Here is a 57671-nt window from a genome sequence, read left to right on the forward strand (position 1 = left end):
CATCGCGATCAACTGCTCATCCGTGACCGCACCCACCGGCCCAGCGGCCGGCTGTCCCACGGTGGTCTCGGTCGTCATCTGGCGTCTCTCCCTTGATCGGTCGATCAGCCGTTATTTGTACAGTCCCCGACGCCATCGACGTACGGAACCGCGTCGGCTGGCTCGCCGAGATCGCCGGCACCAACGACCACACCAACCTGATCGCCGACTGCCTGCGCCGCCTCGCCCCGTTCCGGCTCTCCGCCCAACTCGACGTACTCGACCATCTTCTGCGTCATTCGGACCGGGTGCCGTCATGAGCCGCCGTGTCCGCCCGACATCACCCCGTCCCGCGCCTACCCTGGAGGACCATGGACAGGATCGCCATCATCGGCTGCGGCGGCAGCGGCAAATCCACCGTCGCCCGGCAACTGGCCCGCATCCTCGACGCGCCGCTGACCCACCTCGACTCGATCTACTACGACGAGCAGTGGAACCCGCTGCCCCAGGACGAGTTCGCTGCCCAGCAGGAGAAACTCGTGGCCAGCGAGCGGTGGGTCATCGAGGGCAACTACGCCGGCACCCTACCCATCCGGCTGGCCGCCGCCGACACCGTGATCTTCCTCGACCTACCCGCCTTGACCTGCCTCTGGGGCATCGCCCAACGCCGCTTGCGCTACCGGGGCGGCCAGCACCAGGCCGACGGCGTCTACGACCGAATCACCTGGAACTTCGTCCGCTACATCCTCGGCTACCGACGCACCATGCGGCCCCGGGTCGAGACCCTCATCCGGGAACACGGGCCGCACGTCCGACTGATCTCACTGCGCAACCGCCGGCAAGCCAACCGACTGCTCGACCGGCTACGACAACAGGCCCAGCCGATGACGTAACCGGGCCGGGACGGGAGGCGACCGATGTCGGCTAACCCGTTCCTCGACCCCGCGCTGGTCCACGGCGACCTGTATTGCACCGACGACCGGCTCGCGGAACGCACCCGCGCGCTACGCCAAGCCAAGATCGCTGGGCGAAACGCCGCCCAAGTCGTCATCGACCTACTCGCCCAGCGGACCTCGCCCGGTGCGGTCATGCTCGACATCGGCTGCGGGCGAGGCACCACCACGCTCCGGATCGCTGCCGGTCTCCGCCCTCGACGGCTTATCGCGGTCGACGCCTCGTCCGCACTGCTGGACACCGTCCAGACCCGGCTGGCCCAAGCCGATGAGGTCGGCTCGACGGTCTGCGCCGATTTCCACCACCTACCGCTGCCCGATGCGATGGCCGACGCGGCGGTAGCCGCCTTCTGTCTCTATCACTCGACCACACCGGCCGCCGTCGTCGCGGAGATCGCCCGCTGCCTCCGTCCCGGAGGTGTCGCCGTCCTGGTGACCAAGTCGCTGGACAGCTACGCCGAACTCGACCAGCTCGTCCAAGCAGCGAACCTCGACCCCGACGCTGCCAGCCGTCCGAGCCTCTACGAGAGCTTCCACAGCGACAACCTGGTCAACATCGCCGCCACCCATCTCACCGTGCTCGATGTCCTGCACGAGCAGCACGTCTTCGAGTTCGCCGACGCCACGCACCTCGCCCGATACCTCGCCACGACCCCGAAATACCGGATTCCTCCGGCGGGTGGGCCAGCTGACCTGGCCGCGATCCTCCGGGAACGGCTGCCGGTGCCGCCGTATCCGACCCGGTCCACCGTCAGCTACGCCCTGACGGCACGGTCATGACCAGCAACCTCTTCCTCAAGCGGTACGACGACCCACAACGTTGCTCGGCAGCGGCGGCCCATTACGCCTGGCTCACTTCGCTGGAGTCCGGGGTCCGCCTACCGCACCTGGTCGCACGGACGAGTCGTCACCTGGCCTTCGAACGGCTGCCGGGCCGGACACCGGAGGTGCCCGACCTGCCTCGCGCGGCGTCCGCACTCGGTCGACTGCACGACGCCGCGTACCGGAGGGAGCTGCACTCCGCGCGCCTCGACCAACCGCACACCACATCGACCGGGCAGGTGCTTCCCGACTTCACCAGGCCGCGTCGGGAGGCGCTGCATCGGGCCGCCCGTGTCACCGGCGTAGACCTGGCCGCGCTGGGCGCTGTTCTCGACCGGCCTGGCCGGCCCGCGGCCTTTTACAAGGACCCAAACGTCCGCAACTACCTCGCTGAGGGAGAGAGCGTCGCCGTCGTCGACTTCGACGACCTCACCCTCGCCCCTTTCGGCTACGACCTGGCCGGCCTGCTCGTCACCGCCTCGATGACGTACGGGCGACTCCGCCAGCAGATCATCAGGAACTGCGTCGATGCCTACCGAGCCGCAATCGCGCCGAACCTCTGCGACCTAGACGAGCTGCGGCAATACGCCGAACTGCACCACCTCTTGGCGCTCCGGTACCTCGGCACCAACGGATACCGGCACCCGTGGCCCATTGTCCGGCCCTGGCCCGACCCGTTCACACCGACCTGACCACCCCGAAGGAGCCCTGCCGATGGCCCCAACCACCGAACTCATCATCGCCCGCCACGGCGAAGCTGCCTGCAACGTCACCGGAATCGTCGGCGGCGAACGCGGCTGCACCGGACTGACCGACCAGGGCCGCCACCAGGTCACCCAGCTCGCTGCCCGGCTTGCCACTGAACACGACGATCGCCCCTACGCCGTCTTCTACTCCACGCCCCGGCGTCGGGTAGTCGAGACCGCCGAGATCATCACCGATGCGCTCCGGCTGCCGTCCTCGGTCGAGCCGGAACTTCGCGGCCCCGACCACGGCGACGCCGACGGCCGACCGTGGGCAGACATCAAGACTGCCTTTCAGGGTCCGCCACAACACAATCCGGACATGCCGTACGCCAACGGCTCCGAAACCTGGAACCAGTACCTCGACCGGGCAATCAGCGCCCTACAGAAGATCCTCGCCCGGCACGACGGCCAAAGGATCCTCATCGCCGCCCACGGCGAGACCATCGAGGCAGCCAACCACCTCCTCCTCGCACTCCCCCAGAACACCTGCCTACGGCTCGGCTTCGTCACCGATCACGCCTCGGTCACCCGATGGCAGCGCCCAACCAACCGGTTCGGCCGCACCATCTGGCAACTCGTCGCCCACAACGACACCCGGCACCTCGAACCCGGACGATGAGCACCGATCTTCTCCAACTCTGCCGGCGCCTCCTCGACACCGACGCGGTACCCGTCACGCGGCACCTAGATGATCTATTCCAAGGGGTAGGGGTAGCGACACGAGAAGCGAGGGCGTCCATGATCGACGTTGCTGAGCAACGATGACCATGGAGGCCACGTGCACGTCGATCGGGACACCCTCGCCACCGCACTGTACGTCAAGATCGATGACGAGCTGAAAGCCTCACCCCAGCTCAACCGGCAGCGACCCAGGGTCGGGATCACCCCGAAGATCACCGACGCTGAGCTGATCACCCTCGCGGTCCTGCAAGCCCTGCTCGGCCACCACAAGGAAGCCCGCTGGATCCGCCACGCCCGCGCGAACCTGACCCACCTGTTCCCCCACATCCCGAAACAGCCCGGATACAACAAGCGACTCCGCGCGCTCGGCGCCCAGATCACCCACCTCATCCAGGTCCTCGTCCTGGACACCGACCTGTGGCGGCACCCGGTCCGTATCGCCGACTCGACCCCGGTGGAGTGCGGACGCTCCCGCGAGACCGTCAAACGCTCCGACCTGGCCGGGTGGGCCACCTACGGCTACTGCGCCTCGCACTCCCGCCGATTCTGGGGCCTACGCCTACACCTGGTCACCACCGCGCACGGACTGCCGGTCGCGTTCGCCCTGACCACCGCCAAGACCGACGAACGAGAGGTCCTGGTCGACCTGTTCGACCTGGACTCCGGCCTGTTGACCCATCCCGACGGGCTGATCCTCATCGTGGACAAGGGCTACCGCGACGCCACCACCGAACGGCAGTTGACCGAGCGTGGCGTAACCATGATCCGCCCCGCCTACCGAACCGAGAAGCCACGCCCCGGCCGCACACTGCTCCGCGCGATGCGGCAACGCATCGAGCCCGTCAACCAGACCCTCAAAGGCCAACTCGACCTGGAACAACACGGCGGTCGCACCCCTGCCGGCGTGGCCGTACGCGTCCTGCAACGCATCCTCGCGATGACCGCCGCGATCTGGCACAACTGGCACACCGGCCAAACCGTCATACGCTCACTCACCGCCTACGACCACTGACCCCTTGGAATAGATCGTCTAGGCCACGCCGGCACTCAGGTGCTCCGTGCCTCGACCGCAGAGCATGGCGAGGTCATCGTCAAACAACACCGCACACACGAACGGCACACGCAGGAGGTGCACGCCTATCGAACCTGGATATCGGCCCTCGGCGACCGGGCGCCTCGCCTACTGGCGGCAACCGACGATCCGCCCGCGATCGCCATCACCGCCGTACCAGGTATCCCCCTCAGCCAGCGGAAGCTCGATCCCGAGGTTGAGCGAAACGCCTACCGCCAGGCGGGGCTGCTACTGCGGACACTCCACGCCGCCGGACCCCCACGACTGGAACCGGACTGGACGGCCTGGCTCGCCGAACGCGCCGAGCACTGGATCCATCAAGCCGGTAACCGAATCACACTCGGCTACCGCGCCGAGGTACGCGCCCACATGCGAGCCCTCCAAGACCTCGCTCCATTACCGGCCACGCCGTGTCACCTCGACTTCATGCCCCGAAACATGATCTACGGCGACGACGGTGTCGTTCGCCTGATCGACTTCGAGCACAGCCGCTACGACCTGCCCGCCCGCGACCTCGTACGCCTCACCACCCGCATATGGCCCGACCGCCCAGACTTTCACGCGAGCTTCCTCGACCAGTACGGCCAGCTCGGCGCAGTCGACCGCGAGCTCCTGGAACACTGCGCGCACCTTGATGCCCTGACGACCTTGGTCACCACCACCCTCAGGTGAACTCAGGCAGAGGCCACGTCGCCTCCAATGGCTAGCGCCTGGCGAATTTAGATGCGAGACTCTCTATGTAACGAGAAGTGCACAGGAAGCCACATTCAGCGATGTTGGTGGTTCTGGTGGGACAACTTCCGTTGTGGGGACCGGGCGCGGACGAGGATCCGCCATCGAAGCCAGTACTGACACGACCAACGGCACTCCGCCTCCTAATCACCGTGAAGGCGGCTCCCAATCCCTCCGCGCGCTACGGGGAGACAGTCTGCGTCGGCGCGCTCGGCCTGGAACCGCCCTGGACAGGCTGGATTCGGCTCTACCCGATCCACTTCCGCGATCTGGCCGACGACAGCAAGTTCCGTAAGTACGACATCGTCCACCTCGACGCACTGCCGTCCAGGCAGGACCAGCGCCGCGAAAGCTGGAAGCCGATCGTGGAAACCATCACCACCGAGCGGCACATCACCAACCAGCAGTCGCGTCGAAATCTCCTCGATCCCCTCGTCGAAGACTCCATGTGTCGGCTCAACCAGCAGGCCCGCGACGACCCGAGCGCACGATCGATCGGATTGATCCGCGCCGCCGACATCTCGGCCTTACGAGTCAAGCGCCATCCCGGCTGGTCGGCCGAGGACCACAGGAAGATCGCGGGCTACCTTAACCAGCTCGACCTACTGGAGCCGTCCAAGCGCAGCCCTCTCCAGGCACCGCGGTTCACCGGCGCCTACCACTACCGATGCGCAGACCGCCGTTGCCGCGGTCACCAGCAGACACTCTGGGACTGGGAATTCGTCGCCCTCCAACGTCGTCTGACCCAGCTCACCGACGCGGAGGCTGCGGATCAACTCCGACAAAAGTTCCTCGACCAGCTCTGCGCCGCCGACCGCGACGTCGCCTTCTACGTGGGCAACCAAGCGGCAAGACCGCAGTCCTTCAGCATCGGCGGCGTCTACGCGCCCAGACGGCCCACCGCCCGATAAAGGACCACACGTCAACCGATGATCTCGGCCAGAACATCAGCGTGGCAGGCGTCCTCAACGCGGCACCAACACGCCAACTGCTTTCCCGCGAGTTCCCGCCGCGCCCGCTCGACAAGCGCCGGCTGCCCCACCAGCCACTGCCGGTACAGGCGCAACGCCTCAGCCCGATCATGCCCACGAAGACTGAACGGATTGGCCCAGGGAGAACGCCGCAACCCGAACCCCTGCCTCCCCACATACACGGCACCGGGCGGCACCACCGGGTGATAGAGGTCCCCCTGCACACGAACCCGAGGTTGTCCTCCCACGCCGCCAGCGTAATCGGCGACAACCGCCTCCGCGTGGATACTCGGAGGGACTCGGAGGGAGCGCGTCGACGCCTGGTTAGGGACCGGATGCCCCGATCAACGCGAAGGGCCCTGCAGGATGACGACGAGTGGACGTCCACGGAACGACGACGTGTCCAGGCCACCCAAATCGAGTCCAACGGCTTCCGGGTATCCGCCGATTATCCAGCCCGCTTCCTGGAGCGCCTTTGATAGTAACCCACAGCTCCGCTGCTTCCTCAGCACCACAGCTGGTCCGCTCACCGTTGGACGCTCCGCTCACGCCCGATGGCCGCCTCAATGGACTCCTTCAACCGGCTGATCTCTTCATTGGTCCGATACCGGAAGGACATCGACAGTGAGTCTTCCATAGGCGGCCGGCCGCCGAGGAATAAGCCGCGTTGCTCAGGCACCGGCGACTGGCCCTCGACAATAATCTGAATATAGCCGTGGTTCCAGCGTGTAGCAGGTTTGACAGCGACCGTGTCGATCTGATTGATGGTTACGGCACGACGACCCTTCATCTGAGAGCCAAGGCCGTCCTTGACGATTGTGACGACGCGGCCGTCGAACTCCACACGCCCCAGCAAACCCTGTACAACCATCGGCTCGTTGGATGAGCCTAGAACCGGGGCCGGCGTGAGCACCCGTTGTGCTGCAGGCTGGCGCTCCGGCTCTACGGCGACCACGAGGGGACTGTGGACTAACGGCTCGAGGTCTGGAGCCGCCTGCGAATTGCCGGTGGCTGCCACGGCAGACATCGCCAGCGCTAGGACATCGTCGACCGTGGCCGGTCGCTGGGGCGGGTCGTCGCGGGTCATCACCTCGACCACGGTGTGCCAGGGCGTCTCCGCTGGCACCAGCGGCCGGTTGGCTCGCGGCCACTGCTTCGTGCAAGCCCAGCCAATGAGCTGTCCGAGGCTGTAGATGTCGGCTTGCGGGCCGGCTTCGTGGGCATCGTCGGACAGCTCCGGCGCGGCGAAGCCCTCGGTGCCGTAGAGCACGCCGACCTGGGTGCGTCCGGGCTGACTGGTCCGGCCCCGCGGCCGTCGGCCCAGTCCCCAATCGGCGACGGCCCAGATTCCGTCGATCCTCAAGATGTTGGGCGGCTTCAGATCACGGTGAACCCAACCGTCCTTGTGTGGCTGCCGAAGGCCCTCGCAAATCGCCTTGACGAGTTCGAGAAGACCCAGCGGACTCTCAAACTCGTCGAGGGTCTCGGCCGCAGTGTCCGACGCCAGGGGCATTACGAGCCAACCGGCGGCTGGGTCGAAGTCAAGGACCGGTACGACGTGAGCATTATCGCCGAAGCGTTGCCCTGCCTCGACCTCGCGACGCATGCGCGCGACGTTCTCCGGATTCTTAATCTTCAGCCTCTTGAACGCTACTCGGGCACCGCTCGCGCGGTGCCGAGCGCCGAAGACAACCGCCTGCCCACCGTCGGCAATTGGTTTGGGGTCCAGAGCGTAGTCGCGCCGCTCCCCTTTAGCCGCCAACCGTAGCTGATGAAGCGGCGTCGCCATACCTACCCCGGCAGGCTGGGTCTGGTGTGGAAGCGTCGCTTTGAGGATCACCGGTCGAGGCAGCTGAAGATCGTTGCCGCGGACGTCGCCGAGGATATAAACATGCCTGTTTAGGGCCACTGCCATGCCCTGAACCTTGTTCAGCCGCAACCGCGCCAGCAGCTCGGTACTCCGGCCGAGAACGTCGGTGCGATAAATCGTTACGCCCACGCCACTGCCACTTGCCGATCCGGTGAGAACCGTCCAGGGGTTGAGCGCGATCACGTGGTTGGGATACGGCTGCTCCGATCTGACCTGGTCAGCTGACCGCACGGCGCTGCTGCGGGAGAGATCAACAACACCGCTGTTGCCGCCGGCCGCGAGATAGAAGCTACGGCCATGCAGCCATGTCAGGCTGTGAACGCTCGCGTTGAAGCCGACCGCGTACGTCTGCTGCCGCCCGAACCGGTCTCCGATGCGTGTCAGCAACAGTGTGTCGGAGCCCTCGCCGAACTCAACGCCGGTTCCCGACAGCACCCACGCGTCGCCCTCATGATCCGTACACAGACCGACGATGCCGCGGAGACCACCGGCGGTCGGAACAACCTTCTCGTCGCAGTAAGCGATGACGGTGTCATGACAGATCACCCACACCGACCCGTCCCCCCGAACGAGGGGGGCACCGCGTAGCCCTCGCATCGCCAGGAACCAGGTTCCGGTACCACGCCTTACATCAAGCTCAATCAACCCATCCGCAGTGGTGAGCAGCAACCTCCGGTCATCCATGACCGCCATGCCCGTCATCTCCGGCCAGCCCGGCCGGCCTCCAAGAACTTGACGGATGCGCACGTCGCCCTCGACCCTGTCCACCAGGTTCCACGGCGGGGGTACACGATCGGGCGGCGCGAACTGTGGGCAGGGCGCCGGCTGCTGGGTTGTGAGAAACCGGGTCAGGGAGAGGTAGGGCTGAGCGTCGAAGATCGCCTGTTGGGCGACAGCTTCCAGCAGCTCTACCGGGTTGACGAGCCCGCCAAGCATCGCCTCAAGATGGTGTCGATCGAGCAGCATCACATCATCGCGTACCTCGAGCGACTCCGCATCGAAGCCTTGCATGGACAGCACTGCCGGTCGCAGCGTCGCTGTGGCACGCGCTCCCACCATGGCGACATGAGCCGCAGTCAATGGCTCATCGATGCCAGCGATCTCCAGCGAGATGTTCATCGAGGGCAGCGGCACGGCGACAGTCCTGGCCGAGGTCAGGACGCCCGGCCGAGACCGACGCGCCTTCACCTCGCAACGGCTCAGGATCTCGACGACCAGATCAGACAGCCTGTCGACGCGATCCGGCTCAGCCGCTGCGTCGTCGAGGAGCGCGCCATACACAGCGATCAGTTCATCCCTACGTGAATCCGCCACTCGCGCCCTCCCTCGGCATCGAGAAGATTGTCCTTCACGCCACTGCCCGTCAACGTGCCGGATTAGTCACCGAGGTGGACTCGCTGCACAGGTGCCGCCGGATTCCAAGGAACCCTGACGTTCTGACCGGAGTTCCTCGGAAGGACGCCTACCCACGGCGGCGCATGGAAGATTCACCTATCCGATGGCGAGACACCGCGTCCCACCCATGCCAGCCCGGTCCAACGGCTCCAGAGCACCCGCCGAGCACCCCGGCTGCGGCGGCAGCAATGAAAAAGGCCCCGGCCCAGGTGGGAACCCAGGTCAAAGCCTTGATCGTTGGTGCGCCGCCAGGGACTCGAACCCCGAACCCGCGGATTAAGAGTCCGCTGCTCTGCCAGTTGAGCTAGCGGCGCTCGCTGACAACGGGAGAAACCTTAACACGGCCGCGCGAGGAGGTTCCAATCAGTTGCCCCGCTGACCACGACCGGCTCGTCCCGGCGAGCGAAACGGGCATTCCGCCCATAACTTTCGGCGACCGGGATCAAAACTGTGGCTCCCATAGGGCACGATGTCTCCCGGGATTCGAGTGGACCGAGGTGGGGATGGGCAGGAGCACGCGCGACTGGGCGATGATCATCGCTCTGGCGGTCGCCACGCCGCTGGGTGTGGCGGCGTGCGGCGACGACGGAGACAGGAAGCCACAGTTCGCCAGCGGTAACGGCGGCGCGGCGGGAGCGAGCGCGACTCCGACACCACCCGCCGAGCCGATGGACTTCGCGGTAACTCCGGCCGACGGCGCCAAGAAGCAGCCGGTGAGCGTCGAGATCGGCACCAGCGTCAAGGGAGGAACGGTCAGCGACGTCAGCCTGACCGTCGCCGGAGGGGGCGCGGTCAAGGGTGCGATGCGACCCGACGGCTCGGCCTGGGTGCCGGAGGCGCCCCTGAAGTACGCCAAGACCTACACCGCGCAGGTCACCGCCACCTCCCCGTCCGGGCAGACGGAGACCAGGACGACCACCTTCACCACCATGGCCAAGCCGAGGTCGGTGATCGGCTCCGGCCTCTACCTCTTCGACGACAAGACCTACGGCGTCGCCATGCCGGTGGTGGTGGAGTTCTCGCCGGGGATCGCCAAGAAGGACCGGGCCAAGGTGCAGCGGCGGATGTTCGTCGACTCCGACCCACCGCAGCCCGGTGCCTGGCACTGGGTCTCCAACGGCACCCAGGCGTACTACCGGGCCCCGGAGTACTGGGAGCCCGGGACCACGCTGCGGGTACGGATCGGGCTGGAGGGCATCCCGCTGAGCAACGGCCGGTACGGCAACGTCGACCGCAGGGCGACAGCCAAGATCGGTAGTAGGTTCGAGATGAAGGTCGACAACAAGACCAAGAAGATGACCGTCTTCGAGAACGGCAAGCTGGTCCGGACCATCCCGGTGAGCCTCGGCAAGAAGAGCACCCCGTCGTCGAGCGGCACCATGGTGGTGATGGAGAAGAAGGAGAGCACGGTCTTCGACACCCGCGACGACCCGGACCCGGCCAACCGGTACGTGACCGACATCGACTTCGCCCAGCGGCTCACCTGGGGCGGCGAGTACATCCATGCGGCGCCGTGGTCGGTCGGCGACCAGGGGCGACGGAACGTCTCGCACGGCTGCGTCAACGTCTCCACCGCGCACGCCCGGTGGCTCTTCGAGAAGACCAAGACCGGCGACCCGGTGACGATCACCGGCACCGAGCGGAAGCTGGCCTCCGGCAACGGCTGGACCGCATGGAACCTGCCCTGGAAGGAGTATGTCAAGGGCAGCGCCCTGCCGGTTTCCGCCGACCTGGGCAACTGACCGGGGTTGATCATGGACGACACCACAAACATTGCACCACCAAGGGGATGAATCGACCCCGCACGATGGTGTTTTTCGGCACGGCAGGAAACGAAAATTTGCCCACGAACGTCATTGCGAGAGGATGACCGTACGGACCGAGTGGGTACAGCTGTGGAAAACAGCAGTGTGAGGGGATCATGCGACCAGGCCGAGATCAGTTGACCCGTCGTACCTCCGACCGGGGTGTGGCGACGCGGGTCCGACGACCCGTGCCGCTCCGCGCGCTCGCCTCGGTCCTGATCGCCGGCGCCCTGGCGATCACCGGGACCGCCTGCACCGGCAACGGCGACAAGGGCGCCGGGCCGTCGTTCCAGGGCGGCAGCGAGGCCGAGCAGGGGCCGAAGGCCTCCGCCGCGATCACCACCCCGGCCGCGGACGCCCGGGACGTACCCGCCGCCACGGAGATCGTTTTCGCCAGCAAGGACGCCGTCGAGACCACCGTCGAGGTCGAGAACGCGGCCGGTGAGCCGGTCAAGGGCGCGCTCACCGCCGCCGGGAGGTGGCTGCCGGAGAAGGCGCTCGAATACGGTACGACGTACACCGCGACCGTGACCGCGACCGGCGACGACGGCAAGCCGGCGACGACGACCAGCACCTTCACCACCATGGCCAAGCCGAGCAAGCAGATCCGGGTGACCAGCTTCCTCGGCGACGGTCAGACGGTCGGGGTCGGCATGCCGCTGATCGTCAAGTTCAGCCGGGCCGTGCCGGAGGACTACCGGGACGACGTGCAGCGCCGGATGACCGTCCGGTCCACTCCGGCCCAGGAAGGGATCTGGCACTGGGTCAGCCCGACCGAGGTGCGCTACCGCCCGAAGACGTACTGGAAGGCCAACACCGAGATCTTCTACAAGATCCAGACCGGCGGGCTGCCGATGGGCGGTGGCTGGTACGGCCGGGCCGACCTGACCGTCGACATCAAGACCGGACCGGCGGTGGTGATGACCGTCGACAACAAGACCAAGAAGATGACGGTCAAGAAGAACGGCAAGGTCATCAAGACCATCCCGGTCAGCCTCGGCAAGAAGAGCACCCCGTCCTCCAGCGGCACGATGGTGGTCATCGAGAAGCTGAAGGAGACCGTCTTCAACACCATGGACGACCCGAACCCGGCCAACCGCTACATCACCGACATCGAGTACGCCCAGCGGCTCACCTGGGGTGGCGAGTTCATCCACGCCGCGCCCTGGTCGGTCGCCTCGCAGGGGCGTACGAACGTGTCGCACGGCTGCGTCAACATGTCCACCGCCAACGCGAAGTGGCTGTTCAACCAGACCCGGGTCGGCGACCCGATCGTGGTCAAGGGCACCGAACGCAAGCTGCAGAACGGCAACGGCTGGACCGACTGGAACATGAGCTGGGACGAGTACGTCAAGGGCAGCGCGATCCCGGTCGGCGAGACGGCGACCGCGCCGACCACCACCGAGCCGACCGCCGGCACCGCCGCGGGCTGAGCCGGCGGCGAGAGCCTCCTGGCGCGCGACGTCGCCCCCGCTCCCCCGCGGAACCGCCCCGGGGAGGCGGGGGCGTTCCGCTGGAGGGCCACCAGAAAGCGCGAGGGCCACCAGAAGCGCGAAGGCCACCAGAAAGCTTCAGACCCCCTCCGAGGAGGGGGTCTGACTGTGGATCAGAGATCCGCAAGTGGGGTGACTGATGGGATTTGAACCCACGACACCCGGGACCACAACCCGGTGCTCTGCCAACTGAGCTACAGCCACCATGTTCAGTTAGATCACGAACGTCCAGATCACGAACATCCCCGTCACCGGGTCGGCGGACCCGGTGGGGCGACGACCAATGATAGCCACACCTGGCGCCCCGCCGTCGACCGGGTTACACCCTGATCCACGGCAGCGGCGCGACCACTCCGCCGCCGGCCCTCAGAGTTCGGCGGCGATCGCCTTGGCGGTGTCGACGTCCGGCCCGGGCAACGGTACGAAGATCGTCCGCCGGTAGTACTCCAGCTCCCGGATGCTCTCCCGGACGTCGGCCAGGGCGCGGTGGGCCAGCCCCTTCGCCGGTTGGCCGAAGTAGACCCGGGGGTACCAGCGACGGCACAGCTCCTTGATCGACGACACGTCGATCATGCGGTAGTGCAGGTGAGCGTCGAGTCGTGGCATGTCCCGGGCCAGGAAGCCGCGATCGGTGGCGATCGAGTTGCCGCAGAGCGGCGCCGTACGCGGATCCTTGACCAACGAGGTGACGTACTCCAGCACCAGGTCCTCGGCCTCGCGCAGGCTCACCGTCGAGCGGCGCGCCTCCTCGGTCAGACCCGAGCGTTCGTGCATCGCCCGCACGATCTCCGGCATCCCGGCCAGCGCCGCCTCGTCGGCGTGGATCACCACGTCCACACCCTCGCCGAGCACGTTGAGATCACGATCGGTGACCAACGCAGCGACCTCGATCAGGGCATCCTTGCCAAGATCGAGTCCGGTCATCTCACAGTCGACCCAGACGAGAAGATCAGCCACGACGATCAGACTACGCGTAGCTCAGGGACCCGCGCCTCAACGCTGTGGACAGAACGGCCCGCTAGGGTTTTCCCGTGTCAGCCGAACCCCCCGTGCCATCTGCCACCGACGACGATCCCGGCGGGCGCACCGCACGGCAGATCGTCGTCGTGGTGCTGGGCGCCGCGGCGGTGCCGCTGCTCTATCTGCTCAGCAACCCACACAACTTCTACGATCTCAAGATTTACATGAGCGCGATGCGGTGGTGGGCGGACGGAAACCCGCTCTACGACTACGTGCAGGCGGACATGTTGCAGGGCCAGTTGTACTTCACCTACCCGCCCTTCACCGCCCTGCTGTTGCGCCCCTTCGCCGAGCTCAAGATCGGGATCACCGCCGCCGTCTTCACCGTGCTGACCGTACTGGCGCTGCTGGTGACCAGTTGGTGGCTCGTATCGTCGGTCGCCGACCGGCACGGGGTGTCCCGGTGGTTCGCGGCGGGACTGGCCGTGCCGTTCGCCTTCGCCGTGGAGAGCACCCGGGAGACTCTCATCTTCGGCCAGATCAACATGCTGCTCGTGACGCTGGTCCTGGCCGACCTGCTCCTCGCCGTACCCCGGAACTCGCGCTGGGCCGGCGTCGGGATCGGGCTGGCGACGGCGCTCAAGCTCTATCCGGGGATCTTCATCGTCTATCTGCTCGCCACCCGGCGCTGGCGGGCGGCGCTGGTCTCCTCCGCGACGGCGGCCGGCGCGACGCTGCTGGCGGCGGCGATCGCGCCGCGTGAATCGTGGCGGTTCTGGACCCACGAACTCTGGCTGACCGACCGGGTCGGCCGGCCCGACTACACCGGCAACCAGTCGCTCTTCGGGCTGCTCAACCGCTTCACCACCCCGGAGAGGCCGAACCAGGTGCTCTGGCTGGTGCTGGTGGTCGCCGTGGCGGCGTACGGGCTGTGGCGGGCGACCCGAGCCGCCCGGGCCGGTGACGAACTCAGCGGGCTGACCCTGACCGGGCTGGTCGCCGTCCTGGTGAGCCCGATCACCTGGACCCATCACGCGTACTGGTTCATCCCGGCGGTGGTGGTGCTGGTCGACACCGGGCTGCGACCCGCCGATCCGGCCGCCGGGCTGCGAACCGGCGACCCATCCACCGGACTGCGGCCAGCGGATCCCGCCGCCGGCCGGGCCGGCCGTCGCCGCAGGGTGGCGATGCTGGCGCTCGCCGCGCTGGTCACCGCCGCGATCGTGTACGGGGTGGTCTCGTACTACGACTGGGGACGCGCCTACGACCGGACCGACGCCCCGGTGGAGTTCGTGCTGCGCAACATCTATGTGCTCTTCGCGCTGCTGCTGCTCGTCGTGCTGCCGATTCGCCGGCAGTCACCCGATTCGCCGGCAGTCACCTGAGACGGACTCGGACACCGACACTCCGAAACATGAACCAAGTAGCCAGCAGTAGCAAGAAGTTGCACCAAATGGACAGATCTATCTAGTACCCCTCGATGCGGCTAATCTGGGGACAACATCTGAAACGTCCCTTCGGTACACCGATCCCCCGGTGAAGGTGGCCCCCCGTGTCGGCAGCGCGGGGGGCCACCTGCCGTCCATCCCCGAGATCCCCAGCGGGAAGGGCCCGGGCCCGACTGCTCAGGCGGCCCGGGTCAGCGAGGCCTCGGCCTCGGACTGGGTCGTCTGATCTCGCCCGCCCGCCCTGCCGGTTCCTCGTCCTGGGTCGCCGCCCGCTGATGCCCGGGCCCGACGTTGCCACCGTGCCGCCCCGGCGGAACGTCCAACGCCGCCGCCATCGCCGCCGTCCTGGTCGCCGGCTCGTAACCGCTCGGCCGATTCAGGACGGAACGCCCCGCACCCGGCTGCCCGACGTCGTACACCGCCGCTCCCGGGGTCGCCGGACGCAGCGAGATCCGCCGAACCGATCGCGGAGCGACGTTGCCTGCCGGAACCGGTACGGGCCTCGGTGGCGCCGGCATCGGTGGTGCCGGGACCGGCAACGGCGGCGTCGGCGAGGGTGCCGGTACCGGCGCGGGTGGTGGCGCGGGCACCGGTGCGGGTGCGGGAGCGGGAGCGGGAGCACGGGCGGCCGGGTTCATCGGCGGCCAGACCAGGCGCGCGGGCGGCGGCGACTCGGCTCGCATCGCTGTGGACTCCGCTGCGGGCTCGACTCGTACCGCTGTGGACTCCGCTGCGGGCTCGACCCCTACCGCTGTGGACTCCGCTGCCACCGCTGCGGGCTCGGCCCCTACCGTCGCCCCTCTCGCCGGAGTGCCGGCGGTCGGGGTCAACACGTCCGCCAGCGTCGCCGGCCGTCCTGGCGACACCCGCCGGTCCGCCGGCACCAGCCTGCCGGGCGCCGTCCCGGTCGGCACCCCTTGGTCCACCGGTCGATCGGGCAGGCCCCCCGCCTGAGCCGGCAGGTTCACTCGGCGCTCCGGCGCCCCCACCGGACAGGTCGGGGAGTCCTCGATCTCGTCCAGGGCAGCGACGCCGAGCCTGGCCGCGAGCGCCGGCACCTGACTCGGCTCGACGACGAACACCACCTCGCGCGGCCGGACGGGCCGGGCCAGCAACACGACGCCGAAGAGCGCCAGCAGGCCGCCGAGCGCCAGCGAGATCCAGGCGACCGGATCGAGCCAGCCGGGGCGTACCTCGGCACGAAGGTCGGCGACGAAGCCGGCACCCGCGTCCGGACGCATGACGACCAGGCTGAGCCGGGGTGCGCGTACGTCGTCGGCGGTCAGGTCCAGGGTGCCCAGGCCGCTGCGGATCCAGAGTCCCCGCTCGGCAGGGAGCGCGGGTGCGACTGCCGTGGCCTGCTCGTCGGCCTGGTCGACGCGTACCGGCAGGCTGCCCCGGGTCACGCTGACCCGGTCGACCCGGGCATACCGGGAGGTGCCGAGGTAGCTCGCGACCTCGGCCGTGGGCGCGAGACCGAGGAACGCCGGCTCCGCCCCGGTGCGGGCGACGACTCGAAGCCCGGTGCGGCCCTCGGCCAGGAAGGGCGCGTCCCGATCCAGCATCGCGGCCAGGTCGGGCACGACCAGGGCGTGTCCGCCGGTCTCGACCCGGTCCAGCGGGGCGACGAAGGCCCCTTCGCCGCTGCGCTGTTCGGAGAGTGTCCACAGTCCACCGCCGACGAGGAGCACCGGCAGCCCGATCGTGAGCAGGAGTATCCCGGCGATCAGCCGCACGAAGCGCATGTCGTCTCTTTCCCTCCGGTCGCGGTCTCCGCCGACGACGCCGTGCGACCGGCGGCGGGTCGCCGTACCCGCCGTACCATACCGAGCGAAATCACTTCAACACGGATTATCAACCGAAAACGCCGCTGGCCCGCCGGCAGGACTGCCGACGGGCCAGCGAGAGCACCGTTTGGTACGGGAAGAGATCAGGCGGCGGGCGGCGTGGCCTGCCGGCGGGTACGGGCGAACGCCAGCCCGCCCAGGGCAAGACCGGCGAGGCCGGCAACCAGGCCCGCGATCGCCAGCCCCAGCGCGGCCGAGTCCCGGTCGTCCTCGTTCGACGCCGCCGGCTGGTCCTGGGCCACGGCCGGGCTGGAGGTGGCCGGCGTGCCGGCCTCGGCCGCCGGAAGCAGCTTCAGCACCGGGGCGGGGTCGTTCTCCGGCTCGGTGCCGTCAGCGGCCGGCGGCTCGATCCAGCGCGCCGTCTTGCCGTCCGAGTAGTGCTGGAGGACCCGGAAGACCAACTTCTCGACCTTGGGCAGCGGCCCCATCGAGACGGGGAACTCGTGGAACTCTCCGGGCTTGATCCCGGCGTCCGCCGACGCCGTCCAGGTGATCTTGGAGACCACCTCGCCGACCTGGCTGCCGTGCACCTCCACCGGCGGATCCACCTTGCGCTTCTCGATCGCCACCGTCCAACCTGGGACCGGCATGGTGGAGACGGAGGCGAGCGGCGCGTCCTCCGGGAACGCCACCTCCAGCTTGACGGTCGACGCAGTGTCGCTCTCAGTCGGTACCCGGAACGCCACGCGACCGTAACCGCCCTGGGTCGCCTCCCTCGGGTTCACCGTGACGTGCGCGGACGCCGACGATGCCAGCCCGAACACGCCGATCATGGCGGCTCCGAGGACGAGGGCAGCGGCGCGCGCGGCCCGACGGTGATGGATCATGATGTACCTCTCTACTTGATGGGCACGGTGCTGGTCACGGTGGCCTGGTCGATGTCTGACACCCGGACTGTGAAGCTGAGCTGCCAGCTGCCCGCTGTCGGCAGGCTGATCTCGCCGGTGGCGTGGTTGTCGGTGAGCGGCAGCAGGGGGATCTCGATCGGCTCGACACCCTGCTCCGGCAGGGCGGCCGTGGCCCGCCACTCCACCACCGGCAGGGGCTTGTTGTCCGGGGTGTAGGCGTAAAGGTGGATCGTGTTGCTGCCGACCCCGGCCGGGTCCACCTCGACCTGCAAAGAGTAGAGCGAGCTGGTCAGCGTGGTGCTGTAGTAGCCGGCACCGCCAGCGTCACCGTACTCGCCGACGGTCCGGGCCGGCGGGGTCTGCACCAGTACGGCAGAGAGGGCCAGCACGACCGCGGTGATCGCGAGCTCGACCCAGACCGCTCGGCGGATCCGCCCGGCCGAGCTGGCGGCCCCGGAGCGCTCGTCCGCGGCCCCGACCTCGTCCGGCTCGTCCGGCTCAACGGCATGGCCGGACTCAACGACGTCATCGGACTCAGGGGCGTCATCGGACTCAGGGGCGTCGTCCGGCTCGTCCCGCTCGGGGCCGTCCTCCGGCCCGTCTGACTCGTCCGACTCACCGGGCTCGTCCGGCTCGGCAAGGTCGTGCGGCTCGGCAACGTCGTGCGGCTCGTAGTCGACGTAGCCGTCCTCCGGCGTCCCGGCCCCGTCGGCGAAGAGCCGCCGCCGGACCAACTCCCGGGAGTACGCGGCCACCGCGATGACCGCGGCGAAGAGCACGACCTTGGCGATGATCAACCGGCCGTACGTGGTCGACACCAGCGCGGAAGTGGAACCCACCTCGATCAGCGCCTGCACGATTCCCGCGAGCAGCAGCGCGGATACGGCGACGGTCGCCCAGCGGGACCAGACCGGCAGGATCGCGTCGAGTTCCCGGTCGTTCGCGCGGCGGAGCAGGAACCCGCCGAGCATGACCAGCCCACCGAGCCACACCGCCATGCCGGCCAGGTGCGCGCCGTCGACCACGACGGAGACCGCCGGCACCGGCGAGGCGGCCGCGTGCCCGGCGATCGGCCAGGTGAACAGGCCGGCCACCCCGAGCACGGCCAGCAGGATCTGGTCGCCCCGACCGGCCCGGCCGACGATCAGCGGGCGGAGCAGGATCACCGCCGCGGCCAGGATGCCGAGTCGGATCAGGTGGGCCGCGCCGAAGGTACTGCCGAGTACGTCACCGAACGCGCTGCCGCTGACCGCGAACGCCCCGCCACCGGTGGTGTACGGGACCTGTAGCCAGAGCCCGGCGAGGGTGGAGAGCGCGATCAGCCCGATGCCGGTCCAGATCAGCCGGGCCGGGCCGCCCCGGTCGAGCCGTCGGGGCCAGAGCAGGCTGAGCACCATCACGGGACCGATCAGCAGCAGCAGACCGGCGTAGCCGACGTACTTGAAGATCCGCACCGCCGCGCCCACCACGGGGTTCACCTTGTCGGCGTCGCTGGCCGACGGCGGCGTCGACGGGGCACCGACGGAGTAGGTGTACGCGCCGGCCACCGGATGGCTGTCGGCCGAGATCACCCGATAGCTGACCAGGTAGGTGCCGTCAGCTCCGGAGGTGTCGACCGGGATGGTGATCACCGCACCGTTGAACGTCGGGTCGCCCCGGTCCACCCGGGTGCCGTCCGGGCCGAGGACACGAATCTTGTCCGGGACCTCGCGGACGCTCTCGCTGAACGTGAGCACCACCTCGGAGGGCGCGTTCGGCAACACCACGTCCGCGGCCGGGCTGCTGCTCACCAGCACCGCGTGCGCGCTGGCCGGGGCGGCCGGGCCGAGCAGCAGGGCGAGGGCAGCCAGCAGCAGGCCGAGACTGGCGCCGGCGCGGGCCGCCCATCGACGATTCGCAGCAATCATGTCCGTCATCGTGGCCGACCAGACCGGCCGGGCGCGACCTCGGGTCACGGCCGGTCCGCCTCGGTCATATCGACCGGTCCCGAACGGCCGCGACCGGCCAGCGGCCCCGGACGACGGCAGGCCGTCCCGAGCCGACCCGCGACGCGCGGGATGACCTGCCAGTCGTCGGCTGCTCGGCGCGCGAGCCCGGTCCCGTCAGATGCCACGGATCGATAGTCGGCACCGGGCGCGGAAAAGTTCCCGACCAGACGACGCGGTCCAGATTGTGGACCGGCCGACGACGGCGGCGGCTTATGCCCGGTAATGCCCACCTGTCACGACAATCCCCCCTACCGTTGGTGAGCGTGATCTCACCCGGTACGGCGTCCGGAGACCGACGCCACAGCCGAGCCGGAAACCCTTTCACCCACCCAGACGACTAAATGACTGTGACTGAGCGGACCACAGCAAGCACCCCGGCAGCGGGCCGTCGCCGCTGGCGGGCCGCCCGCCCGTGGCTCGGCACGGCTGCCCGGCTGGGTCTCGCCGCCGTGTGGCTGGTCGCCGGGGGGACCAAGGTTGGCGACCTCGCCGCCTCGGGCCGGGCGGTCAGCGCGTACAAGATCTTCCCGTACGACCTCGCGATGGTGATCGGCGCGGCGCTGCCGTTCGTGGAACTCGCCCTCGGGCTGATCCTGCTGGTCGGGCTCGCCACCCGGCTCGCCGCCGGGATCTCCGCGGCGCTCCTGGTGATCTTCATCGCCGGAATCGTCTCGGCCTGGACCCGTGGCCTCTCCATCGACTGCGGCTGCTTCGGCAGCGGTGGTGACCTCGCCGCCGGCCAGGATCCGACATATGGCACGGAGATCCTCCGCGACGTGGGCTTCCTGGTACTGGCCGGCTTCCTGCTGATCTGGCCGCGTACCCCGATCTCGGTGGACGCGGCGTTGGTTCGGGACACCCGCGAGGAGGAGGGCGACGATGAGCGACCGGAACCGTAAGGGGACGAGTGACCGAAATCCCAGGGGGACGAGCGGCCGGAATCGCCAGAGTGCGAGTGACCGGAATCGCAAGGGGCAACGCCGGCCCGCCCGGGTCGTACGGGAGCAGTTGGCCCGGGAGCGGCGCCGCAAGCGCACCCTGTGGACCTCGGTCGGCGCGGTCATCGTGCTGATCATCGCCGGGCTGATCGGCTGGGGCGTCTCGGCCAGCCAGGATGCCGGCGACTTCACCCCGCCGGGCGGGGCCAACCCGGAGGGCACCGGCATCGTGATCGGCTCCGGACCGGTCAACATCGACGTGTACGAGGACTTCATCTGCCCGATCTGCCGCACCTTCGAGCAGCAGGCCGGCGCTACCCTCGACCAGCTCGTCGCCGAGGGCAAGGCACGGGTCACCTACCACCCGGTGGCGTTCCTCGACCGCTTCTCCAGCACCAGGTATTCAACCCGGTCGTCCGCCGCCTCCGGGTGCGCGGCACAGAGCGGCAAGTACCGGGAGTACTCGAGGGCGCTCTTCGACCGGCAGCCGCCGGAGGGCGGCCCCGGGCTCAGTGACGAGCAGCTCGTCGAGGTCGCCACCAGCATCGGGCTGGCCGGGGACAGTTTCCGCAACTGCGTCGAGGAGAATACCTTCGAGAAATGGACCAAGCACGTGACGGACGAGGCCGCCCGGGCCGGAGTGACCGGCACCCCGACCGTGCTGGTCAACGGCACGAAGGTGCAGGCCAGCGCCGAGGCGATCACCGCGGCGGTGGCGGCGGCCGGCAAGTGACCCGCCCCGGAGCCGGCCGCTGCCGGACCGGGCTGCTCCGACAGGTCGCGGCCGCCCTCCTGCTGGCCCTCGTCGGCGTACTCGCCTGCGCCGCGCCGGCTGCCGCGCACGCCGCCGACGCCCCGGACGGCACCAACTACCGCGCCGAGGTCACCGAGGTGACCCCGGCGCTGCCGGGACTCCGGGTACGGGTGGTGGAGGGCGGGGCCCGGCTCGAACTGGTCAACCGGACAGGGCGCACCATCGAGGTGCTGGGCTACGCCGGGGAGCCTTACCTGGAGATCCGCCCCGACGGCGTCTACGAGAACACCGCCTCCCCGGCGACGTACCTGAACCGGACCCTCGCCGGGGACACCGCGGTGCCGGCCGGGGCCGATCCGACCCGGCCGCCGTCCTGGCGACGGGTCGGCACCGAGCCGGTGGTCCGCTGGCACGACCAGCGCAGCCGCTGGCTGGAGGAGGCGCCGCCGCCCGAGGTCGCGGCCAGCCCGGACCGGCCGCACCGGGTCGGCGGCTGGGTGGTGCCGCTGCGCGACGGACTGCGCCCGATGGAGATACGCGGCACGCTGGACTGGCAGCCGCCGCCCGACCCGCTGCCCTGGTGGAGCGTCAGTCTGATCGGCGCACTGGCGGTGGGGGCACTCGGCGTGCTGCCCCGGAACTCCCGACCGGGCCGTCGGGCCACGGTCGCGCTCGGCGTACTCGCGATGGTCGGCGGGGCGGCGGCGCTGGCCTTCGCGCTGGCCCGGGGCGCCGACGCCGGATTCGGCGGCATGCTGCTCGGGCTCGTCACCGGGCAGCTCTGGCCGACCCTGACCGGCGTCGCCGCACTGGCCGCCGGGGCGTACGCGCTGACCCAGCGACCGACCGGCGATTTTGTCCTGGCGCTGGCCGGCACCTGCCTGGCCCTCTTCACCGGGGTGACGAACGCGGCGGTCTTCCTGCACTCGGTGGTCCCGGTGCCCTGGCCGGCGTGGTCGGCCCGGGTCCTGATCGCGGTGGTGATCGCGGTCGGCGGTGGGCTGGCCGCCGCCGGGGTACTGCGACTGCACGCCGCCGGCCGGCCGACCCGCACCGGGCCGACCGGCACCGCCGCGGGCAGCCCGCCGGTCCGCCGCTGGTCGGTGAGCCTGCCGGCCGACGACCCCGACTCCACCGCCGACGAGCGCCCCACCGACGGACCCCCCGTTCGCGAACGCCCCGCCGATGAACCCCCTGCCGACGGACCCCCCGTTCGCGAACGTCCCGCCGACGGACCCCCTGCCGACGGACCCCCCGTTCGCGAACGTCCCGCCGACGGACCCCCTGCCGACGAACCCCCCGTTCGCGAACGTCCCGCCGACGGACCCCCTGCCGACGGACGCCCCGCCGACGAACCGGCGGTCAGCGGTTAGCCTCGACCGGGGTGCCGGCGGCAAGCCGGGCAGGCGGCCCGCCGGAGCGGTGACTCAGCCGTTGGCGGCGAGTTGCCGGACGGCGATCGCCGGGTCGAAGCCGTACGGCAGTTCCAGGCGGTGCCGGGCCAGCAGGTCGGCGTCGGCGAGGATCTCGGCGGTCACCCCGTCCGCGACGATCCGGCCGGTGTCCAGGATCACCGACCGGTCACAGAGTTCCAACGCGTACGGCAGGTCATGGGTGACCATCAGCAGGGTCACCGGAAGCCGGCGCAGGATCCCGGCCAGCTCGCGGCGGGCCGCCGGGTCGAGGTTGGAGGAGGGCTCGTCCAGGACGAGGATCTCCGGGCGCATCGCCAGTACGGTGGCGACCGCCACCCGGCGGCGCTGCCCGAAGGAGAGGTGCTGGGGCGCCCGGTCCCGGTGCTCGACCATCCCAACCGCGGTCAGCGCCTCGGTCACCCGCTCGGCCAGTTCGGCGCCACGCAGGCCGAGGTTCGCCGGGCCGAACGCCACGTCCTCGGCGACGGTGGGCAGGAAGAGCTGGTCGTCGGGGTCCTGGAAGACGATGCCGACCCGGCGGCGGATCTCGGCCAGGGTCTCCCGGTCCCGGTCCACGGTCAGCCCGCCGACGGTCACGGTGCCGGCGCCGCCGGCGAGAATCCCGTTCAGGTGCAGCACCAGGGTGGTCTTGCCGGCGCCGTTCGGGCCGAGCAGGGCGACACGCCCGCCGCGCGGCACGGTCAGGTCGACGCCGCGCAACGCGACCTGCCCGTCGGGATAGCTGAACCGCACGCCGCGAACGTCCAGGGACGGCGGCTCTGCGGCGGCGCCGGGCACGTGCCCGATCACCGAGCACCGCCCGGGAATGTCCTGGCTCCCGCCATCGGGAGGAAGGGGCGGTCCGGGGTGGTGGTGCTCGTTGCCGGCATGGCGTCGACTCCTGTGCGGGCGGAGGAGGGCGTTCGGGTGCACGCCCGAGCCGGAAATCCCCGGCAACCAACCATAGGGAGGGGTCAACCCAGCACGACGGCGGCGGCGGCGATGCCGGTCGCGGCGAGCGGCACCGTCGCCCCGACCAGCCAGTGCCGGGCGGTGGCCGCACCCGTGTCGAGCCAGGCCGCCGGCAGCCGCCCCTGGTAGCCCCGGGAGACCATCGCCAGGTAGACCCGCTCGCCCCGCTCGAAGGCACGCAGGAAGAGCGCCCCCACCCCGGCGGCGAAGCCGCGCAACTGCCACAGGAACCGGGGATCGTCGCCCCGGGAGATCCGGGCGACCCGCATCCGCTGCGCCTCGCCGACCAGTACGTCCAGGTAGCGCAGCATGAAGGTGGCGATCTGGGTGAGGATCTGCGGGCAGCGCAGCCGGTCCAGCCCGAGGATCAGGTCCCGCATGGTGGTGGTACCGGCGAGCAGCAGCGAGGCCAGCACCCCGAGGGTCCCCTTGACCAGGATGTTCCAGCCACCGTAGAGCCCGTCGACGGAGAGTTCCAGCCACAGCCAGCTCACCCGCTCACCGGTGCCGAGGAACGGCAGCACGAACGCGAACACCACGAACGGCAGCTCGATCAGCGACCGGCTGGCCAGCCAGCCCAGCCCGACCCGGGCGACCGCCGCCACCAGCAGCACCAGCAGCAGGTACCCGCCGAAGGCCCAGAACGCCTCTCGGGGGGTGGCGACCACGGCGAGGGTGAAGACCACCATCGCCGTGATCTTGACCTCGGGTGGCAGCCGGTGCACCGCTGACCTTCGGTCCCGGTAGAGCACGTGCGCGTGCCCGGCTCCCATCTCCGGCGCCCCTATTCGGCGCCGTCGGAGCCGGTCCGACCGGCGGGAGTGGCGGTGGACGAGTCACCGTCGCGCGGTGCGGGCGTACCCGAACCGCTCCCGGCGGCGGCCGCAGGACCGCTCCCGGCGGCGGCCGCAGAGCCGGGCGAGGTGCCGGCGGTACGGACCGAACCGGCGGCCTGGGCTGACCAAGCGGCCTGCGCGGGACCCGAAGCCTGCGCGGCATCGGAGGCCGGGCGGCGGCGGGTCAGCCAGAACAGGCCGCCACCGACGGCGAAGGTGATCAGCACGCCGAGCACCCCGGAGAGCCCGGTGGAGAGGAAGGCGTTGTCGACGCCCCGGACCCCGTAGTCGGCGAACGGCGAGTCCGCCAACTCGTGCTCCTCGGCCTGCTGGGCGGGGCAGCTACCGCCGGTGATGTTGTCGTCGGCATCGAAGGTGCAGCCCTCGCGCAGCGACGAGTCCAGTCCGTCGGGATGGGCCGAGGCGAAGTTGCTGACCACTCCGGCGAGGAGGAGCGCGACCAGCAGGCCGCCGAGGACGAACGCGCCGGAGCGCTTCGGGATCCGGGTTCGTCCCGTCGTCATCGGGCACCTCCGGCCACCGGCAGCTGATCGACGACCGGAAGCGGACGCAGCGAGCGCAGCGCGTAGACCAGGTCGGGCCGGACCTTCGCCACGGTGACCACGGTGGTCGCGGTGATCAGGCCCTCGCCGACGCCGATCAGCAGGTGCACGCCGGCCATCGTGCCTGCCAGGCCGCCGAGGCTGCTGCCGACATCGGTGGTCCCGCCGAGCCAGTACTGCGCGACGAAGCCCTGCGAGGCGACCAGCACACTGAACACCGAGGCGACGAACGCGGTGGTGGCCAGCCCGCTCACCGTACGGGGCAGGATCCGCAGCAGGAGCGCGATCAGCAGGTACGCCACCACGACGCCGATCAACGCCATGTTGGTGATGTTGAGGCCCAGCATCGCCACCCCGCCGTCACCGAAGATCAGCGACTGCACGATCAGCACCACCGCCACGCAGAGCGCTCCGACCCAGGGTCCGACCAGCATCGCGGCGAGTGCCCCGCCGAGCAGGTGACCGCTGACCGCGCCGGTGAAGATGGGAAAGTTGAGCATCTGGACGGCGAAGATGAACGCGGCGACCAGCCCGGCCATCGGGGCGAGCCGGTCGTCCAGGTCCCGTCGGCTGCGGAACACGCAGAGCGCGAGCGCCACCAGGGCCAACGCCCCGAATGCCGCCGCCACCGGACCGTTGATGATTCCGTTCGAGATGTGCATTGCCAGGTTGTCCACGCCACCTCCCGGATATGCCGGCGCGGGATCCGTCCCGCCGGCTCAGCCTAGGAGCAGGTAGTCGTTGTTGCCAAACTTTTGCAAGAGCAGTACACCACCCCGCAATCTCCAACCCACCCAGGCGATAGGGTCACCGCATGACCTCGCCGATCCGCCTCGCCCCCGGGGACGCCGCGCCGGACTTCGCGCTGCCCACCGACACCGGCGAGACGCTCTCGCTGAAGGACCTGCGTGGCCGCAAGGTGGTGCTCTACGCCTACCCGAGGGCGATGACGCCGGGCTGCACCAAGCAGGCCTGCGACTTCCGGGACTCGCTCGCCTCCCTCCAGGCCGCCGGCTACGAGGTGGTCGGCATCTCACCGGACTCCCCCGCCGCGCTGGCGAAGTTCCGGGACCGGGACGCCATCACCTTCCCGCTGGTCTCCGACCCGGACAACGAGGTGCTGGTCGCGTACGGGGCGTACGGCGAGAAGCAGTCGTACGGGCGGACGATCACCGGAGTGATCCGGTCGACCTTCGTCATCGACGAGGAAGGTCGGATCGAACGGGCGCTCTACAACGTCAAGGCGACCGGGCACGTCGCCAAGCTCCGCCGGGACCTCGGTCTGGACTAGGTCCGCCTGTCGGCCCAGACGACTGAGTCCGCCTGTCGGTCCAGACGACTGAGTCCATTGGCGGTCTGGACGACCGAGCCTGCTGTCGGTCTAGACTTTGGGCGCGAGCGGGAGTGGTGTAATGGCAGCCACGCAGGATTTAGGTTCCTGTGCCTTCGGGCGTAGGGGTTCGACTCCCCTCTCCCGCACAGTTCTGGCCGACCGGGGCCCCGGCGCCGGCCGCGCCAGCCACCGGCTGCCCGGACGGGTCCGCTCCGGTCGGCGTACCCGGGACGGGCGTCGGCGACGCGGCCGGGCTGGCACTGGTGCCGGGGGTGGGTGAGCCGGGCGGAGTCGGTGCGGCGGTCGCCCGGGCATCCTCGTACAGCCGCACCGTGCTGCGCTGCGTCTGGCGGGGCGTCAGTCGGATTCCGGTGGCGACCGCCTCGTGCCCGTAGGCGTCGGTCACCCGGATCGAGTACGGCCCCGGGCCCATCCCACCGTCGATCACCCAGTAGTTGTCCGAGCCGCGCTTCGCCGCCCGCCAGGCTGCACCGGCCCGCTTCACCGCCACCGACGTGACCGGGTTTCCGTGGTTGCCTATCTGCACGGCGAACCAGTACCGCGACACGCCGCTCTTGAGCCGGAAGGTGAGCGGGCCGGGCAGCGGCGGGTCGACCACCGCCCGGTAGCGCACCGGAACGATGCCTTGGGACAGGTCGGCGATCTTGGCGAATGCCTGCCTGGACAGGTCGATCTTGTCGTTCGGGCAGCCGGCGCAGCGGTCCAGCACCATCACCCGGACGGTGCCCTTCGGGCCGGTCACGTCCAGGAAGCTGCCGCAGGCGGCCGAGCCGGCGTACTGGCCGGAGCCGAGCGCGACGTAGAGCCGGTTGGCGGGTGGACCGGGCAGCGAGCAGTTGCCGCCGGAGCTGCCCCCGTCGTAGTGCGACGCCGTTCCCTTGTAGACGGTCGTACCGACCGGCGGCGCCAGGCGGTCCAGCGGCGGCGGGACGCGGTCCAGCGGCGGTGCCGGACGGTCCAGCGCCGCTGGGACGCGGTCCAGCGGCGGCGCGGCCAGCGCGGCGGCGCAGGCGGCCGGCTCGGAGAACTGCCAGACCAGCACCAGCCCCAGGACGGCGGCGAAGACGGTCGCGAACCCACCGGCCAGCCAACGTCGAAAGGTACGCCGCCGCGAAGGCTTCCGATCCCCATCCCGGCCGTCGCCAGGCTCGGGACCAGCCGTCGGAGCACCGCCGCCCGTACCGTCGGGAAGTTCCGCCTCGATCATCGGGGGCATGGTGCCGTAACCGTCACGCGGTTCGCAAGATCTCCACCGGGTCGCCGACGGTGAGCGTGCCGAGCGCACCGGACGGGTCGGGAGCGGAGACCGGCACCAGGTTCTGGCCGAAGACCAGCTGCCGGTTGATCCGGCGGTACTTCGCCAGGGTGCGCAACGGCTCTCGGCCGCGTACCCCGGTCTCCTGGTCCGTTGTGGTGACCAGGCAGCGGCCGCAGGGCTTGGCCACCCGGAACGTGACCGGACCGATCCGGAGCAGACGGCCGATCCAGTCGTCCTCGGCCCACGGGACGGCGCCGCCGACGACCACGTTGGGGCGGAACCGGGTCATCGGCAGCGGCGCCTCGCCGTCGCCGGAATCGGACAGCGAGGAGTTCAACGCGTCCAGCGACGCGCGGTTGGCCAGCAGCAGCGGGTAGCCGTCGGCGAAGCTGACCCGCTCGGCCGGGTCGGCCAGGTGGGTGTCCGGGATCGGGCGCACCGTCGGGTCGCCGAGCCAGACCAGCCGGACCTTGCGGTCGAGCAGCCGGGAGAGCCAGTCGTCGGCCGCCGACGCCGCCCGCCGGGCCGGCACGTCGGGCATGTTCGAGAAGACGCGTACCGCGACCGGTTCACCACCGGTCGACTCGGCGCCGGTCCACTCGGCGCCGGTCCACTCGGCGCCGGTCCACTCGGCGCCGGTCCACTCGGCGCCGATCGGCTCGGCGCTGATCGGCTCGGCGACCTCCAGCGCCGGACGGCCGGCGGCGCGCAGCACCAAGCCGCCGGGGCGGAGTTCCGGTCGGATGGCCACCAGGCCCGCCACCTGGCGCTGGGTGACGCCTACCCCGTCCTCGTCCACGATCATCCAGCGCCGGTCCCCGGCCAGGCCCCACGGTTCCACCCGGGCGGTGTCGAGTTCGCGCCGGTAACAGCCCTTGACCGGGTACGTGTACAGGGAAACCAACCGCATGGAGTTCACCCTGCCACAGCGGTTCCGGCGACCGGTGAAGTGCTTCCGTCACCAGGCGATGCCGATCCCGTCGCCCGGGTACCAGTGCCGGGCCGGGGTCTCCCGGTAGGCGAGGAACCGGCGGCCGGTCCGCTCGGCATGCTCGGCGAGCACGTTGGTCATCATGACGTTGTCGGTGAGCAACATCGCTCCGGGAGCCAGCTTCGGGGAGACGGCCTGGAACTCCCGGCGCTCGTGCCCGCTGCTGTGGTCGCTGTCGTGCAGGAAGAGGTCGACCGGGCGGTCCAGCGCCGCTATCGAGGCGAGCGAGTCCCCGATCACCAGGTCGACCACGCTGGCCCAGGGCTCGGCCCTGGCCAGGTAGCCGGCCTCCGGATTGATGTCCAGCGAGCTGACCCGCCCCGGCTCGCCGTCGGCCGCGTTGCGCAGCAGGGCCGCGGCGAGTACGCAGGTGCCGAGCCCCTTGTCGACCCCGGTCTCCACCACGTGCCTCGGTCGGGTGGCCCGGACGATCGCGTACCAGCCGATCCGGCGGGCGTACCGGACGCGCCGGTCGGCCAGGCCGCGCCGGTCGGCGGCGGCGGTGGCCCGCTCGATGTGCCGCCGCAGCGGCTCGTCCTGCTCGATCTCGGCGAGGTACGCCCGCACCTGCCGCACCGGCACCGCACAGGGCACGCTGACGAACCAGGCGAGGTGCTCCCGGCTGAGCCTGGTCAGGTCGTAGGTGTAGTTGTGGTGCTCGCGGGAGGTGAACAGCCACCTGACCGAGGCACCGATCACCCGGGCGTCGTGCCGGGCCACCCGCATGAACCGCCTGGGAAACGCCGCGACCGGAGCGAGTTGGGTGCGGGCGAGGGCGCGCCGGAGGTTCGTACCATCCACCCAGAATGTTGTACCAGGTTCCCGATGTCCCATTGCCCGTTGAATGATTTTATGCATAGAGTCTTGCTGTGAATGACAGCGCTGTCATCGCGGCGCCGCCGACGGACCTCCCCGGCGCGCTTCCGGGCGATGTCCAGACTCGGGTGCTCGACCTGTTCCAGGGCATCCGGCTGACGCCGACCCAGCGACGGATCGCGCACAGCCTGGTCCAGCACGCCGCCTCCGCGGCCTACCTCTCCGCGGCCGAGGTCGCCGAGCTGGCCAAGGTCAGCCAGCCCTCGGTGACCCGGTTCGCCATGGCGCTGGGCTACGACGGCTATCCGGCGTTGCGCCGCCGGCTCCGGGAGATCACCGCCGCCGGCCCCGGCCGGCCCGACCCGGGCACGCCCGCCGGCAACGAGATGCAGCGGGCGATCCGCGCCGAGGCCGACAACCTGGATCGGCTCGCCGAGCAGCTCGTCGACCGGGCCGGGGTGACCGCCGCCGGTACGCTGCTGGCCGGCAGCCGCCCGCTGGTCGTACTCGGGCTGCGCGCCGCCGCCCCGCTGGCCGGATACTTCGCGTACTTCGCGGCGAAGGTGCACCCGGACGTACGGGTCCTCGACTCCGGCGGGACGCTGCTGACCGACCGGCTGGAGCAGGCTCGGGCGGCCGGGGCGAGCGCGCTGCTCGGCATCGTGCTGCCCCGTTACCCCCGGGAGTCGCTGGACGCGCTCCGGGACGCCCGCGACGCCGGGATGTCGGTGGTGGTGATCACCGACTCGGCGGTCAGCCCCGCCGCCGAGTACGCCGACATCGTGCTGCCGGCCGCGGTCGGCGCCCAGCTCGTCTTCGACCTGCACACCGCGCCGATGACGCTGTCCATGGTGCTGCTCCAGGCGATCTGCGACGCCGCACCGGCCGACGCCCAGCGCCGGCTGGAGGAGTTCGAGCAGTCCGCCGCCCGCCGCCAGTTGTTCGTCGGATAGCCACCGCCACCGATCCCACCGCAGGATCCCACCGCAGGAGGAGTTGAGATGCCCGAGCCGATCCGCGCCGCGCGCGGCACCACCCGGACCGCCGCCGGGTGGCCGCAGGAGGCGGCGCTGCGGATGCTGATGAACAATCTCGACCCGGAGGTGGCCGAACGCCCCGACGACCTGGTGGTCTACGGCGGGACCGGCCGGGCCGCCCGGGACTGGCCGTCGTACCACGCCCTGGTCCGGACCCTCCGCACGCTCGCCGACGACGAGACCATGCTGGTGCAGTCGGGTCGCCCGGTCGGGGTGCTACGGACCCACGAGTGGGCACCCCGGGTGCTTATCGCCAACTCCAACCTGGTCGGCGACTGGGCCAACTGGCCGGAGTTCCGCCGCCTCGAACGGCTCGGCCTGACCATGTATGGCCAGATGACCGCCGGCTCGTGGATCTACATCGGCACCCAGGGCATCCTCCAGGGCACCTACGAGACCTTCGCCGCCGTCGCCGCCAAGCTCGCCGCCGCCCGCGCCGACGGGCAGCAGTCGAGCGGCGGCTCGCTGGCCGGCACCCTGACCCTGACCGCCGGCTGCGGCGGGATGGGTGGGGCGCAGCCACTCGCGGTGACCATGAACGGCGGCGCCTGCCTGATCGTCGACGTCGACCCGGAACGGCTGGCCCGCCGGGTCGCCACCCGCTACCTCGACACCGTGGCCGGCTCACTGGACGAGGCGGTCGAGCAGGTGCTCGCCGCGAAGCGGGAACGGCGGGCGCTCTCGGCCGGGGTGGTCGGCAACGCCGCCACCGTCTTCCCCGAGCTGCTCCGCCGGGGCGTCGAGATCGACATCGTGACCGACCAGACCAGCGCGCACGACCCACTGTCGTACGTCCCGGAGGGGGTGGAGCTGGCCGACGCCGCCGAGCTGGCCCGGGCGAAGCCGGCCGAGTACACCGAGCGGGCCCGGGCCACCATGGTGAAGCACGTCGCCGCGATGGTCGGCTTCCTCGACGGCGGTGCCGAGGTCTTCGACTACGGAAACTCCATCCGGGGCGAGGCGCGGCTCGGCGGGTACGACCGGGCGTTCGCGTTCCCCGGCTTCGTACCGGCGTACATCCGGCCGCTGTTCAGCGAGGGTAAAGGTCCGTTCCGCTGGGCGGCGCTCAGCGGTGACCCGGCCGACATCGCCGCCACCGACCGGGCGGTGCTGGAACTCTTCCCGGAGAACGAGTCGCTGGCCCGGTGGATCCGGCTCGCCGGCGAGCGGGTCGCCTTCCAGGGCCTGCCGGCCCGGATCTGCTGGCTCGGTCACGGCGAGCGGGACCGGGCCGGGGTCCGGTTCAACGACATGGTCGCCAGCGGCGAGCTGACCGCCCCGGTCGTCATCGGCCGGGACCACCTGGACGCCGGCTCCGTCGCCTCCCCCTACCGGGAGACCGAGGCGATGGCCGACGGCTCCGACGCGATCGCCGACTGGCCGCTGCTGAACGCGCTGGTCAACACCGCCAGCGGCGCCTCCTGGGTGAGCATCCACCACGGCGGCGGGGTCGGCATCGGCCGCTCCATCCACGCCGGTCAGGTCTGCGTCGCCGACGGCACCCCGCTGGCCGGGCAGAAGATCGAGCGGGTGCTGAGCAACGACCCGGCGACCGGGGTGCTCCGGCACGTCGACGCCGGCTATCCGGAGGCGCTCGCCGCCGCCGCCCGCGGCAACCTCCGCATCCCCACGGCCGAAGTGTAAGGAAGGGCCCCTTGTCATCGGATTCTGGTGTAGAAGGCCCCCCTCCTTTCCCGCAGCTCTGGGCGGAGATCGCGCCGATCGGACGCGATCCGGGAACCGGTGGCTATCTCCGGTACGGCTTCACCGAGCCGGTACGGGAGCTGGAGCGGTGGTTCCGGGGCGTCGCCGAGGCCGACGGGGCGCACGCGATCGAGGCGGACGGCAACGGCAACCTGATCGCCTGGTACGGGCCGCCGCCCGAGCGGGGTGACGCCGTACTGCTCGGCAGCCACTTCGACTCCGTCCCGTACGGCGGCGGATACGACGGCCCGCTCGGCATCGTCAGCGCCCTGCTGGCGGTCCGGGCACTCCAACGGGAGGGTCGCCAGTTCCGCCGTCCGGTCGGGGTGGTGGCGTTCGCCGAGGAGGAGGGTTCGCGGTTCGGCGTACCCTGTCTCGGCTCCCGGCTGCTCACCGGGGCGCTCGATCCGGAGCGGGCGGCGGCGCTGACCGACGCCGACGGCGTCACCCTGGCCGAGGCGCTGGGCAGCCGGCCGGCGGGAGCCCGACCGGAGCTGCTGGGCCGGGTCGGCGCCTTCGTCGAGCTGCACATCGAGCAGGGCCGGGCCCTGGTCGACCTCGGCGCACCGGTCGGGGTGGCCAGCGGGATCTGGCCGCACGGCCGCTGGCGGCTGGACTTCACCGGCGAGGCCAACCACGCCGGCACGACCCGGATGACCGACCGGCGTGACCCGATGCTCAGCTACGCCTTCGCCGTGCTCGCCGCGAACAAGGAGGCCCGGCTGCGCGGCGCGCACGCCACGATCGGCCGGGTCGAGGTGGAACCGAACGCCACCAACGCGGTCCCGGCCCGGGTCCGCGGCTGGCTGGACGCCCGGGCCGCCGACGCCGGCACCCTGGAGGCACTGGTCGAGGGGGTACGGGCCAAGGCCGCCGACCGGGCCATCCGGGACGGTACCAGCCTGTCCGTCACCCGGGAGTCGTTCAGCCCACCGGTCGAGTTCGACGGCGGACTGGTCGAGGTGTTCCGCCAGGTGCTGGCCGACGGCGTACCGGTGCTGCCGACCGCCGCCGGGCACGACGCCGGGATCCTGGCCGAACACGTGCCGACCGCGATGCTCTTCGTGCGGAACCCGACCGGGGTGTCGCACTCCCCCGCCGAGGCGGCCACCGACGACGACTGTGTCGAGGGCGTACGCCGGCTGGCCGACCTGCTCGACCACCTGGCCGCCGGATGATCGGCACCGATCCGGCGCGCTACCACGCCGAGTACGCCTGGCTGCCGGACCGTCCGGAGCCCGACGCCGACGTGCTGATCGAGGTGGTCGACGACCGTTTCGGCACGGTCACTGCCGGGGTGCCGGTGCCGCCGCCGGACGCCCGGCGGCTGCCCGGACTGACCCTGCCGGGGCTGGCCAACGCCCACTCGCACGCGTTCCATCGGGCACTGCGCGGGCGCGGCCAGGGCGGCCGGGGCGACTTCTGGGACTGGCGCCGGCAGATGTACGAGGTCGCCGACCGGCTCGACCCGGAGCGGTACCTGGCGCTGGCCCGGGCCACGTATGCCGAGATGGCGCTCGCCGGGATCACCTGCGTCGGCGAGTTCCACTACCTGCATCACGCCCCGGAGGGCGTCCGGTACGCCGATCCGAACGTGATGAAGGCGGCACTGGTCGAGGCCGCCGCCCAGGCCGGGATCCGGCTCACCCTGCTGGACACCTGTTACCTGACCGCCACCGTGGACGGTGCGCCGCTGGCCGGCCCGCAACTGCGGTTCGGTGACGGCGACGCGGCGGGCTGGGCGCGGCGGGCCGGCGCGTTCACCCCGGCCGGCACGCATGCCCTGGTCGGTGCCGCGATCCACTCGGTCCGGGCGGTACCCGCCGACCAGCTCGCCGAGGTGGCCGGCTGGGCCCGCGAGCGCGCCGCACCGCTGCACCTGCACCTGTCGGAGCAGCCGGCCGAGAACGAGGCGTGCCTGGCGTACCACGGGAAGGGCCCGACCGCGCTGCTGGCCGAGGCCGACGTGCTCGGCCCGGCCACCACGGCGGTGCACGCCACGCATCTGACCGAGAGCGACGTCCGGGCGCTCGGGATCAGCGGTACCGGGATCTGCGCCTGCCCGACCACCGAGCGGGACCTGGCCGACGGAGTGGGGCCGATCCGGGAGCTGGCCGACGAGGGCAGCCCGATCGGCCTCGGCAGCGACAGCCACGCCGTGCTCGACCTCTTCGAGGAGGCCCGGGCGGTGGAGCTGAACCTGCGGCTTGCCACCCTGGCCCGGGGGCACTTCACCCCGGTCGAGTTGCTGCGCGCCGCGACCGAGGACGGGCACGCCACGCTGGGCTGGCCGGACGCCGGCCGGCTGGAGCGCGGCGACCGGGCCGACCTGGTCACCATCCGGCTGGACAGCGCCCGGACCGCCGGGGTGCCGCCGGCCGGGGTCTTCTTCGCGGCCGGCGCCGTCGACGTGACCGACGTGCTGGCCGACGGCCGGGCGGTGGTCCGGGAGGGCCGGCACGTCCGGTTCGACGTGCCGGCCGAGCTGGCGGCCGCGATCGCGGCGGTGACCCGATGAACCCGTTGACCGCGGGCGGCGACGCCGCGAGCCCGCTGATCACGAGCGGCGACGCCGCGAACCCGCTGACCGGGATGGTGACCCCGTGAACCTGTTGGTCGACAACATCGGCGAGTTGGTCACCAACACCGGGATCGGCGAGGGCGGGCCGCTCGGCATCCGCCGCAAGGCCGCGCTGCTGGTCGAGGAGGGCGAGGTGGCCTGGATCGGCCCGGCCCGGTACGCCCCGGCAGCCGACCGGCGGATCGACGCCGACGGCGCCGCGGTGCTGCCCGGATTCGTGGACAGCCACGCCCACCTGGTCTTCGCCGGTGACCGGGCCGCCGAGTTCGCCGCCCGGATGGCCGGCGAGCCGTACACCGGGGGCGGCATCCGGACCACCGTCGCCGCCACCCGGGCCGCCGACGACGACCTCCTCCGGGACACCGTCGGGCGGCTGCGCGCCGAGGCGGTCCGGCAGGGCACCACCACGATCGAGATCAAGAGTGGGTACGGCCTCACCGTCGCCGACGAGGCCCGCTCGTTGCGGATCGCCGCCGAGTTCACCGCCGAGACCACGTTCCTCGGTGCCCACGTGGTGCCGCCGGAGTACGCGGACCGGCCGGACGACTACGTCGGACTGGTCTGCGGGCCGATGCTCCGGGCCGCGTTGCCGTACGCGAAGTGGATCGACGTCTTCTGCGAGCGGGGGGCCTTCGACGCCGACCACGCGCGGGCGATCCTCACCGTCGGGCAGGCCGCCGGACTGGGCGTCCGGGTGCACGCCAACCAGCTCGGCCCCGGGCCGGGGATACAGCTCGGGGTGGAGCTGGGCGCGGCAAGTGTCGACCACTGCACCCACCTGTCCGATATCGACGTCGAGATGCTGGCGATGTCGGAGACGGTGGCGACGCTGCTGCCCGGGGCGGAGTTCTCCACCCGGTCGCCGTACCCGGACGGCCGGCGACTGCTCGACGCGGGGGTGACCGTGGCGCTGGCGACGGACTGCAACCCCGGGTCGTCGTACACCTCGTCGATGCCGTTCTGCATCGCGCTCGCGGTCCGGGAGATGGGCATGACCCCGGCGGAGGCGGTCTGGGCGGCCACCGCCGGTGGCGCCCGGGCGCTGCGCCGCGCTGACGCCGGAGTACTCCGGCCGGGCGTACCGGCCGACCTGAGCATCCTCGACGCCCCCTCCTACCTGCACCTGGCCTACCGGCCGGGGGTTCCACTGATCAGCCAGGTCCTGCACAACGGAGTGCCGCAATGTCAACCATGACCCGACCCGTCGTCGTCCAGCCCACCGGTGTCTCCCCGGCCGACGTGCTGGCGGTGGCCCGGGGCGACGCCACCGTCGTCCTTGATCCGTCCACCCTGGACGCCATGGCGGCCAGCCGGGCGATCGTGGACCGGATCGAGCAGACCGGACGCCCGGTCTACGGCGTCTCGACCGGGTTCGGCGCCCTCGCCAACACCTTCGTCGCGCCGCAGCGGCGGGCCGAGTTGCAGCACGCGCTGATCCGCTCGCACGCCGCCGGGGTGGGCGCCCCGATGCCCCGCGAGGTGGTCCGGGCGATGATGCTGCTGCGGATCCGCTCGCTGGCACTCGGCCACTCCGGGGTACGCCCCGAGCTGGCCCGAGGGCTCGCCGACCTGCTCAACGCCGACATCACCCCGTGGGTGCCGGAACACGGCTCGCTCGGCGCCTCCGGCGACCTCGCCCCACTGGCGCACTGCGCGCTGGTGCTGCTCGGCGAGGGCTGGGTGCTCGGCCCGGACGGCGAGCGGCAGGACGCGGCGGCGGCGCTGCGGGCGGCCGGGCTGCGCCCGGTGACGCTCGCCGCCAAGGAGGGGCTGGCGCTGGTCAACGGCACCGACGGGATGCTCGGGATGCTGCTGCTGGCGATCGTCGACGCGCGTCACCTCCTCACTATGGCGGACGTGACGGCGGCGCTCGCCATCGAGGCGATGCTCGGTTCGGATCGGCCGTTCCTGCCGGAGCTGCACGCGATCCGTCCGCATCCGGGGCAGGGGATCTCGGCGGCCAACATCCACCGACTGCTCCAGGGGTCGTCCATCATGGACTCACATCGGGACGACCTGTCCCACGCCGTCCAGGACGCGTACTCGATGCGTTGCGCCCCGCAGGTCGCCGGGGCTGCCCGGGACACCCTCGCCTTCGTCGAGCAGGTCGCCGGCCGGGAACTGCGCTCGGTGGTGGACAACCCGGTGGTGCTGCCGGACGGCAGGGTCGAGTCGACCGGCAACTTCCACGGCGCCCCGCTCGGCTTCGCCGCCGACTACCTGGCCATCGCCGCCGGCGAGGTCGGGGCGATCGCCGAGCGCCGGGTCGACCGGCTGCTCGACGTCACCCGCTCCCGGGACCTGCCGGCGTTCCTCTCCCCCGACGCCGGGGTCAACTCCGGGCTGATGATCGCCCAGTACACCGCCGCCGGCATCGTCGCGGAGAACCGGCGACTCGCCGCACCCGCCTCGGTCGATTCGCTGCCGACCAGCGGCATGCAGGAGGACCACGTCTCGATGGGCTGGGCGGCAACCAAGAAGCTGCGTACGGTGCTGGAGAACCTGACCAGCGTGCTCGCGGTCGAGCTGATCGCCGGGGTACGCGGGTTGCAGTTGCGGGCCCCGCTCGCCCCGTCCCCGGCCGGCCGGGCGGCGGTGGCGGCGCTGCGGGACGTGCTCGGCGAGCCGGGGCCGGACATCTTCCTCGCCCCTGCGATGGAGGCGGCCCGCGCGGTGGTCGCCGGTCCGGAGTTGCGCGCGGCGATCGAGAAAGAGGTCGGACCCCTGGGGTAGACCCTCCGGCATGGGTTACCCGACGACGTTCACGGGCCGGGTCGACATCTCGCCACCGCTCAACCCGGCCGATGTCGACCCGGCGGACGGACCTACGTTCGCTCCGGTCGAGGGCTGAGGCCGACCGCGACGCCGTCCACCGCCACCGCGCCGACCAGCTCCGATGACCCTGTCGCGGGCGTGCCCGGCGCGGTGAACCGGCGCGACCCGGTGGTCGCCGCGGCCGGCACGGTGGTCGCCGCGGCCGGAGCGGTAGCAGCTCCGGCCGGCGCGGTGGGCGCGGCCGGCGCGGTGGGCGTGGCCGGAGTGTTCGATCCGCGTCTGGTCGCCAGCACCGAGCCGCCGAGGATCAGGGTGAACGCGGCGACGACCGGGACGGTGAACGGCTCGTCGAGCACCAGCACCCCCGCCGTGACCGCCACCGCCGGGTTCACGTACGTGAAGACCAGCGCCCGGCTGGCGCCGACCTCGCGGATCAGCGCGGCGAAGACGACGAACGCCACCGCCGTACAGACCACGGCCAACCCGGCGAGGGCGGCCAGGACCCGGCCGGTGGGCAGCGTCGCCGGCCAGGCCAACGCGGCCGGGACGGTGTACACCAGCGCGGCCCCGCCGAGGCAGACGGCGGTCAACGGCAGCACCGGTACGTCGGCCAGTCGCCGCGCCAGGATCATCGGGGCGATCGCGTAGCAGACGGCGACGAGCAGCACCTCGGCGATCGAGCGCAGGTCTCCACCGCGCAGCCCGGGCGCGGCCAGCACCACCACCCCGGCGAGCCCGAGACCCAGACCCGCCAAGCGCGGTCCGCCGAGCCGCTCGACGTCACCGGCGAGCCGCCCGACCAACACGGCGATGATCGGCGAAGCGGCGATCAGCAGACCCGTCATCGAACTGCTGAGCTGCCGTTCGGCGTCGGCCAGCAGCCACCACGGGATCATGATCTCAAGCGCCGCGAAGGCGGCCAGCGGTCGCCAGTGCCGGCGTAGTTTCCCGACTCCCCGCAGGGCCAGCGGCAGCAGCACGACGGCACCGACCGCCGTCCGGACGAAGACCAGCACCGGCACCGGAATGCCGCCCTCGACCGCCACCTTGATCAACAGATATGGGATGCCCCAGATGACACTCATCGAGGCGAACAGCAGCCAACCGCGCTTCGTCACCGTACTCTCCTCAGTGGAATTCCGGATCCCGGTTGCGGGTCCGCTTGAGTTCGAAGAAGCCGTCCGTCCCGGCCACCAGCAGCACACCGTCCCAGAGCCGGCCGGCCGCCGCGCCGCGCGGGATCGGCGTCACCACCGGCCCGAAGAACGCGATCGGCCGGCCGTCCGGCCCGGGTACGTGAACCACCGGCGTGCCGACCTCCTCCCCGACCGGCTCCATCCCGGCCAGGTGGCTACGCCGGAGTTCCTCGTCGTACTCGGTCGAGTCGGCGGCGTCGGCGAGTTCGACCCCGAGGCCGACCTCGGCGAGTGCGGCGACGTACAGGTCCCGCCCGATCGGCACCCGATCGTGATGGTGCCGGGTGCCGAGCGCGGTGTAGAGCGGACCCAGCACCTCCGCGCCGTACTTGCGCTCGGCGGCGATCGCCACCCGGACCGGGCCCCACCCGATCTCGAAGAGGTCCCGGTACCGCTGCGGCAGATCGGTCCGGCCCTCGTTGAGGACAGACAGGCTCATCACGTGGAACCGCACCTCGATCTCCCGCACCTGTTGCACCTCCAGCAGCCAGCGGGAGGTGATCCAGGCCCACGGGCAGATCGGGTCGAACCACATGTCGACGGGGGTCGGCGTCATCGGAGGTTTTCCCTTCGGAGGTTCTTCCACTGCCACCTGTGACGTTAGGTGAGATATTGGCACCATGTAAGCTCCAATTCTCAGCAACTTGATTGGGCCAATCGAGGAGACATGGAACTCCATATCCGGCTGACCGGCCGGGGCGACCTGACGACCCAGATCTACCGGCAGTTGCGGGAGGCCGTGCTCGACGCGCGGCTGCGGCCCGGGGAGCGGCTGCCGCCCACCCGCGAGTTGGCGGAGCGGCTCGGCGTCGCCCGCAACACGGTGGCGACGGCGTACGACCGGCTCACCTCGGAGGGCTTCCTGGTCGGCCGGGTCGGCTCCGGGACGTACGTCGGTGACCGTCGGCTGATCGGCGAGGCGCGCCCCCGGACCGCCCCGGTCGGCCGAGGTGTCCGCCCCCGTCCCGTCTGGGACTCCGTCCCGGAGGTCCCCCGGGCCGGCACCCTGAGGTACGACTTCCGGGTCGGCGCCCCCGACCCGGCGCTGTTCCCCCTGGAGGTCTGGCGCCGGCTCGTCACCCGCCAGCTGCGGGCCGCGACCGTCCGGTGCCCGGCCAACACCGAGCCGGCCGGACACCCCGGGCTGCGCGCGGCGCTCGCCCGACACCTCGGCGTCTCCCGGTCGGTGCGGGCCGGCACCGGCGACGTCCTGGTCACCCAGGGCGCTCAGCAGGCGCTCGACCTGGTCGGTCGGGTACTGATCGAGCCGGGTGACCGGGTGGCGGTGGAGGAACCGGGCTATCCACCGGCACGCCGCCTGTTCCAGACCCACGGCGCCCGGGTGAGCGGGGTGCCGGTCGACGCGGAAGGGCTCGTCGTCGCCGCGCTGCCGGCCGACAGCCGGCTGATCTACGTCACCCCGTCCCACCAGTTCCCGCTCGGCGTACCGATGTCGCTGGCCCGCCGCACCGCCCTGCTGGACTGGGCGGAGCGGCACGGCGCGGTGGTGGTCGAGGACGACTACGACAGCGAGTACCGGTTCGCCGGCCGCCCGCTGGAACCGCTGCAGAGCCTCGACCGACGCGGCCGGGTGATCTACGTCGGGTCGTTCTCCAAGACCCTGCTGCCGATGCTGCGGGTCGGGTTCCTGGTCTCGCCGGCCTCGCTACGACCCGCGCTGCGCACCGCGCGGCAGCTCAGCGACTGGCACGGCGACCTGACCACCCAGGGCGCGCTGGCCGAATTCATCGACGAGGGACTGCTGGCCCGGCACATCCGCCGGACCAGCCGGGAGTACGCCGCGCGCCACCGACGCATCCTCGCCGCGCTGGCCACACACCTCGGCGAGCGGCTCCACCCGGTGCCCTCGGCCGCCGGCCTTCACCTCGCCGCCCGGCTCGCGCCCGGCAGCACCGATGACCTCTGCGCGGTGGCGGCACGGGCCCGCGAGACCGGCGTCGCGGTGGAGAGCCTGGCCAGCTACTGCGGCGAGCGGCCCGGACAGGCCGGCCTGGTCATCGGGTACGGCGGCATCGCGCTGGCCGACATCGACGAGGGGATCCACCGCCTCGCCGCCGCCTTCGGCCCGGAACCGTAGCCGGGGGTGGCCGGTCCGGGGGCGGCGGAACACCGGCCGGCCCCCGCCATTCAGTACCGCTCGGCGTACCGGGTCGGCGGCTCGCCGAACATCTTCCGGAAGTCCCGGGTGAAGTGCGCCTGGTCGGCGTAGCCGAGTTCGGCGGCGAGCACGGCCCAGTCGACCGGTTCACCCCGGCCGAGCCGCTCGGTCACCTCGCGCAGCCGGTAGCGCCGGATCACCCACTTCGGCCCGATGCCGACGTACTCGGCGAACAGCCGTTGCAACCCGCGTACGCCCAGGCCGAGGTCGTCGGCGAGCGCGTCCACCCGGTTGAGGCCCGGACTGTCGGCGATCCTCGCGACGATCGCGGCCACCTCCTCCGCCCGGGGGTCGGGCTCGGGCAGGCGGCGGCGCAGGTAGTCCTCCACCGTCGGCAGGTCGAGCGGATCGGGCAGGGCGCCCGGGAAGACCTCCGCCGCGTCGATCGACCGGTCGGTGATCGTCGAGACGGGCGCGCCCAGGAACGGCCGGAAGCAGCCCGGCCGGAACGCCACCCCGAAGATCCCGTCGACGCCGGCCAGGATCCTGACCTGGTGTCCGCTGCTGACGCCGGTCACGATCCCGCGACCGCCACGGAACGTCAGGTGCACGTTCGGATACGGCACGATCAGCTGGCGGTACGGCTCGGCGTACTCCCAGGAGACGATCCAGTAGCGCTCGACGTACCGGGCGAGGTCGGCCGAGGGGGCCGCGAAGGCGTGTCGCTGGTGTCTGGTCCACGCCCCGCCGAGCTCGCGTACGTCCCTGGTCACGCCCGCCAGATTATGTCGCGTTCGTTCAAGACGGCCGTCCCACCTCGTGATTTGCTTGCCGACATGGCTGATGCACAGTTGGTGGCCCGGGCGGCCACACCGCTCGTCGAGATCATCCGGGACATCACACCCGACCAGCTCGACAACCCCACCCCGTGTGCCGAGTACGACGTTCGAAAGCTGGTCAACCACCTGCTGTTCTGGGGTCCGTCGCTGGAGGGTGCCGGGCGGAAGGAGACCGTACCGCCGCCGGCCGGCAGCGAGGCGGAGCTGGACCTGACCGGCGGCGACTGGGCGGCCGAGCTGACGGCCGGGGTGCAGCGGATCGCCGACACCTGGGCCGAGCCGGGCGCCTGGACCGGCACCACGCACATGGGCGGCCCGACCGAGCTGCCGGCCGCGCTGGTCGGCGGGATGATCGTGACCGAACTGGTGGTGCACGCCTGGGACCTGGCGCGGGCGACCGGCCAGCAGCCGAGGTGGGACGACGAGCTGCTCGGCTACGTGCACGACGAGGTGGTGAAGACCGCCGAGCAGGGCCGGCAGATGGGCGTCTACGGGCCCGAGGTCGAGGTGCCGGCCACCGCGCCGACCCTGGACCGGATCCTCGGCGTCGTCGGCCGCGACCCCGGCTGGAGCCGCTGACCCGGCAACCGGCACCGAACCCGCTGTGCCGGCGGCGCCCAACCCGCTATGCCGGCGGTAGCACCCTGGCGACCACCTTCGCCAACGCCCGCAGCGCCTTGCCCCGGTGGCTGATCGCGTCCTTCTCCTCCGGGGAGAGTTCGGCGTTCGTCCGGTCCTGCCCGTCGGCGAGGAAGATCGGGTCGTAGCCGAAGCCGCCGTCGCCACGGGGCGCCCGCAGCAGCCGTCCGGGCTGACGGCCCTCGATCAGGTGCTCCTTGCCGCCCGGCAGCACCAGGGCCGCCGCGCAGACGAAGGCGGCGCCCCGGTGCTCGTCCGGTACGTCCGCGATCTGCGCCAGCACGAGTTCCAGGTTGGCCCGGTCGTCGCCGTGCCCGCCCGACCAGCGGGCGCTGAACACCCCGGGCATGCCGTTCAGGGCGTCGACCGCCAGCCCCGAGTCGTCGGCGATCGTCGGCAGGTTGCTCCACTTGACACCCTCGCGCGCCTTGAGCAGCGCGTTCTCCCCGAAGGTCAGCCCGGTCTCCGGGACCTCCTGGTACTGCGCGACGTCGGCCAGCCCGACGAGTTGGATGCGCTGCACGCCGAGGGAGTGGTCGAGGATCCGCTGGAGCTCGGTGAGCTTCTTGGCGTTGCGGGTCGCCAGCAGCACCCGGGTCATTCCGCCAGCGCCTTCCGCTGGGCGTCGGTCAACTCGGCACAGCCGAGCACACCGAGGTCGAGCAGCGCGTCGAGCTGCTCGCGGGCGAAGACGCCGGCCTCGCCGGTCCCCTGCACCTCGACGAAGTCCCCGGTACCGGTACAGACCACGTTCATGTCCACCTCGGCCGCCACGTCCTCAAGGTAGTTCAGGTCGAGGCGCGGCTCGCCCTCCACCACGCCGACGCTGACCGCCGCCACCGACCGGTGCATCACCTTCGCCGGCTTGCCGGCCAGCGCCTTCCGCTCGGCCAACCAGTTCACCGCGTCGTGCAGGGCCACGTACGCCCCGGTGATCGCGGCGGTCCGGGTGCCGCCGTCGGCCTGCAACACGTCACAGTCCAGCACGACCGAGTTCTCGCCGAGCGCCTTGAGGTCCATGCAGGCCCGCAGGCTCCGCCCGATCAGCCGGGAGATCTCGTGGGTACGCCCGCCGATCTTCCCTCGTACGCTCTCCCGGTCCGAGCGGGTGGTGGTCGACCGGGGCAGCATCGAGTACTCCGCGGTGACCCAGCCCAGGCCGGAGCCCTTGCGCCAGCGCGGCACCCCCTCGGTGACACTCGCCGTGCAGAGCACCCGGGTATCGCCGAACTCGACGAGGACGGACCCCTCCGGATGGACGCTCCAGCGTCGGGTAAGGGTCACCGGTCGAAGTTGGTCGGGCCGCCGCCCGTCAGGTCGCGCCATCCCCGCAGCCTATGTGCTCGCCCGATCGCGCCGCCCGAGGGTGTCCCGCGGCCGGGCTACACCTCGTACCGGGCGCCGGGCCGGACGATCTCGACCGGGCCGGCGAAGGCGGAGAGCGCCGCCTCGTGGGTCACCGCCTCGCTGCCCCAGGCGGCGACCAGGTGGGTGAGGAGCAGCCGCCCCACCTCCGCCTTCGTGGCGATCTCGCCCGCCTCCCGCCCGGTCAGATGCAGGTCGGGCGGGTTCTCCACCCCGTCCAGATAACTCGCCTCGCAGAGGAACAGGTCGGCGCGGTGGGCCAGTCGGAGCAGCGACTCGCAGGGGGCGGTGTCCGAGGAGTAGCAGAGCGACCGGCCACCGTGCTCCAGCCGTACCCCGTAGGTCTCCACCGGATGGTTGACCCGGTCCACGGTGACCGAGAACGGCCCGATTGGGAAGGTCCCGGGCTGCAGGCCGTAGAAGGTGTAGACGTCGTCGAGCGTCCCCTCGTCCAGGCTGTACGCGTTGGCGAGCCGTTCCGGCGCCCCGCTCGGGGCGTACACCGGCAGCGGCGGATAGGGACCGTCCGGTGCGTACCGCCGCACCACGATGTACGGGACCGCGTCGAGGATGTGGTCGCCGTGCAGGTGGGTCAGGAGAATCGCGTCGAGCGCCTTCAACCCGACGTACCGCTGCAGGGCGGAGAGCGAGCCCGAGCCGAAGTCGAGCAGCAACCGGAAGCCGTCGGCCTCGACCAGATAGGCCGAACAGGCCGACTCGGGCCCCGGGAAACTGCCCGCACAGCCGAGGATCGTCAGTCGCATCAGGTTGCCCCGCCATTACAGATGGTCACGGACAGCCCGCCGACCAACGCGTGAACGATCAATGCCGGATGGTCTGTCACGGTGCGCAGCCTACGCCGCGACACCTGGGCACAAGAAAGATCTGCGGACTGTTGTCGCCAACGTGACAACCGGTCTGGGCGACCCGGCCCGGTAAGGGCCAGACGCCGCAAACGGCCCGAGCGTTACGTTCCGTCACCTTCTGCGGTCATGTCGGCACCCGCCTCCCGCCGGGCCGGAACGGTGCACCCTGCAACCGGCCGGCGGGTCCGCCGTCAGGCCCAGAGCTGACCGTCCAGGGCGTTCTCGGCGTCGGCGAGGGTGCCGCCGTACGCACCGGTCGACAGGTACTTCCAGCCGCCGTCGGCGACCACGAACGCGACGTCGGCCCGCCGGCCGGCCTTGACCGCCTCGTGCGCCACGGCGAGCGCGGCATGCAGGATCGCCCCGGTGGAGAACCCGGCGAAGATCCCCTCCACCTCGACGAGCTGCCGGGTACGCAGCACCGCGTCCCGGGTACCGACCGAGAAGCGCCGGGTCAGCACCTGGGCGTCGTACAGCTCCGGGACGTAGCCCTCGTCGATGTTGCGCAGCCCGTAGACCAGTTCGCCGTACCGGGGCTCGGCGGCGACGATCTCGATCTCGTCGATTTTCTCCCGCAGGTAGCGCCCGGTCCCCATCAGCGTGCCGGTGGTGCCCAGCCCGGCGACGAAGTGCGTGATCGTCGGCAGGTCGTGCAACAGCTCCGGACCGGTGGTCTCATAGTGCGCCCGCGCGTTGCCCTGGTTGCCGTACTGGTAGAGCATCACCCAGTCCGGGTGGTCGGCGGCGATCTGCTTGGCGGTCGCCACCGCCTGGTTCGAGCCGCCGGCGGCCGGCGAGAAGATGATCTCGGCACCGTACATCCGGAGCAGTTGCACCCGCTCCGCCGAGACGTTCTCCGGCATCACACAGACCAGCCGGTACCCCCGGAGCTTCGCCACCATGGCCAGCGAGATCCCGGTGTTTCCGCTGGTCGGTTCGAGGATGGTGTCACCCGGCCGGAGCCGGCCGGCCCGCTCGGCCTCGCGGACCATGAACATCGCCGGCCGGTCCTTGATGCTGCCGGTCGGGTTCCGGTCCTCCAGCTTCGCCCAGAGCCGCACCGGCGGTGCCCCGTCGGGCACCGTCGGCGAGAGGCGGGGCAGCCCCACCAGCGGAGTACCGCCGCACGCGTCGAGCAGGCTCTCGTACCGCGTCATGGCGGCCTCCTCAGCGGGCGGCGGACGGGGCCGGCACCGACCTGCCGTGCCCTGGCGCCGCTGCCGCCGCGCTGTGCCCGACGATCGCGGCTGCCGCCGCGCTGTGCCCGATGATCGCGGCTGCCGCCGCGAAGCCGAACGCGCCGCCGGCCACGGCCGGCAGGATGGTCACGGTGTCCCCGTCGGAGAGCTTGGCGTCCAGCGCACCGAGGAACCGGACGTCCTCGTCGTTGACGTAGACGTTGACGAAGCGGTGCAGCGCGCCCTGCTCGGTGACCAGCCGGCCGCGCAGGCCGGAATACTTGCCGTCCAGGTCGGACAGGAGTTCGTTGAGGGAGTCGCCGGACCCCTCGACGACCTTGGCGCCGCCGGTGTAGCTGCGCAGGATGGTGGGGATGCGAACCTCGATGGCCATGATTGCGTGCTCCTTGGGAAACGACGGACTGGGGAACGGACTACGACAACGGCTGCTGAGTTGTGGAAGTCAGCGGCCGGAACACTCGTAGTCGACCGTCGCCGGGCTCTGCCCGAACATGTACGACTGCACGGCGTTCGGGTCCACCGTGGCGTCGACGACCCGGATCGGCTCCTCGGTCACCACCCCGTCCACGATCCGGAACGAACGGATCTCCTCGGTCTCCGGGTCACGGGTGGAGACGAGCAGATAGTGCGCGCCCGGCTCTCCGGCGAAGGAGATGTCGGTGCGGGACGGGTAGGCCTCGGTCGAGGTGTGCGAGTGGTAGATCACCACCGGCTCCTCGTCGCGATCGTCCATCTCCCGCCAGAGCCGCAACTGCTCCATCGAGTCGAACTCGTAGAACGTCATGGACCGCGCGGCGTTCACCATCGGGATGTGCCGGGTCGGGGTGTCGGTGCCGGCCGGGCCGGCGACCACGCCACACGCCTCGTCGGGGTGGTCCCGACGGGCGTGCGCGACGATCGCGTCGACTATCGACCGGTCGATACTCAGCACGCGCCCAGCCTACCGCCTCTCGGGCCGACCCGGAGCGGTCGGTCTCGGCCGGCGGGAGTGGCCGACCTCACCCGTCCCGCCTGGCCGGCGGCGCCAGCCCGCACAGAAGCGCCCAAACCAGACGTCTGCGGTGAAGTCGCCCGCAGAACATTGCGGTGAGCGCCGTCGGTCCCGGCGGCACGCCGGTGTCGGCCGCGGGAGCCGCCGCCCGGCGGGGAGGAGCCGCCCGGCGGGGAAGACCGGTCGGGCGGGGAAGACCGGTCGGGCGGGGAAGACCGGTCGGGCGGTCAGTGTGCGAGCCTGCCCTCGACCAGCGCGCGGAGCAACGACTCCTGGAGATAGCCCAGATAGGCGTAGATGGAGAGCTGGAAGACCCGGGTCGAGGTGGGGTCGTGCAGCACCGCGTCGTCCAGCTCGTCGCCGAGGTCGGTGTCGGCGGAGATCTCCAGGCGTACGCCCATGGCCAGCCGGGCGTCGTTGAGGGCACGCAGCCACGCCTCCGCCGCCTCCGCGTCGAGCCGTACCTCGCCACCGGTCACCGGGGGCAGCGCCGCGAGTACCGCGCCCGCCTGATCGATCTTGCCCGTCTTCAGATCGCCCTCGGTGTACCGCCGGAGGTCGGCCGAATCACCCGGACTGTCCGGATAGGTGTCCGGGAACAGTCGCCCGACGACCGGGTCGGAGTGGTCGAAGCCGTCGGTGAGCAGGCCGACCACCTCGGAGGCGACCTTGCGGAGCACCCGCACCTCGTCGGCGGCGAAGGTGGCGACGCAGTGCTCGCCCTGTCGACGGAACGTACTCACGCCTGGTCCACCGTCGCCCACAGCCCGTACGCGTGCAGTTGGGACGCGTCGTGCTCCATCCGCTCGCGGGCGCCGCTGGAGACCACCGCCTTGCCCTTGTGGTGCACGTCGAGCATCAGCTTCTCGGCCTTCTCGTGACTGTAACCGAAGAGTTTTTGAAACACCCAGGTCACGTATGTCATCAGGTTGACCGGGTCGTCCCAGACGATCGTCACCCATGCCCGGTCGGCGACCGGCACCTCTTCGGTGTCCGGCGCGTCGACCGGTGCAACCTGTGGAGCCGCCATGCCCCCCATCGTGCCACCGCCGGAGGCGTTGCGAGGAACCGGAACGCCGCCGGGGTGCGAACCGGGCCCCTTCAGGCGAGCAGACGGCCGTGCCGGACCGCCTCGGCCAGCACGTCGGCCAGCGAGGCGGCGACCGCCTCGAACCGCCGGGACACTTCGCGGCACAGCTCCACCTCGGTCTCCCGCAGTGTCCGGCCCAGCCAGGACCGGGCCTGGCTCGGATCCGCCCGGAACGGGTTGCGCCAGTACTGGTAGCAGCCGCCGGAGAGGCCGACCCCGAGCGGCGGCAGGATCGCCCCGCCGGTACCGCAGGGATAGCCGGCGAGCGCGCCGACCGCGCCCAGCCCGTGCACCGTCTCGACCTCGCCGGTCTCCCGGATCAGCAGGACCCGGTCGAAGTCCCGGGCGGAGCGGTCGGCGGCGAGTCCCCAGCCGACCGCGGCGGCGGCGCGCAGCCGTACGCCCTCGTCCGGCACCTCGCCGAAGACCAGGGCGAGCGACTCGACCAGCATCTTGTCCACGCCCGCGTCGCAGGCCGCCACCACCTCCAGCGACAGCGCCTCGACCTCCCGGTCGAGCAGTCCGGGCAGCCCCGGTACGCCGGCGCTGCCGACGACCCCCCGCACGCAGCGCAGGTGGATGGCGGCGATCTCCAGCGCGATGTCCTTGCGGAGCTGGTGGGCCAGGCCCCGGGAGCGCCGCTCCAGCCGGTCGGCCCAGCCGGAGGTCCGGGCGGCCGGCGCGACCGGAACCGTCCGGGTTGCCCCGGGCGCGACCGGCGAGACGAGGCTGGCCCGGCGAAGCCCTTCGGCAGCGGCCCAGTCGATCAGGGCCCGGCGCAGGTAGGCGGTGTCGGCCGCGGCCGGGTCGAGGTCGATCCAGTCCACCCCGCCGAGCGCGGGCACCGCGGCGACCAGGCCGGCCCGGCGCGCCTCCAGCCAGCCTGCCGGCGACCCGTCGGGCGCCGGTCCCTCGCCGTCGTGGCCGGGTCCGACGAAACCGGTGGCGGTGGGCGCGGCGAACCCGGCGGGGGTGCCCGGACCGCCGGGCCAGCCGGCCTCGGCGCCCGGACACGCGGGTGGGCCGGCGCCGGCGCCCGGCATGCCGACCAGGAAGACGGCGGCCTCCTCCGCCACCTCGGCGAGCAGGTCCAGTTCGGCGGCGGCGACCGGCTGGTCGTCCGGGAGTACATAGAGCAGCGCGCCGCCCCGTCGCACGGCGTCGCGGACCACCCGGACGCCGGCCACGCCGAGCGTGCCGGTGTCCGGCGCGTCGACCAGGGCGAAGTGCCGCAGCAGCGGGGCGGGCACGGTCAGCTCGACCCGGCGCGGCGGGCGGGCCAGGGCCGGACCGGCACCGACCGGCTCCGGCCGGTACTCCCGGGAGGAGCGCAGCCCGGGCACGTAGGCGGCGCCGCCGACGGAGGGCGCGTAGTCGACCACCAGGAAGCTGCCCGCCGGCACCCGCAGTGGCGGCGCGGCCGCGCCGAGCAGTCCGGCGAGTACGGCCCGGCGGTTCCCTGCGGACGGCCCGATCGTGATCACGGCGAGCGGTTCGTCGGGTGGCGGCTCGACCAGTGCGGGTCCGTCGCCCGCCCTACGACGGGTTGTCCGGGCACCGGGCGTTCCCGGCGGCCCGGGGACGGGAAGCGACCGGAACTCCATCGCTGTCTGCACCTCCAACCTGGCCGGAACGCTCCGGTCGGGGCCGCTGCCGTTGGCAAGACCCGACCGGTGGCGCTGGCCGGGTCCGCCGAATATCGGAACGCTACGTGTCGATGCCCACACGCTACGAGCACCAACGATACTCATGGATGCCCGACAAGCTACTCAAATTCATTCAGTCACCAGGCGCGCGCGGATGGCACCCGGTCTATATGCTGCCCCGATGGGGCGGTGGAGCTTCGTTGGTCGAACGGATGAACTCAGCCGGTTGGTGAGCGCCGCCACCAGCCCGGGAAGTCGAGGAATATTCTTCAGCGGCACCGCCGGAGTCGGCAAGAGCCGCCTGCTCAGCGAGGCGCTCGCGGCGCTGCCGGCGCACGGCTGCGCCGTCTGGTCCGCCTCCGCCAACATCGCCACCGCCGGGATACCGTTCGGCGGGCTCGCCCAGGTCCTCCCGGCCGACCAGCCCGCCGGCCTCTCCCCGGCCGGCATCATGCGCTGGGCCGTCGATGCCCTGCACCAGCAGGCGGCGGGCCGGCGGATCGTGATCGGCATCGACGACGCGCACCTGCTCGACCCCTCCTCGGCCGCCCTGGTCTACCTGATCGCGCGCTCCGACAACGCGACGGTGCTCGGCACGCTGCGCAGTGGCGAGGCGGTACCGCTGCCGATCCGCGCACTCTGGACGGACGACCTGGTCGACCACGCCGAACTGGCGCCGCTCCCGCCGGGCGACAGCAACGACCTGCTCACCGCGATGCTCGGCGACCCGATGGACGCACCGTCGGCGGACCGGCTGTACCGGCTCTCCGCCGGCAACGCCCTGATGCTCCGCGAGCTGGTCATCGCGGCGCACGCCAGCGAGGAACTCACCCGGACGTACGGCGTCTGGCGGTGGACCGGCCGCAGTCAGCTCCCGCCCAGCCTCGACGAGCTGATCGACGTCCGGATCGGACAGCTCGACCCGGGCGTACGCGCGGTGGTCGAGCTGGTCGCCATGGGTGAGCCGATCGGACTGACCCTGCTGCACCGGGCGACCGACAGCTCCAGCGTGGAGACCGCCGAGGAGCGGGGCCTGATCCGGGTCGACGTGCACGACCGCCGCTCGGACGTGCGGCTCGCCCACCCGCTCTACGGCGAGGTGGTCCGGCGCCGCTGCCCGGTCACCCGGGCCCGCCGGCTCAACGCCCACCTTGCCGACCTGGTCGAGCGGGCCGGCACCCGGCGCCGCGACGATCTGCTCCGGGTGGCGGTCTGGCGGCTCGACTCCGGCACCGCGCAGGACCCGACGCTACTGCTGCGCGCCGGTGGGCAGGCGTTCAGCCAGTTCGACGTACCGCTCGCCGCCCGGCTGGCCCGGGCCGCGCTGGAGGCCGGCGGCGGCTACCAGGCCGCCGAACTGCTCGCCACCATCCTGATGTTCAGCGACCAGGCCGAGGAGGCGATCCGGGTGCTCGACTCGGTCGCCGACCAGATCTCCTCGGACGAGCGGCGCAGCCGATGGCTGACCGTACGCGGCATGGTCTCGTACTGGGGGCTCGACCGGGAGTCCACGGTGGTCCAGATCGCGGCGGACGCGGCCCGGCTGACCGACCCGGCGGACCGGGCCCGGGTGGTCGCCTTCGAGGCGATCATGCGACTGCACCGGGTGGAGTGTGCCGAGGCGCTGCGGCTGAGCCGCTGGGTGCTCGACCGGCCGGCCGCCACGGTGGCCGCCCGTGGCCTGGCCCGGTGCACCATCGCGCACCTACAGGCGGCCCGGGGCGAGCTGACGCTCAGCGGCCGGGCCATCGACGGGGTGGCCGCCGAGGCCGCGCAGTGGCGGGCCGAGATGCCCTACCTGCAACTCGCGCTGGAGCTGGCCCGGGGCACCCGGCTGGCGCTCGCCGGCGACCTGGCCGGGATCGACGCGATCGTCGCCGCCGAGTTCGCCGACCTGGCCGACGCCGGCGACTTCCGGCTCGGCTCCGGCTACCTCTCGATCCTCCGTGCCCAGGCCGCCCGGCTGCGCGGCCAGACCGGCGAGGCGCTGCGGACCAGCCTCGGCGCCTGTGCCGTCCTCGCCACCAGCCGGGTCTTCGCCGGGCTGGCGCACGCCGAGCGTGCCCAGGCGGCGGCGATGCGCGGCGACGTCGAGTCGGCGGTCGAGGCGATGGCGGAGTCGGACCGGTCGCAGACCGCCGGGATGGCCGTGCTCTACCCCTGGCTGGAGCAGGCCCGGGCCACCGTGCAGGCCGCCACCGGCGAACTCGCCACCGCGGTCGGCACGCTGCGCGATCTGGTCCACCGGCTCCAGACGGACGGTTTCGCCGGGCACGAGGTGCTGGCCCTGCACGATCTGGTCCGGTTCGGCCGGGCCGACATCGAGGTCGGCGAGCCGACCGTGACCGGCCGGCGGCGGACCGTGGCACAGCGGCTGACGGAGCTGAGCGAGAGCGTCGACGGTCCGCTGCCGTCGCTGATGGCCCGGCACGCCCGGGCCGAGTACGGCCACTCCGGCGATCAGCTGCTCGCCGTCGCGGAGGGCTTCGCCGAACTCGACCTCAATGTCTTCGCGGCCGAGGCGACCAGCCGGGCGGTGATCCGGCTGCGGGCGGCCCGGTCGAACCGGTCACACGAGGCGAACCTGCGGCTCGCCGGGCTGCTGCGGCGCTGCGACGTGCTGCGTACGCCCGCACTGTCGCTGCGGCAGCCGGCGCTGACCGAGCGGGAGCGGCAGATCGCCCGGCTGGCCGCCCGGGGGCTGGCCAGCCGGAACATCGCGGAGCAGCTCTACATCTCCACCCGCACGGTGGAGAACCACCTCCAGCGGGTCTACAACAAGCTCGGCGTGGCCGGCCGTGGTGAGCTGCGGCCCGCGCTGAAGGCGATACCGGAGCAGGACGGCGACCCGGACCACTGAGCCGGAGGCGGTCCGGACCACTGAGCCGGAGGCAAGGAAGGGCCCCCGAATATCGTGTTCTGTCGTAGCGGGGGTCCTTCCTTGCCTCCGGGGCGCGGCACGGCACGCTTAGGCTGGCCTGGTGCACAGTTCCCGCCCCGCGCTGCTCACCGACCACTACGAGCTGACCATGGTCAGCGCCGCCCTCCGGGACGGCACCGCCGACCGGCACTGTGTCTTCGAGGTCTTCGCCCGCCGGCTGCCGGCCGGCCGCCGCTACGGGGTGGTCGCCGGCACCACCCGGCTGGTCGAGCTGCTGGCGGACTTCCGGTTCGACGAGGCGGACGTCACCTTCCTCCGGGAGACCGGGGTGGTCGACGAGTCGACCGCCGAGTGGCTGTCCGGTTACCGGTTCGGCGGCGACATCGACGGCTACGCCGAGGGTGAGCTCTACTTTCCCGGCTCCCCGATCCTGACCGTCTCCGGCACCTTCGCCGAGTGCGTACTGCTGGAGACGCTGACGCTGTCGGTGCTCAATCACGACTCGGCGATCGCGGCCGCGGCGGCCCGGATGGTGACCGCCGCGCGCGGCCGTACGCTGATCGAGATGGGTGCCCGGCGGGCCAACGAGGAGGCGGCGGTGGCCGCCGCCCGGGCCAGCTATCTGGCCGGGTTCGGCTACACGTCGAACCTGGCCGCCGGGAAGCGCTACCGGATACCGACGGCCGGCACCGCCGCGCACGCGTTCACGCTGCTGCACGACGACGAGCCGACCGCGTTCGCCTCCCAGGTCGCGACGCAGGGCAAGAGCACGACGCTGCTGGTCGACACCTACGACATCGCCCAGGGCATCCGGAACGCGATCGCGGTCGCCGGGCCCGACCTGCGGGCGATCCGGATCGACTCCGGTGACCTCGCGGTGCTGGCTCAGCACTCGCGGGAACTCCTGGACTCGCTCGGCGCCACCGAAACCAAGATCATTGTCTCCGGCGACCTCGACGAGTACGCCATCGCCGCGCTCGCCGCCGAGCCGGTCGACATGTACGGCGCCGGCACCGCCGTGGTGACCGGCTCCGGCGCCCCGACCGCCGGGCTGGTCTACAAGCTGGTCGAGGTGGACGGCCGGTCCGTGGTCAAGCGCTCCGAGCACAAGGCGACCGTCGGCGGGCGCAAGGTGGCCGTGCGGCGGCACAAGCCCAGCGGTACGGCGACCGAGGAGGTCGTGGTGTCGCAGGGTGTCCCCGAGCCGCAGCCCGGCGACCGGGCCCTGCAGCGGCGGTACGTCGCGAACGGCGAGCCGCAGCCGCTGCCGAGCCTGACCGAGTCGCGGGAGCACCTGCGGCAGTGCCTGATCTCCATTCCCTGGGAGGGACTCAAGCTCTCGGCGGGTGACCCGACCATCCCGGTCACCGTCGTCCCCGCCGACCGACCGGAAGGGGAACGATGAGTCAAGCATTGATCATTGTCGACGTACAGAACGACTTCTGCGAGGGAGGATCCCTCGGCGTGACCGGCGGCGCCGCGGTCGCGGCCGGAATCTCCCGGCTGCTCGCCGCCGAACCGGACCGCTGGGAACATGTGGTGGCGACCAAGGACCACCACGTGGATCCGGGCGGGCACTTCGGCGACCCGCCCGACTACGCCACCTCCTGGCCCCAGCACTGCGTGGTCGGCACCGACGGTGCGCGGTTCCATCCGGACCTGGCCACCGACCGGGTCGAGGCGGTGTTCCACAAGGGCGAGTTCGCGGCGGCGTACTCCGGGTTCGAGGGGACCACCGAGGGTGCCGAGGGGACCGAAGGGCTGGCCGACTGGCTCCGACGGCGCTCGGTCGACCGCGTCGAGGTGGTCGGGATCGCCACCGACCACTGCGTCCGGGCCACCGCGCTGGACGCGGCCCGGGAGGGCTTCGCCACCACGGTGCTGCTCGACCTGACCGCCGGGGTCGACCCGGGGACGACCGACGCCGCGCTGGCCATGCTCCGCGAGGCCGGCGTGACCCTGCGCGGCACGCCGGTGCTCGGCTGAGCCGCCGCAAGCCCCGATCCGCGGACAGATGCTCGCGGCCGGTACCGGGCGGAGGAGTCCGCCGGTACCGGCCGCGAGATCGAACGGGTGCGGGCTACCGCCGGTCGATGTTACTGGCGGTGTCCTCGGTGTAGCTGGCGCCGTGGTCGGACTCGCTGGTCAGTGGCTTGGCGCCGCCCTCGGGTGGGCCGGCCAGCGACTGCCCGCCAGCGGCCAGCTCCGGGAACTTCGCGTCGAAGGCCGGCCGCTCGGAGCGGATCCGGGGCATCCGGTCGAAGTTGCGCAGCGGCGGCGGGCAACTGGTCGCCCACTCCAGCGAGTTGCCGTGGCCCCACGGGTCGTTGACCTCCACCACCGGACCCGCCTTGTAGGACTTCCAGACGTTGTAGAGGAACGGCAGGGTCGAGATGCCGGTGATGAACGAACCGATCGTGGAGACCATGTTCAGCGTGGTGAAGCCGTCCAGCACCTGGTAGTCGGCGTACCGCCGGGGCATGCCCTCGTTGCCGAGCCAGTGCTGCACCAGGAACGTCATGTGGAAGCCGATGAAGGTCAGCCAGAAGTGCACCTTGCCGAGGCGCTCGTCCAGCATCCGGCCGAACATCTTCGGGAACCAGAAGTAGACGCCGGCGTACACGGCGAAGACGATGGTGCCGAAGAGCACGTAGTGGAAGTGCGCCACCACGAAGTACGAGTCCGAGACGTGGACGTTGAGCGGCGGGCTGGCCAGCAGTACGCCGGTGAGGCCGCCGAAGAGGAAGGTGACCAGGAAGCCGATCGACCAGAGCATCGGGGTCTCGAAGCTGATCTGGCCCCGCCACATCGTGCCGATCCAGTTGAAGAACTTCATGCCGGTCGGCACCGCGATCAGGAAGCTCAGGAACGAGAAGAACGGCAGCAGCACCTGGCCGGTGGCGAACATGTGGTGCGCCCAGACGCTCATCGACAGCGCGGCGATCGCGATGGTCGCGCCGACCAGGCCCTTGTAGCCGAAGACCGGCTTGCGGGAGAAGACCGGGATGATCTCGGTGATGATGCCGAAGAACGGCAGCGCCACGATGTAGACCTCGGGGTGCCCGAAGAACCAGAAGAGGTGCTGCCAGAGCATCGGGCCGCCGGTCTCGGCGTCGAAGACGTGCGCGCCGAGCAGCCGGTCCGTGGCGAGCGCGAGCAGGGCCGCCGCCAGCAGCGGGAAGACCATGATCACCAGAAGGCTGGTGACCAGGATGTTCCAGGTGAAGACCGGCATCCGGAACATCGTCATGCCGGGCGCCCGCAGCGTCAGGACCGTGGTGATCATGTTGACGGCGCCGAGGATCGTACCCAGACCGGAGATGACCAGTCCGAAGATCCACATGTTCGCGCCGATCCCGGGCGAGTGCTCGGCGTTGCTCAGCGGGGTGTAGCCGAACCAGCCGAAGTCGGCCGCGCCGGTGGGGGTCATGAAGCCGGCCACCGCCAGCGTCCCGCCGAACAGGTATAGCCAGTACGCGAAGCTGTTCAGCCGGGGGAACGACACGTCCGGCGCGCCGATCTGGATCGGCACCACGTAGTTCGCGAACGCGAAGACGATCGGCGTCGCGAAGAACAGCAGCATGATCGTGCCGTGCATGGTGAAGAGCTGGTTGTACTGCTCCGGCGACAGGAACTGAAGTCCCGGCTGGCCCAGCTCGGCGCGCATCAGCAGCGCCATCAGGCCACCGATCATGAAGAACGCGAACGCGGTGACCATGTACATGATCCCGATCTGCTTCGCGTCCGTCGTACGCAGCAGCCGCGTGAGTGCCGAGCCCTTGACCGGCTGGCGGACCGGCCATGGCCGGGTCACGATCGGCTTGGGTGCGACGGTGGTCACGAGTGGCCTCCGGTTCTCGTTAGTCCCACTCGGCACGCGCTGTGGATCTGCGAGCCGTACCTCGCAGGCAGAATAGTCCCCGGCAGCGGCGGGTCCCTCCTCGGGTACGCCCCGACCCGCCGACACCGCCCCGGCGGGCCGCTCGGACCGCCGGCCGGACACCGTCAGGTGCCCGGACAGCCGGCCAGAAACCTCAGGTGCCCGGACACCGTCACGCCGGGTCGACGAGGAGCCGGTAGTGCTCCTGGAAGATGCGGTTGCCCCGGATCCGCAGCAGCGGGTCGCGCAGCGGCGGGGGTACGTCCCGGGTCCGGTTCCGGTCCCGGGTCCGGTCCAGCACCCACTTGATCCGGGGCCGGCGCCGGTACTCGTAGCTCTCCAGCGCCTCGCGGACGGTCGCCGACCGGTCCAGCGAACGGGCCAGCACCAGCGCGTCCTCGCACGCCATCGCGGCACCCTGGGCCAGCGTCGGCGCCGTGGCGTGTGCGGCGTCGCCGACCAGCACCACCCGGCCCCGGGACCACGCGCCCAACTCCACCTCGTCGGTCCGGGTCACCCACACCCGGTCCAGCGCGCCCAGGATGGCCGGTACCGGGTCGCCGTACCCACCGAACAGCTCACGTACCCGGGCCAGCGGGTCCGTCGGTGTCGCGGTGCCGACCTCGTCGGCGTAGCAGTGCAGCCGGTCGGCGCCCATCGGCACAGCGACGAAGGCGGCCCGCTCGCCGAGCAGCCCGGTCCAGTCGGCCAGCGGCGGACCGCCGCGGACGACGCCGTGGTACACGATGTGCCCCGCCGGCCGGGCCAGGCCGCCGAGCGCGGCCAGCGCGCGGACCGACGAACGGCGTCCGTCCGCGCCGACCACCAGGTCGTACTCGGCCTGGCTGCCGTCGCCGAAGGTGACCGTGACGGCGTCCGGGTGCAGATCCAGGGCGCGCACCTCGGTGTCGTACCGCACCTCGCCGCCGGCCCCGCTCAGCAGTACCCGGTGCAGGTCGGACCGGGGCAGTGCCCGGCACTCGCCGACCCCCGACCAGAGCTTGTCGAGGTCGACCTCGCACAGTTCCCGGCCCTGCGCGTCCAGAAACCGCTGGTAGCGGATGACCTGGCCGAACGGTCGCACCGGGTCGTCGAGCCCGATCTCCCGCAGCGCCCGCTCCGCGTTGCCGGGCAGGTAGAGGCCGAACTCGGGGCCGTCGGCTCGCGCCGACCTCTCGATGATCTCAGGCCGGAACCCGGCGAGCCGGAGGGTACGCGCGACCGCCAGGCCGGCGATCCCCGCGCCGACGACGAGAACACGCAGGTGGGGAGCGACCATCTGGTGACGCCTCCGGAGGGATCGGCACGCGTTGAAGGCAAGACACTACTCCGCGCTATCACTCCAACGGAAGATCC

At 71.3% G+C, this 57671-nt stretch carries 52 protein-coding genes, 3 tRNA genes and 1 pseudogene; 26 read left to right on the forward strand and 30 right to left on the reverse strand.

The window, feature by feature from the left end:
- Nucleotides 1-104: 104 nt before the first annotated feature.
- Nucleotides 105-278 carry a hypothetical protein gene (locus ABNF97_RS29845; RefSeq protein ID WP_349340566.1) on the reverse strand — a complete coding sequence of 58 codons (174 nt, stop codon included), beginning with the start codon at nt 276-278 and terminating at the stop codon, nt 105-107.
- 72 nt (nt 279-350) lie between these two features.
- On the opposite strand from ABNF97_RS29845, the gene ABNF97_RS29850 reads away from it, so the two are divergent.
- From ABNF97_RS29850 to ABNF97_RS29880, 7 genes are all read left to right on the forward strand, one after another.
- A complete protein-coding gene (locus ABNF97_RS29850; protein WP_349340567.1) occupies nt 351-872 on the forward strand; it encodes a P-loop NTPase family protein in 522 nt (173 codons plus the stop codon).
- A 24-nt stretch (nt 873-896) separates the two neighbouring features.
- Nucleotides 897-1712, forward strand: a complete 816-nt coding sequence (locus ABNF97_RS29855) for a class I SAM-dependent methyltransferase (RefSeq protein WP_349340568.1) — start codon at nt 897-899, stop codon at nt 1710-1712.
- Entirely contained in the window at nt 1709-2446 is a 738-nt protein-coding gene (locus ABNF97_RS29860; protein ID WP_349340569.1) for a phosphotransferase, read from the forward strand. Before ABNF97_RS29855 ends, ABNF97_RS29860 begins: the two co-directional genes overlap by 4 nt.
- 22 nt (nt 2447-2468) lie before the next feature.
- Nucleotides 2469-3119: a histidine phosphatase family protein gene (locus ABNF97_RS29865; RefSeq protein WP_349340570.1), complete on the forward strand. Its 651-nt coding sequence runs from the start codon at nt 2469-2471 to the stop codon at nt 3117-3119.
- A gap of 159 nt (nt 3120-3278) precedes the next feature.
- Nucleotides 3279-4193: an IS982 family transposase gene (locus tag ABNF97_RS29870; RefSeq protein ID WP_349340571.1), complete on the forward strand. Its 915-nt coding sequence runs from the start codon at nt 3279-3281 to the stop codon at nt 4191-4193.
- A 39-nt stretch (nt 4194-4232) separates the two neighbouring features.
- Nucleotides 4233-4925: an aminoglycoside phosphotransferase family protein gene (locus ABNF97_RS29875; RefSeq protein ID WP_349340572.1), complete on the forward strand. Its 693-nt coding sequence runs from the start codon at nt 4233-4235 to the stop codon at nt 4923-4925.
- Nucleotides 4926-5026: 101 nt separating this feature from the next.
- Nucleotides 5027-5896 (forward strand): DUF8757 domain-containing protein, encoded by an 870-nt coding sequence (locus ABNF97_RS29880; RefSeq protein WP_346259379.1) that lies wholly within the window; start codon nt 5027-5029, stop codon nt 5894-5896.
- An 11-nt stretch (nt 5897-5907) separates the two neighbouring features.
- Here ABNF97_RS29880 and ABNF97_RS29885 read toward each other — a convergent pair whose 3' ends face one another.
- From ABNF97_RS29885 to ABNF97_RS29895, 3 genes are all read right to left on the reverse strand, one after another.
- The gene (locus ABNF97_RS29885) at nt 5908-6204 is read right to left on the reverse strand and encodes a DUF4326 domain-containing protein (RefSeq protein WP_346259380.1); all 297 of its coding nucleotides are present in this window, start codon (nt 6202-6204) and stop codon (nt 5908-5910) included.
- A 278-nt stretch (nt 6205-6482) separates the two neighbouring features.
- A complete protein-coding gene (locus ABNF97_RS29890) occupies nt 6483-9140 on the reverse strand; it encodes a protein kinase domain-containing protein (protein WP_349340573.1) in 2658 nt (885 codons plus the stop codon).
- Between the two features lie 319 nt (nt 9141-9459).
- Nucleotides 9460-9535 (reverse strand) — tRNA-Lys (locus tag ABNF97_RS29895).
- 189 nt (nt 9536-9724) lie between these two features.
- Here ABNF97_RS29895 and ABNF97_RS29900 point away from each other — a divergent pair.
- Together ABNF97_RS29900 and ABNF97_RS29905 are read left to right on the forward strand one after the other, a co-directional pair.
- Nucleotides 9725-10963, forward strand: coding sequence for an Ig-like domain-containing protein (locus ABNF97_RS29900; RefSeq protein WP_130464588.1), 1239 nt, complete (start codon nt 9725-9727; stop codon nt 10961-10963).
- 179 nt (nt 10964-11142) lie between these two features.
- A complete protein-coding gene (locus ABNF97_RS29905) occupies nt 11143-12459 on the forward strand; it encodes a L,D-transpeptidase (protein WP_502930565.1) in 1317 nt (438 codons plus the stop codon).
- 188 nt (nt 12460-12647) lie between these two features.
- Here ABNF97_RS29905 and ABNF97_RS29910 read toward each other — a convergent pair.
- A tRNA-His gene (locus ABNF97_RS29910) sits at nt 12648-12723 on the reverse strand.
- A 162-nt stretch (nt 12724-12885) separates the two neighbouring features.
- The gene (gene orn, locus ABNF97_RS29915; protein ID WP_130464590.1) at nt 12886-13482 is read right to left on the reverse strand and encodes an oligoribonuclease; all 597 of its coding nucleotides are present in this window, start codon (nt 13480-13482) and stop codon (nt 12886-12888) included.
- Nucleotides 13483-13550: 68 nt separating this feature from the next.
- Here orn and ABNF97_RS29920 point away from each other — a divergent pair, with 68 nt between their 5' ends.
- Entirely contained in the window at nt 13551-14864 is a 1314-nt protein-coding gene (locus ABNF97_RS29920) for a glycosyltransferase 87 family protein (protein WP_130464591.1), read from the forward strand.
- A 254-nt stretch (nt 14865-15118) separates the two neighbouring features.
- Here ABNF97_RS29920 and ABNF97_RS29925 read toward each other — a convergent pair whose 3' ends face one another.
- The 3 genes from ABNF97_RS29925 to ABNF97_RS29935 all read right to left on the reverse strand — a co-directional run bounded on the left by ABNF97_RS29925 (nt 15119) and on the right by ABNF97_RS29935 (nt 19538).
- Nucleotides 15119-16672, reverse strand: coding sequence for a hypothetical protein (locus ABNF97_RS29925; protein ID WP_349340574.1), 1554 nt, complete (start codon nt 16670-16672; stop codon nt 15119-15121).
- Nucleotides 16673-16857: 185 nt separating this feature from the next.
- Nucleotides 16858-17601 carry a DUF1775 domain-containing protein gene (locus tag ABNF97_RS29930; protein WP_130464593.1) on the reverse strand — a complete coding sequence of 248 codons (744 nt, stop codon included), beginning with the start codon at nt 17599-17601 and terminating at the stop codon, nt 16858-16860.
- 11 nt (nt 17602-17612) lie between these two features.
- The gene (locus ABNF97_RS29935) at nt 17613-19538 is read right to left on the reverse strand and encodes a copper resistance CopC/CopD family protein (protein ID WP_502930566.1); all 1926 of its coding nucleotides are present in this window, start codon (nt 19536-19538) and stop codon (nt 17613-17615) included.
- Between the two features lie 419 nt (nt 19539-19957).
- On the opposite strand from ABNF97_RS29935, the gene ABNF97_RS29940 reads away from it, so the two are divergent.
- Genes ABNF97_RS29940 through ABNF97_RS29950 form a run of 3 tightly spaced genes read left to right on the forward strand, consistent with a single transcriptional unit; the run spans nt 19958 to nt 22675 of the window.
- The gene (locus tag ABNF97_RS29940; protein ID WP_349340576.1) at nt 19958-20509 is read left to right on the forward strand and encodes a DoxX family protein; all 552 of its coding nucleotides are present in this window, start codon (nt 19958-19960) and stop codon (nt 20507-20509) included.
- On the forward strand, nt 20490-21281 hold the full coding sequence (locus ABNF97_RS29945) for a DsbA family protein (RefSeq protein ID WP_349340577.1): 792 nt from the start codon (nt 20490-20492) through the stop codon (nt 21279-21281). The genes ABNF97_RS29940 and ABNF97_RS29945 overlap by 20 nt, the downstream gene beginning before the upstream one ends.
- A complete protein-coding gene (locus tag ABNF97_RS29950; RefSeq protein WP_349340578.1) occupies nt 21278-22675 on the forward strand; it encodes a hypothetical protein in 1398 nt (465 codons plus the stop codon). The genes ABNF97_RS29945 and ABNF97_RS29950 overlap by 4 nt, the downstream gene beginning before the upstream one ends.
- A 54-nt stretch (nt 22676-22729) precedes the next feature.
- Here the strand turns inward: ABNF97_RS29950 and ABNF97_RS29955 are convergent, their stop codons facing one another.
- The 4 genes and pseudogenes from ABNF97_RS29955 to ABNF97_RS29970 form a co-directional block, all read right to left on the reverse strand.
- Nucleotides 22730-23527 (reverse strand): energy-coupling factor ABC transporter ATP-binding protein, encoded by a 798-nt coding sequence (locus ABNF97_RS29955; RefSeq protein ID WP_349340579.1) that lies wholly within the window; start codon nt 23525-23527, stop codon nt 22730-22732.
- Between the two features lie 164 nt (nt 23528-23691).
- Nucleotides 23692-24462: a cobalt ECF transporter T component CbiQ gene (gene cbiQ / locus ABNF97_RS29960; RefSeq protein WP_349340580.1), complete on the reverse strand. Its 771-nt coding sequence runs from the start codon at nt 24460-24462 to the stop codon at nt 23692-23694.
- Nucleotides 24463-24653: 191 nt separating this feature from the next.
- A pseudogene (locus ABNF97_RS29965) lies at nt 24654-25049 on the reverse strand (PDGLE domain-containing protein); the annotation flags it as partial.
- On the reverse strand, nt 25046-25765 hold the full coding sequence (locus ABNF97_RS29970; protein WP_349340581.1) for an energy-coupling factor ABC transporter permease: 720 nt from the start codon (nt 25763-25765) through the stop codon (nt 25046-25048). The gene ABNF97_RS29970 and the pseudogene ABNF97_RS29965, both read right to left, overlap by 4 nt.
- Before the next feature lie 137 nt (nt 25766-25902).
- Between ABNF97_RS29970 and bcp the strand changes: the two genes are divergently transcribed.
- Complete coding sequence (bcp, locus tag ABNF97_RS29975) at nt 25903-26379, forward strand: thioredoxin-dependent thiol peroxidase (RefSeq protein ID WP_130464599.1); 477 nt, start codon at nt 25903-25905, stop codon at nt 26377-26379.
- Nucleotides 26380-26486: 107 nt separating this feature from the next.
- A tRNA-Leu gene (locus tag ABNF97_RS29980) sits at nt 26487-26567 on the forward strand.
- On the opposite strand, the gene ABNF97_RS29985 is transcribed toward ABNF97_RS29980, so the two are convergent.
- The 3 genes from ABNF97_RS29985 to ABNF97_RS29995 are packed head-to-tail and all read right to left on the reverse strand — an operon-like array spanning nt 26519 to nt 29492.
- On the reverse strand, nt 26519-27658 hold the full coding sequence (locus tag ABNF97_RS29985; protein ID WP_349340593.1) for an expansin EXLX1 family cellulose-binding protein: 1140 nt from the start codon (nt 27656-27658) through the stop codon (nt 26519-26521). The genes ABNF97_RS29980 and ABNF97_RS29985 overlap by 49 nt on opposite strands.
- A 13-nt stretch (nt 27659-27671) precedes the next feature.
- On the reverse strand, nt 27672-28610 hold the full coding sequence (locus ABNF97_RS29990) for an MOSC domain-containing protein (protein ID WP_130464600.1): 939 nt from the start codon (nt 28608-28610) through the stop codon (nt 27672-27674).
- A 48-nt stretch (nt 28611-28658) separates the two neighbouring features.
- The gene (locus tag ABNF97_RS29995) at nt 28659-29492 is read right to left on the reverse strand and encodes an O-methyltransferase (RefSeq protein ID WP_349340582.1); all 834 of its coding nucleotides are present in this window, start codon (nt 29490-29492) and stop codon (nt 28659-28661) included.
- 86 nt (nt 29493-29578) lie between these two features.
- Between ABNF97_RS29995 and ABNF97_RS30000 the strand changes: the two genes are divergently transcribed.
- From ABNF97_RS30000 to hutH, 6 genes are all read left to right on the forward strand, one after another.
- The gene (locus ABNF97_RS30000) at nt 29579-30460 is read left to right on the forward strand and encodes an SIS domain-containing protein (protein ID WP_130466254.1); all 882 of its coding nucleotides are present in this window, start codon (nt 29579-29581) and stop codon (nt 30458-30460) included.
- 48 nt (nt 30461-30508) lie between these two features.
- Entirely contained in the window at nt 30509-32188 is a 1680-nt protein-coding gene (hutU, locus tag ABNF97_RS30005) for a urocanate hydratase (RefSeq protein ID WP_349340583.1), read from the forward strand.
- 11 nt (nt 32189-32199) lie between these two features.
- The gene (locus ABNF97_RS30010) at nt 32200-33426 is read left to right on the forward strand and encodes an allantoate amidohydrolase (RefSeq protein ID WP_349340584.1); all 1227 of its coding nucleotides are present in this window, start codon (nt 32200-32202) and stop codon (nt 33424-33426) included.
- On the forward strand, nt 33423-34766 hold the full coding sequence (locus ABNF97_RS30015) for a formimidoylglutamate deiminase (protein ID WP_349340585.1): 1344 nt from the start codon (nt 33423-33425) through the stop codon (nt 34764-34766). The genes ABNF97_RS30010 and ABNF97_RS30015 overlap by 4 nt, the downstream gene beginning before the upstream one ends.
- An 85-nt stretch (nt 34767-34851) precedes the next feature.
- Entirely contained in the window at nt 34852-36024 is a 1173-nt protein-coding gene (gene hutI / locus ABNF97_RS30020) for an imidazolonepropionase (protein ID WP_349340586.1), read from the forward strand.
- A complete protein-coding gene (gene hutH, locus ABNF97_RS30025; protein ID WP_502930567.1) occupies nt 36021-37562 on the forward strand; it encodes a histidine ammonia-lyase in 1542 nt (513 codons plus the stop codon). The genes hutI and hutH overlap by 4 nt, the downstream gene beginning before the upstream one ends.
- A 92-nt stretch (nt 37563-37654) precedes the next feature.
- Here hutH and ABNF97_RS30030 read toward each other — a convergent pair whose 3' ends face one another.
- A complete protein-coding gene (locus tag ABNF97_RS30030) occupies nt 37655-38722 on the reverse strand; it encodes a DMT family transporter (protein ID WP_349340588.1) in 1068 nt (355 codons plus the stop codon).
- 10 nt (nt 38723-38732) lie between these two features.
- Nucleotides 38733-39356, reverse strand: a complete 624-nt coding sequence (locus tag ABNF97_RS30035; RefSeq protein WP_130464608.1) for a mycothiol-dependent nitroreductase Rv2466c family protein — start codon at nt 39354-39356, stop codon at nt 38733-38735.
- 111 nt (nt 39357-39467) lie between these two features.
- Between ABNF97_RS30035 and pdxR the strand changes: the two genes are divergently transcribed.
- Nucleotides 39468-40898 carry a MocR-like pyridoxine biosynthesis transcription factor PdxR gene (gene pdxR / locus ABNF97_RS30040; RefSeq protein WP_130464609.1) on the forward strand — a complete coding sequence of 477 codons (1431 nt, stop codon included), beginning with the start codon at nt 39468-39470 and terminating at the stop codon, nt 40896-40898.
- 50 nt (nt 40899-40948) lie between these two features.
- Here pdxR and ABNF97_RS30045 read toward each other — a convergent pair whose 3' ends face one another.
- A complete protein-coding gene (locus ABNF97_RS30045; protein WP_349340589.1) occupies nt 40949-41692 on the reverse strand; it encodes a DUF6597 domain-containing transcriptional factor in 744 nt (247 codons plus the stop codon).
- Nucleotides 41693-41755: 63 nt separating this feature from the next.
- On the opposite strand from ABNF97_RS30045, the gene ABNF97_RS30050 reads away from it, so the two are divergent.
- Nucleotides 41756-42337 carry a TIGR03086 family metal-binding protein gene (locus ABNF97_RS30050; RefSeq protein ID WP_349340590.1) on the forward strand — a complete coding sequence of 194 codons (582 nt, stop codon included), beginning with the start codon at nt 41756-41758 and terminating at the stop codon, nt 42335-42337.
- A 46-nt stretch (nt 42338-42383) separates the two neighbouring features.
- Here the strand turns inward: ABNF97_RS30050 and rdgB are convergent, their stop codons facing one another.
- From rdgB to ABNF97_RS30095, 9 genes are all read right to left on the reverse strand, one after another.
- Nucleotides 42384-42998: an RdgB/HAM1 family non-canonical purine NTP pyrophosphatase gene (gene rdgB, locus ABNF97_RS30055; RefSeq protein ID WP_130464612.1), complete on the reverse strand. Its 615-nt coding sequence runs from the start codon at nt 42996-42998 to the stop codon at nt 42384-42386.
- Nucleotides 42995-43723 carry a ribonuclease PH gene (gene rph / locus ABNF97_RS30060; protein WP_130464613.1) on the reverse strand — a complete coding sequence of 243 codons (729 nt, stop codon included), beginning with the start codon at nt 43721-43723 and terminating at the stop codon, nt 42995-42997. Before rph ends, rdgB begins: the two co-directional genes overlap by 4 nt.
- Nucleotides 43724-43779: 56 nt before the next feature.
- Entirely contained in the window at nt 43780-44526 is a 747-nt protein-coding gene (locus ABNF97_RS30065; protein ID WP_130464614.1) for an MBL fold metallo-hydrolase, read from the reverse strand.
- Between the two features lie 293 nt (nt 44527-44819).
- Entirely contained in the window at nt 44820-45785 is a 966-nt protein-coding gene (locus ABNF97_RS30070) for a pyridoxal-phosphate dependent enzyme (protein WP_130464615.1), read from the reverse strand.
- A gap of 10 nt (nt 45786-45795) precedes the next feature.
- A complete protein-coding gene (locus ABNF97_RS30075) occupies nt 45796-46200 on the reverse strand; it encodes a MoaD/ThiS family protein (protein WP_349340591.1) in 405 nt (134 codons plus the stop codon).
- A gap of 69 nt (nt 46201-46269) precedes the next feature.
- The gene (locus ABNF97_RS30080) at nt 46270-46758 is read right to left on the reverse strand and encodes a Mov34/MPN/PAD-1 family protein (RefSeq protein ID WP_130464617.1); all 489 of its coding nucleotides are present in this window, start codon (nt 46756-46758) and stop codon (nt 46270-46272) included.
- Between the two features lie 287 nt (nt 46759-47045).
- Nucleotides 47046-47582, reverse strand: a complete 537-nt coding sequence (locus tag ABNF97_RS30085) for a DUF2017 family protein (protein WP_207230622.1) — start codon at nt 47580-47582, stop codon at nt 47046-47048.
- Nucleotides 47558-47848 (reverse strand): ATP-dependent Clp protease adapter ClpS, encoded by a 291-nt coding sequence (clpS, locus tag ABNF97_RS30090; RefSeq protein ID WP_130464619.1) that lies wholly within the window; start codon nt 47846-47848, stop codon nt 47558-47560. Before clpS ends, ABNF97_RS30085 begins: the two co-directional genes overlap by 25 nt.
- Before the next feature lie 71 nt (nt 47849-47919).
- Complete coding sequence (locus tag ABNF97_RS30095) at nt 47920-49512, reverse strand: hypothetical protein (protein ID WP_130464620.1); 1593 nt, start codon at nt 49510-49512, stop codon at nt 47920-47922.
- 223 nt (nt 49513-49735) lie between these two features.
- Between ABNF97_RS30095 and ABNF97_RS30100 the strand changes: the two genes are divergently transcribed.
- From ABNF97_RS30100 to ABNF97_RS30110, 3 genes are all read left to right on the forward strand, one after another.
- A complete protein-coding gene (locus ABNF97_RS30100; RefSeq protein ID WP_130464621.1) occupies nt 49736-52414 on the forward strand; it encodes a LuxR C-terminal-related transcriptional regulator in 2679 nt (892 codons plus the stop codon).
- A 121-nt stretch (nt 52415-52535) separates the two neighbouring features.
- Complete coding sequence (locus ABNF97_RS30105) at nt 52536-53840, forward strand: nicotinate phosphoribosyltransferase (RefSeq protein WP_130464622.1); 1305 nt, start codon at nt 52536-52538, stop codon at nt 53838-53840.
- Nucleotides 53837-54421, forward strand: coding sequence for an isochorismatase family protein (locus ABNF97_RS30110; protein ID WP_130464623.1), 585 nt, complete (start codon nt 53837-53839; stop codon nt 54419-54421). Before ABNF97_RS30105 ends, ABNF97_RS30110 begins: the two co-directional genes overlap by 4 nt.
- Nucleotides 54422-54515: 94 nt before the next feature.
- Here ABNF97_RS30110 and ctaD read toward each other — a convergent pair whose 3' ends face one another.
- Both ctaD and ABNF97_RS30120 read right to left on the reverse strand, forming a co-directional pair.
- The gene (ctaD, locus tag ABNF97_RS30115) at nt 54516-56276 is read right to left on the reverse strand and encodes an aa3-type cytochrome oxidase subunit I (protein WP_130464624.1); all 1761 of its coding nucleotides are present in this window, start codon (nt 56274-56276) and stop codon (nt 54516-54518) included.
- 211 nt (nt 56277-56487) lie between these two features.
- Nucleotides 56488-57594 carry an FAD-dependent monooxygenase gene (locus ABNF97_RS30120; RefSeq protein ID WP_130464625.1) on the reverse strand — a complete coding sequence of 369 codons (1107 nt, stop codon included), beginning with the start codon at nt 57592-57594 and terminating at the stop codon, nt 56488-56490.
- Nucleotides 57595-57671: the final 77 nt, after the last annotated feature.

It is taken from the genome of Plantactinospora sp. B6F1 (assembly GCF_040120695.1).
Taxonomy (GTDB): domain Bacteria; phylum Actinomycetota; class Actinomycetes; order Mycobacteriales; family Micromonosporaceae; genus Plantactinospora.

Excerpts from the sequence above, each read along its gene's own strand:
- ABNF97_RS29935 (WP_502930566.1), bottom strand. The coding sequence starts at position 19,538 with ATGACGGACATGATTGCTGCGAATCGTCGATGGGCGGCCCGCGCCGGC.
- hutH (WP_502930567.1), top strand. The coding sequence starts at position 36,021 with ATGACCCGACCCGTCGTCGTCCAGCCCACCGGTGTCTCCCCGGCCGAC.
- pdxR (WP_130464609.1), top strand. The coding sequence starts at position 39,468 with ATGGAACTCCATATCCGGCTGACCGGCCGGGGCGACCTGACGACCCAG.
- ABNF97_RS29930 (WP_130464593.1), bottom strand. The coding sequence starts at position 17,601 with ATGATCCATCACCGTCGGGCCGCGCGCGCCGCTGCCCTCGTCCTCGGA.
- ABNF97_RS29945 (WP_349340577.1), top strand. The coding sequence starts at position 20,490 with ATGAGCGACCGGAACCGTAAGGGGACGAGTGACCGAAATCCCAGGGGG.
- ABNF97_RS30095 (WP_130464620.1), bottom strand. The coding sequence starts at position 49,512 with ATGGAGTTCCGGTCGCTTCCCGTCCCCGGGCCGCCGGGAACGCCCGGT.
- ABNF97_RS30075 (WP_349340591.1), bottom strand. The coding sequence starts at position 46,200 with ATGGCCATCGAGGTTCGCATCCCCACCATCCTGCGCAGCTACACCGGC.
- ABNF97_RS29990 (WP_130464600.1), bottom strand. The coding sequence starts at position 28,610 with ATGCGGTTGGTTTCCCTGTACACGTACCCGGTCAAGGGCTGTTACCGG.
- ABNF97_RS30050 (WP_349340590.1), top strand. The coding sequence starts at position 41,756 with ATGGCTGATGCACAGTTGGTGGCCCGGGCGGCCACACCGCTCGTCGAG.
- clpS (WP_130464619.1), bottom strand. The coding sequence starts at position 47,848 with ATGGCGGCTCCACAGGTTGCACCGGTCGACGCGCCGGACACCGAAGAG.
- ABNF97_RS30065 (WP_130464614.1), bottom strand. The coding sequence starts at position 44,526 with ATGCGACTGACGATCCTCGGCTGTGCGGGCAGTTTCCCGGGGCCCGAG.
- ABNF97_RS29865 (WP_349340570.1), top strand. The coding sequence starts at position 2,469 with ATGGCCCCAACCACCGAACTCATCATCGCCCGCCACGGCGAAGCTGCC.
- ABNF97_RS29905 (WP_502930565.1), top strand. The coding sequence starts at position 11,143 with ATGCGACCAGGCCGAGATCAGTTGACCCGTCGTACCTCCGACCGGGGT.
- ABNF97_RS29900 (WP_130464588.1), top strand. The coding sequence starts at position 9,725 with ATGGGCAGGAGCACGCGCGACTGGGCGATGATCATCGCTCTGGCGGTC.
- ABNF97_RS29925 (WP_349340574.1), bottom strand. The coding sequence starts at position 16,672 with ATGCGCTTCGTGCGGCTGATCGCCGGGATACTCCTGCTCACGATCGGG.
- ABNF97_RS30035 (WP_130464608.1), bottom strand. The coding sequence starts at position 39,356 with ATGACGCCGACCCCCGTCGACATGTGGTTCGACCCGATCTGCCCGTGG.
- cbiQ (WP_349340580.1), bottom strand. The coding sequence starts at position 24,462 with ATGGGAGCCGGGCACGCGCACGTGCTCTACCGGGACCGAAGGTCAGCG.
- ABNF97_RS29845 (WP_349340566.1), bottom strand. The coding sequence starts at position 278 with ATGACGCAGAAGATGGTCGAGTACGTCGAGTTGGGCGGAGAGCCGGAA.
- hutU (WP_349340583.1), top strand. The coding sequence starts at position 30,509 with ATGCCCGAGCCGATCCGCGCCGCGCGCGGCACCACCCGGACCGCCGCC.
- rdgB (WP_130464612.1), bottom strand. The coding sequence starts at position 42,998 with ATGACCCGGGTGCTGCTGGCGACCCGCAACGCCAAGAAGCTCACCGAG.
- ABNF97_RS29850 (WP_349340567.1), top strand. The coding sequence starts at position 351 with ATGGACAGGATCGCCATCATCGGCTGCGGCGGCAGCGGCAAATCCACC.
- ABNF97_RS29855 (WP_349340568.1), top strand. The coding sequence starts at position 897 with ATGTCGGCTAACCCGTTCCTCGACCCCGCGCTGGTCCACGGCGACCTG.
- ABNF97_RS29985 (WP_349340593.1), bottom strand. The coding sequence starts at position 27,658 with ATGCCCCCGATGATCGAGGCGGAACTTCCCGACGGTACGGGCGGCGGT.
- ABNF97_RS30120 (WP_130464625.1), bottom strand. The coding sequence starts at position 57,594 with ATGGTCGCTCCCCACCTGCGTGTTCTCGTCGTCGGCGCGGGGATCGCC.
- ABNF97_RS30070 (WP_130464615.1), bottom strand. The coding sequence starts at position 45,785 with ATGACGCGGTACGAGAGCCTGCTCGACGCGTGCGGCGGTACTCCGCTG.
- ABNF97_RS30110 (WP_130464623.1), top strand. The coding sequence starts at position 53,837 with ATGAGTCAAGCATTGATCATTGTCGACGTACAGAACGACTTCTGCGAG.
- bcp (WP_130464599.1), top strand. The coding sequence starts at position 25,903 with ATGACCTCGCCGATCCGCCTCGCCCCCGGGGACGCCGCGCCGGACTTC.
- ABNF97_RS29860 (WP_349340569.1), top strand. The coding sequence starts at position 1,709 with ATGACCAGCAACCTCTTCCTCAAGCGGTACGACGACCCACAACGTTGC.
- rph (WP_130464613.1), bottom strand. The coding sequence starts at position 43,723 with ATGGCGCGACCTGACGGGCGGCGGCCCGACCAACTTCGACCGGTGACC.
- ABNF97_RS30015 (WP_349340585.1), top strand. The coding sequence starts at position 33,423 with ATGATCGGCACCGATCCGGCGCGCTACCACGCCGAGTACGCCTGGCTG.
- ABNF97_RS30100 (WP_130464621.1), top strand. The coding sequence starts at position 49,736 with ATGGGGCGGTGGAGCTTCGTTGGTCGAACGGATGAACTCAGCCGGTTG.
- ABNF97_RS29880 (WP_346259379.1), top strand. The coding sequence starts at position 5,027 with ATGTTGGTGGTTCTGGTGGGACAACTTCCGTTGTGGGGACCGGGCGCG.